Here is a 55832-nt window from a genome sequence, read left to right as displayed (position 1 = left end):
GGCGGACCCGCGCGCTCACCTTTTCTCACCGGTTTCTCCGTCACTGACGTCCTCCCACTCCAGGAAAAGAAGCTCTCCCGCGAACTGAGATCGCGTGACATCGGCACTCTCGAGATCAAGAAGCGCGGCGTCAACATTGCGCCCGATGCGCTGCGATCACGGCTCAAACTCAAGGGTTCCAGGTCCGCGACTCTCATCCTCACTCCCCTACTCGACGGTAGAAAAGCTGTTCTCGTCGAACGGCTCCCGCCGGACTCAGAACCCTAGGCGCGGATGACGTTCATCGGCATCGCCGTATCGACCGTGATGTCGAGGCTGGAGGGCTCCACGCCCGCGCGGACGAGCGCCGATCCGAGGGCCGCGATCATCGCGCCGTTGTCCGTGCAGTAACGGATGGGAGGGATGCGGACTGTCACTCCCGCCTGCTCAGCCCGTTCGGTGACGAGGTCCCGCAGTCGCGAATTTGCGGAGAATCCCCCGCCGATGACGAGAGTGTCAGTTCCCTGAGTTTCGCATGCCGCAAGAGCCTTTGCGGACAGCACATCCGCAACCGACTCCGAGAAACCCGCGGCAATATCCACGACCGGAAGTTCGACACCTTCGGCCTCGAGGCCCTCGATATAGCGGGCGACTGCGGTTTTGAGACCGGAGAAGGAGAAATCGTACTGGTGCTTTTCCTTGTGGCGGCCACCGACAAGGCCGCGCGGAAAACGGATCGCATCCCGGTCGCCCTCACGCGACAGCCTGTCGATGTGGGGGCCTCCCGGGTAGGGCAGACCGAGCAGGCGCCCGACCTTGTCGAACGCTTCCCCTGCCGCATCGTCGAGCGTTGCGCCAAGCTCCTCGACATCGGTAGCAATGTCGCCGATCCGCAGGAGAGAGGAGTGTCCGCCGGACACGACGAGCCCTATTGAATTCGTCGGAATCTCGCCGTTGACGAGCTCGTCGACAGCGATGTGTCCGATGATGTGGTTGACCCCGAACAGCGGCTTACCAAGCGCGAGGGCAAGCGCCTTCGCGGCTGAGACGCCGACCGTCAGTGAACCGACAAGTCCCGGGCCAGCTGTGACAGTGATCGCGTCGACGTCGGCCAGGTCGACATTGGCCCTCTCAAGGGTCGCATCAAGCGTCGGCACGAAGGATTCGAGGTGGGCGCGAGACGCGATCTCCGGGATGATGCCGCCGTACCGGGCGTGCTCATCCATCGAGGACGCGGTCACGTCCGCGAGAAGTTCACGGCCGCGGACAAGAGCGATACCAGTTTCGTCGCACGAGGTTTCAATACCAAGGATGAGGGGTTCTGCCACGATCACACAGTCTAACGCACGGGAAAGCGGCGACCTATAGGTCGCCGCTCACCCTTAGAGCCGTCTGGCTCGCCTATTTCGGGGCGCCCGCGAGGATGTCCCGGTTGAGCATCGAAATGAACTCGATGGGGATCTCCTTCGGGCAGGCAGCCTCGCATTCACCGAGGTTCGTGCAGCCGCCGAAGCCTTCGTCGTCGTGCTGACGGATCATGTTGAGAGCGCGCGTCTTCCGTTCCGGCTGGCCCTGCGGCAGCAAGCCGAGGTGAACGACCTTCGCCGCCGTGAACAGCATCCCCGACCCATTCGGGCAGGCTGCCACGCACGCGCCGCAGCCGATGCAGGCAGCCGCCTCGAATGCGAGGTCAGCATTCTGCTTCGGAACGAGCTGGGAGTGCGCGTCGGGGGCTGCACCGGTGTTGACCGAGATGTAGCCACCTGCCTGGATGATCCGATCGAATGCGGAGCGATCGACGATGAGATCCTTGAGCACCGGGAACGCGGTGGAACGCCACGGCTCGATCGTGATCTTGTCGCCGTCCTTGAAGCTCCGCATGTGTAGCTGACATGTCGTCGTCCGGAGTGGACCGTGCGGGTCGCCGTTAATGACGAGGCCACACTGTCCGCAGATTCCTTCACGACAGTCGGAGTCGAAGGCGACGGGCTCCGTGCCGTCCGCCAACAGCTCCTCGTTCAGTACATCGAGCATTTCGAGGAAGGACGCGTGGTCATCAACCTCGACGTCCCGAGTTTCGAAGTGGCCAGTGTCGCTGGGGCCATTCTGGCGCCAGTATTCGAGTGTAATTCTCACTTGTAGCTCCGCTGCTTCATCTCGACGAATTCGTATACGAGGTCTTCCTTATGGAGGCTCGGCGCCTGCCCATCTCCGCCCCACTCCCATGCTGCGACGTAGGCGAACTCGTCGTCATGCCGAAGAGCTTCACCCTCTTCAGTCTGTGATTCCGCACGGAAATGGCCGCCGCACGATTCCCTCCTGTGCAGGGCGTCGATGCACATGAGCTCACCCAGCTCGAGGAAGTCGGCGACGCGGCCAGCTTTCTCCAGGGACTGGTTGAGATCCGCTGCGCTACCCGGGACCTTGACATTCCTCCAGAACTCCTCGCGAAGAGCCCGGATCTCGGTGATGGCCTCCTTGAGACCCTCCTCTGACCGCTCCATCCCGCACTTCTCCCACATGATCGCACCGAGCTCCTTGTGGAAGGAGTCGACCGACCTGTTGCCGTCGATCGACAACAGGGTGTTGATGCGGTCCGTCACCTGTTGCTGGGCTTCAGTGACCTCCGGGGAGTCAGAGACATCCTCGAAAGGCCCAGCGGCAAGATAGTCATTGATGGTGTTCGGTAGGACGAAGTATCCATCGGCGAGACCCTGCATAAGGGCCGACGCGCCAAGTCGGTTCGCTCCGTGATCGGAGAAGTTGGCCTCCCCTGTGACAAACAGACCAGGAATCGTCGACTGGAGATCGTAGTCAACCCACAGTCCCCCCATCGTGTAATGGACGGCCGGGTAAATGCGCATGGGAACCTCGTAAGGGTTCTCACCGGTAATCTGCTTGTACATGTCAAACAGGTTGCCGTAGCGCTCTGCCACAGCCTTCGCCCCGAGACGCCCAATGGCTTCGCTGAAATCGAGGTAGACACCGCGGCGCTCCCCATCCACCTTCGGACCGACGCCCCTGCCCTCGTCACACACGTTCTTTGCCTGACGCGAGGCGATGTCACGTGGCACGAGGTTGCCGAACGCCGGATAGATGCGCTCGAGGTAGTAGTCACGATCCTCTTCGGGGATATCACGCGGATCCTTGTCGCAATCCTCCGCATTCTTCGGAACCCAGATGCGGCCATCGTTACGTAACGACTCCGACATGAGAGTGAGCTTGGACTGATAGCCGCCCGACTGCGGGATGCAGGTCGGGTGGATCTGCGTGTAGCACGGGTTCGCGAAGTACGCGCCCTTGCGATGTGCACGCCAAATCGCCGTCGTATTGGAGCCCATCGCATTCGTCGACAGGAAGAAGACGTTTCCATACCCGCCAGTAGCGAGGACGACAGCGTCAGCCAAGTGAGTCTCGAGCTTGCCGGTCACCATGTCGCGGGCGATGATGCCGCGCGCCCTGCCGTCAACGACGATGAGCTCAACCATCTCGTGGCGGGCATAGCTCGTCACAGTCTTTGCTGCGACCTGCCGTTCAAGTGCCTGGTAGGCACCGATGAGGAGCTGCTGGCCGGTCTGGCCACGGGCGTAGAACGTACGGGCCACCTGGACACCGCCGAAAGAACGGTTGTCGAGCAGGCCGCCGTACTCGCGGGCGAATGGCACGCCCTGAGCGACACACTGGTCAATGATGGCTGCGGATACCTCCGCAAGCCGATACACGTTCGATTCGCGGGCGCGGTAGTCACCGCCCTTGACCGTGTCGTAGAACAGCCGGAACGTGGAGTCGTTGTCGTTGCGGTAGTTCTTCGCGGCATTGATGCCGCCTTGAGCGGCGATCGAGTGAGCTCGCCGCGCTGAATCCTGGTAGAAGAAGGCGCTCACTCTGTAGCCCATCTCGCCGAGCGAGGCTGCTGCGGAGGCTCCTGCGAGGCCGGTGCCGACCATGATGACGTGCATCTTGCGACGGTTCGTGGGGTTGACGAGTTTGGCGTCGAACGTGCGCTGTTCCCACCTCTGCTCGAGGGGGCCAGCCGGTGCCTTCGTGTCTGCGATCGGCTCACCCTCGTAGTAGAGGCCGTTAATGAGGTCTGTCATGTTGTGTCCAATCACGAGATGAATCCGGCCATGATCGCGGTCGGCACAATCATGAACCCGAAGAAGATTGCGGCTCCGATCGCGATCGCAATCCAGTTGAATGCCACTTCGCGGCGGCGGTTTGAGACGCCGAGCGTCTGAAGCGCGGACCACGCCCCATGACGAATGTGCATGGCGAGCGCGAGGAGCGCGACGAAGTAGAACGCGTAGCTCCACCAGACCTCGGGCTGGAAGCCGGCGATCATCCTGTCATAGGGAGTCATGTCGGCATACGCCTCCGCGCCGACAGAGATCGTCAAAGTTGTGAACTGAAGCAGGTGGTAGACGATGAAGAGAAGGATGATGATGCCACCCCACCTCATTGTCCGCGACGAATACGTCTGCTGGCTCTTCCTGCCGCGCCGAACCTTGTAGGCGTTCGGCCCACGCGCATCATTACCCCTCTTCCAGAGGACGAGAGCTGCGTGGAGGTGGAGGATGATCGAGACGAGCAGGAGGATCCGCAGGATCCACAGAACGCCCTCGCCCGGGACCAGAGGGTAGCCGACTTCGCGAAGGAACGTGGCGTAGCCGTTGTAGGCCTCCGGCCCGCTGAACATCTTCAGATTGCCGTACATGTGGAGAAGGACAAAGAGCACGAAGAAGAGTCCGGTCACTGCCATCTGGATCTTCAGACCCACGGACGTCGACAGGCGGTGCACCTTCTTCGGCGCTGTCTGAGTTGAGGTTGCCATACCTCACATCTTAACCGCGACGGTCCCCGAAGATTGCGACATTGGGCTCATAACGGCGCTAAAGGGACGAGCGCCACGTCACTCTGTCCCAATATGAAACCCGCTACCATACGACGTCTTCTCGGCGTTAGATCGTCAGGCCTAGATCGATCCGCATGACGACAGCATCGTCGTCGCGATAATAGCGGCGCCTGCGGCCCACCTCGGAAAAGCCAAGCTCCCGGTACAGGCGTTGCGCCCCCTCGTCAGATGCGCGCACCTCGAGGAAGCACGCTTCAGCACCGACCGCGAGCTCGAGCAGGCGCCGAACGATCATTTTCGCCAAACCCTGCCGCCTGCGCTCGGGCCGGACGGAGATGGTGAGGAGCTCCGCTTCGATGCCGAGCCCAAGCATTCCGGCCGCATCCAGACCGCTCTCACCGTCGATGCCGATCGCGACAATTCTGTCGTGAGCGAGCTGCTCTTCGATAATGCCCTCTGGCCACGCCTCTGGACCGAAGATCTCCCGGTCCAGTGCAGCGAACATCTCAGCGTCGGCCGGGCCGAGCCTTCTCATCCGATATCGGGCCTGCGCAGGTAGAGGGGCTCCGTCCCGAGGTCCAGCGGCTCACCAGCATCGGCGCGACTCATCCGCGACTTCGCGAGCCTGACCATCGCCTCGGGGCTGATCTCAAGGTCGGTTCCACCTGCAAGGATGTCGGCATAGAGGGCGGCACCGGGCCCGACATATCTGCCTGGTCCCCTCGTTGCGAGCATGTGCGGCGAGAGAACCTCGGGGCCCCACGTGACAGTGACGTCGTCGACGCCGAGGGGCACCATTTCCGCTGCGTAGACCTCTTTGCGGCGGGCGTCTCCGACCGCGACGACGGGCCCAGTCCCCGAGTCGAGGGCGGTCCGCCCAAGGATCTCTAGAGACCCGATGCCGACGAGCGGGACATTCCACGCCCGGGCGAGAGCGCGAGCGGTGACGAGACCCGCTCTCAGGCCGGTAAAGGCTGCGGGGCCGGTGCCAGCAACAATAAGATCCGGCCTTCCGCCCTCGGCCACGAGCTCCTCGACTAGCGGGGCAAGAGTTTCGGCGTGATGACGAGCATCGGAACTGCGACGGACGATCGTCGTCTCGCCGACGAGTGCGATAACAGAGACGGTCGACGTCTCAATCGTCAGTGTGGACACGGGTGCCTCCTCGGCGATAGAAACGGACTTCGCGGAAGTGCTTACGGACGGGCGTCGACGGCAGTGGCTCGACCGGGGATCTCCTCAGCCACGTGAGGACTAGGGTAAAAAAGAGGAATAGCGCGAGGAGGATGGTGACGAGGAGGACCGGCGTGCTCTCCGGCTGGTTCGGTTGCACGGCGGTTACCGGGCCTTCTGTCATGATTTCGGCGCGCAGACCGAAGAACATGTCGACGCTCGTCGACCCGGCAAGCCGGTCGAGGGCCGCTTCACTCGCTGGAATGATCTGGTTGCCGCGGCGAATGAAGTGTCCGTCGAGCACGGTGTCATAGAAGAGGTGGTCTCCGTCCTCCATCGCCATCATCATCTCGCCGAGGCGGGCGTCAGCCACGACCCGATCCGTCTCCTCCGTCGCCTCGTCGACCGAATGGGAAATGACGCCAACGACAGTACCGTCGAGCGAAACGGGGGCGATGAAGTTGGTGGGCTCGCCTTCACCGCTGAGGTTCGTTGCTATCTCGTCGATTGTCGCGAACGGGACGGGCACGCCGATCGTCAGCTGCGCCCGTTCCTCTTCACTCAGGTCCGGGAAGGTTGTGGGCGCGAAGGATTGGAGCGTGGCCTCTCCCTCATTGTCGAACCAGGCGCGCGCGTCAGTGCTCGCATGGGCTACTGCCCCCGGAAGCATCGCCGCGAGGAAGAGGAGAAGGGTGAGGGCGGCTCTCACGTGCTCAGTGCCTCGACAATCGCGGCCGACCGGGGGCCGGTGGGCCGAAGCGTGATGGTACGGGGAGTGTCGTCGACGAGGTCCTCAGGGTCATCGCCGACGCGGGACCCGAGGGGGCGAGCAATATCGATCTCGAGCCGATCATCCGACAGAGCATCCGTCTTACCCCGGCCCCATTCGATAACGGTGACGGAGTCCCCGAGCGACGCGTCGAGGTCGAGCGATTCAACATCCTCGAGGCTGTCGAGCCGGTAGGCGTCGACGTGGACAAGGTCGATACTGCCCCTGTGGATATGAGAAATGACAAAGGTGGGTGAGGTGACGCGACCATGGACTCCCATGCCCTGGGCGAGGCCTTGGACAAACGTTGTCTTGCCTGCACCGAGTGGGCCAGCGAGCATGATGAGATCCCCGGCGGCAACGAGACCGCCAAGGCGGCGGCCGACTTCCTGGGTGTCCTCTGCGGTCGTGGCGATGAGCTCCATGTCCCCCTCCTTCAGCTTCCTACTGTACCTGGAGGGTAGCGGCGCGGTATGTGCCGACCAATCCTCGTTGTCATCTCGTAACCGATCGTCCCAGCGGCCGCCGCCCATTCATCGGCTGTCGGGCCGCCAGCGCCGAAGAAGATGACCTCGTCACCTGGGCCGGTGCCGACCGGCAACTCGATGACGACCTGATCCATACAGACTCGGCCAATAATGCGAGTGCGCACTCCCCCGACCGAAACCGGACCGCGACTGGAGGCGGAGCGGGGAATCCCATCCGCATAGCCAAGTGGGACCGTGCCCAGCATCATCGATCTCTGTGTTCTTTCCGTGTGACCATACGACACTCCGGTTCCAGGGGCCGCCTCACGCACGGCAACGACGGTCGAGGACAGGGTCATGACGGGTCGTAGTCCGAGCTCCGCCGCAGTTGCGACACCCGGCTCGGGGCTCACCCCATAGAGGCCAATACCCGGGCGGACCATATCCAGATGAGTCTGCGGGTGCCAGAGGACACCGGCAGTGTTCGCAAGGTGTCTGATCCGCGGCTGGATACCGGCTCGTCGGAGAACCTCATGCGCTTCATGGAACCGCTCGAGCTGGCGTCCTGTCTCCCCGCTGGCTGGCTCATCCGCCCGAGCCAGATGCGACCACAAACCGACGATGTCGACCGCGCCGTCCGCCTGTGCGGCGGCGAGAGTCCGAGCGGCGTCCGGAAGCGCTTCGGGGGAGAAGCCGCCGCGCGCCATGCCCGTATCGACCTCAATGTGAATTGGCGCCACGGTGCCCGCATGGCGAGCGGCCACGAGAATCTCGTCGACTGCCCACGGCGCGCCCACCGAGATCTCAAGACCAGCCCCAATCCCGCCCACGAGGTCGGCTCCCGGTGCGTAGAGCCACGTAAAGATGGGGATGCCCGGAAGATGGCGGCGCAGTTCACGTGCCTCGGTCAGCTGGGCGACCCCGAGATAATCAGCTCCCGCCTCGACGAGCGCGCGACTGACGGGGACCAGGCCATGACCATAGGCATTGGCTTTGACGATGGCGGCAATCGTCGCGCCCGTAGAGGACCTCAGCGTCGCCAAATTCGCTACGAGGGCGTCGAGGTCAATGGTCGCGCTACCGACCGGCTCAGCCATGAAGCGCTCTCGCGATCGCGGCAGGGATGCGGTCAGCGATCTGGCTGGCCCTGATCGGACCGTTGGAGTGCGCCGCCTCCGCATGAATCCATGAGGCTGCTGCCGCGAGTAATGCTGGCTTGCCGAGCCCGTGTCCGGCCCGCGCAATGTCCTCCCCGGCACCGGCAAGAAGAGCCCCAAGCAAACCCGCGTAGACGTCACCAGCGCCAGCCGTCGCACGCCAGTGCGAACGCGCCGGTTGGGCGTAGACCGGGCCATCGGGTCCTGCAACAAGATCGGTTGCTCCCTTCAGAACAACGGTCGCGCCTGTCACGGTCGCAGCGAGCCGGACTGCACGAATGGGGGCGGCCTCAATTTCCTGACGGGTGAGTCCCTCGCCCCGGGCCGCGAGAAGCTCCGCGAGTTCGCCCGCGTGAGGGGTCAGAACAGCAGTGGACGGCAGGTCGGCGTAGCCGTCTTTGAGAAGTGTGAGAGCTCCCGCGTCAAGGACAACGGGGTAGTGCTCCTCAAGCGCTCGATCGAGCGGGGCGCGGAGCCGGTCAACGTCGGAGACGGGCACCCCGGAGCCGAGAACCGTTGCCTGGGCCCTGCCCATACCGATGACGATCTCCGGGTAGTAGCGGAGAACAAGACGGATAACCTCGGGTGAATCAAGGCGAACCATGCCGGCTCCGCCAGCGAGCGCTCCCCCGGCGGTGAGAACAGCCGCGCCAGGATAGTCTGCCGAGCCCGTGCCAAGCAGAACAACTCCACGAGTGTACTTGTGATCAGTCTCGTCAGGTTCATGGAGGAGATCGGCGACATCGGATGCCGTCAGCGTTGCCACCGCGGGCGGTTCCGTCAGGGTGAGGCCGATGTCGGCGAGCTGGACCCGTCCGCAGAGCCTCGAAGCTGGCGGTGCAAGCAGGCCCGGCTTCAGCACCCCCATCGCGACCGTTACGCTCGCCCGCAACGCTGGCCCCGGAAGCCCACCATCGTCGACACCGATGCCGGTCGGGCAGTCGACGGCGATGACGATCGGTTCGTCGGGCGCCGCCTCTCGCTCCTCATCAAGCAGGGTGACGAGGTTCGCAAGTGGTTCGCGAAGTGGAGAACGCAGACCGATACCAGCAATGCCATCAATCCACAGACCCGCCGCCCTAGCGGCCGCCACAACGTCGTCCCTCTCCCCCGGTAGTACGCGGGCACCTGCCTCTGTCGCGGCCCGAAGACCGGCCTCATGGATGGAATCGGAGACACGGAAAATGTCGACAACGGCGCCGCGCCTGGCAAGAATTGCTCCTGCGAAAAGTGCGTCTCCGCCATTGTTGCCGCCACCGGCGAGGACGAGGATGCGGGATCCTGTCACGGTGTGTCCGCGGCTCTTGAGCTCCCTCGCGGCGGCTGTCGCGACGGCGAACGATGCCCGCTCCATGAGCGGCACACCGGCCGCGAGCACGGGCTTCTCAGCGGCTGCCACGTCGGTTGATCTATACGCTCTCAGCATTGCTACTCCACTGTGACTGACTTCGCCAGGTTCCTCGGCTGATCGACATTGAGCCCCTTCTCGGTCGCGAGCGCCAGGGCGAAGATCTGGAGCGGGACGACGGACACGAGTGGGTGAAGAAGTGTCGGGGTTTCGGGGATGCGGAAGACCGCGTGCGCGAACTCGTCGACAGCGGTGTCGCCTTCCTCAGCTATACACAGGACCCGGGCTCCCCGAGCGCTCACCTCCCGCAGGTTGGACATGACCTTCGCGTGCAGGAGCGGGCGCCGCGGCGTGGGAACGATGAGGAAGACTGGCTGGCCGTCCTCGACGAGGGCAATCGGGCCATGCTTGAGCTCGCCAGCTGCGAAGCCCTCGGCGTGAATGTACGCGAGTTCTTTGAGCTTGAGTGCGCCTTCGAGCGCGACTGGATATCCGACATGGCGGCCAAGGAAGAGCACGCTTGTCACGTCTTTCATGTCCCGTGCGAGGGCCTTAATCTCGTCCGCACGAGCGATGACCTCGGCAACCCGGTCCGGCATTTTCATGAGCTCATCAAGGTAGGTGACGACCTCATCGGAGTACTTGTTGCCCCGCAGTTGGGCAAGATAAAGACCGAGCAGGTAAGCAGCCGTGATCTGAGCAACGAACGCCTTCGTCGAGGCAACCGCCACTTCCGGGCCAGCATGCGTGTAGAGCACCGCATCAGATTCGCGGGCGATCGTCGAGCCATGCGTATTGACGATGGCGAGGATCTTCGCTCCCTGATCCTTGGCGTGGCGGATCGCCATAAGAGTGTCCATCGTTTCGCCCGACTGGGTGATCGCGACGACGAGCGTCTTCTCAGACACGACAGGATCGCGGTAGCGGAATTCGTGGGCAAGCTCGACCTCGACAGGGATGCGGCACCAGTGTTCAACCGCGTACTTCGCGACATGACCCGCGTAGGCAGCGGTGCCGCAGGCGACGACGATGATCTTGTCTATGCGGCGGAGGATGGATTCGTCGATGCGCAGTTCGTCGAGCTGGAGGGACCCAGACGGGCTCATCCGACCAAGGAGCGTATCGCGCACGGCAGATGGCTGGTCGTGGATTTCCTTCTCCATGAACGTGTCGAAGCCGCCTTTGACGGCAGCATCAACATTCCAATCCACATGGAACTCGGCACGGTCGACGGGGGTCCCGTCGAAAGTCTGGATCGAGACGGAATCGGGCCTGATGGTGACCATCTCGTCCTGACCCATCTCAATAGCGCGCTGAGTCCTGCTGACGAATGCAGCAACATCGGAGCCGACGAAGTTCTCTCCGTCTCCCAGACCGACGACAAGAGGTGCGTTGCGCCGCGCCGCGACGACGGTGCCGGGGCTGTCCGCGGCGACGGCGACGAGCGTGAAGGATCCTTCGAGCTCTCGGACAGTCATCCTCATCGCCTCCGTCAGGTCGCCCGTGTCCGCGAGCGCAAGGGCAAGCAGGTGGGCGACAATTTCGGTGTCGGTTTCCGAAATGGGCTGGATGCCGCGCTCGGCGAGCCCCCGAGCAAGCTCACCGTGGTTCTCGACGATGCCGTTATGAACAACGGTCACGCGACCATCGAAGGACATGTGGGGGTGGGCGTTGGCGTCCGTTGGGCTACCGTGAGTGGCCCAGCGGGTGTGACCGATGGCGGTCGAGGTTGGCGGTAGCGGGTGTTTGTCGAGCTCATCGAGCAACCCCTGGAGCTTGCCAGCCTTCTTCACCTGGACAATCTCGCCGTCGGCGACAATGGCGATTCCGGCCGAGTCATATCCGCGATATTCGAGGCGCGCCAGGCTTTCGAGAACGACGTCCACTGCTCTGGCCGAGTTCTCGCCACCTGCATACCCTATGATTCCGCACATCTTTTTGAACTCCTGCCTGATGGTTCGCTTCTGGGGTGCCAGACTATAGGACATGACCTTGACCCCGGCCATGGCACCGCTGGATCCTTTCCTCCATCTTACTCGGCAGCAGTGGGAGTCCTTAGCTCTCAGCACACCCCTACCTCTGCGCGATGAGGAGGTGGAGCGGCTCAAGAGCCTCGGTGACCCCCTCGACCTCGAGGAAGTTGATGCGGTCTATCGTCCGTTGTCGGCCCTCATTCAGCTTCATGTCGAGGCCGCCCAACGCCGACACGTGCGCGTGACCGAGTTCGTGAAAACAAGGCCCGAGCACACGCCGTTCGTCATCGCGGTGGCGGGGTCTGTTGCCGTTGGGAAGTCGTCGACTGCGCGACTCCTGCAAGTTCTGCTCGAGAGGTGGCCGTCGACGCCGAAGGTGGAGCTTGTTACAACCGATGGTTTCCTCCTGCCGAACGCGGCGCTGGAGGAGCACGGTCTCATGCAGAGAAAGGGCTTCCCGGAGTCCTATGATGTCGGCGCCCTGATCCGATTCATGCACTCAATCAAAGCGGGGATATGCCCGATCGACGTGCCTGTCTACGACCACGTCACGTACGACATCGTTCCCGGAGCAGTGCAAACCGTCGATTGGTGCGACATCCTCATCGTCGAGGGGCTCAATGTGCTCCAACCAGCGCGGCTGAGCGCTAGTGGCCAGCTGACGGCCGTGTCGGACTATTTCGACCTGTCAATCTATGTCGACGCCGACAGCTCACATATCCGCGACTGGTACATCAAGCGGTTCATCGACCTGCAGTCCACCGCATTCGCGAATCCGCTCTCCTATTTCAGTCGATATGCGGACCTGTCGGAGACCGAGGCGCGGGAGACCGCCTTGAGGATCTGGAGCACCGTCAACGAGCCCAATCTCCTCGACAACATTAAGCCGACTCGTTCGCGGGCAACCGTCATCCTTCGTAAGGGCCACGACCATCGGATGAAGTCCGTTCATCTGCGAAAGGGCTAGAATAAGGGAAAGGAGGCGTGTCGAATGGATGGAATGACGAGGCCTGATCGGTGGCTGGCTGCGTGGGCGATACAGGCGCGCACCCGCCTCACCGGCGGATCCTCCGTCCCTGCGCCCTCTCGCCCGGTGAGCTCCTCCCACATGACCATTCCGACCCGACACGGGCAGGTCAGCGCACTCGTCTATCGCTCTTTTGGAGATGCTGCGCTCGCCGGGGATGATCTGCGCCGCCCGCCACTTCACCTCCAGCTTCACGGCGGCGGTCTCATCGGTCGCGCGGTGCGCGAAGACGAGCACATCTGCCGCTACCTTGCAGCGGACACCGGGGCGATTGTCGTCAGTCTCCACTACCACGCAGCACCACAGGTGTCCTACCCCGTTGCCGAGCATGAGTGCTTCGACGCGCTCACGTGGGCACTGTCGAGTGCGAATCAGTTCGGATGGGACCGCCACCGAGTGACGGTCGGTGGGGGCGGTTCAGGCGCAAAGCTTGCGATTAACACCGCCCAGCTCGCCTATGAGAAGGATATCCACCTCACCGGTCTCATCGCCTCATCTCCTGTGCTCGACTACACGCGTAGTGACAGGGACACCGACGTCGAGAAGCCGAAGCACGGTCCTCGCATGCTCGCTTTTGTCATGGACGCCTACTTCCCCGACGCTGGGACGCGAACGCAGCCGCTCGCGAGCCCCGCCTATGATCTGGCATTGGTCAAGAAGCTGCCCCATACCCTCATCCAGGTCGGCTCCCTCGATTGGCTGGCAGAAGACGGCCGTGCCCTCGCGGCGTCGCTCAGCAGAGCATCGCGTCCCCACACGCTGACGGAATATGAGGCACCGAGTGGATTCACGGTGCGCGGTGACGAGGCGATAATGACGGCTGCCATCGAAGAGCAGGCTCGCTTCATCCGAGAGCTCCACTCCTAAACCGTCTCACATACCGGACACAGCCGCGTTGCGACTGGTCGACAGGCTGGATCTGTCGGGGACCCGAAGTCGGAAATCTGACAGACCATGACAAATCGCTGGGCCTTTCATCCCACACTTGTCTCTATGTGACGTAGCTCAAGTCCAAGGTCCCTGGGAGTTGCAAAAACGGGCAGTTAACATAGCAAGAATTCTCAAACTGGGAAGAAATGCTGACCATTCAGGAAGGTTCCCATGGATCAATCATCACGTTACCTCGACCTAACTCTCCGGGAGGAGGATCTGATCGCGGGCGGAGCCCACATTCTGTGCGCCTATCGGCTCAAGCCGAAAGCCGGTTTCGGGTTCCTCGAAGCCGCCGCACACTTCGCGGCTGAATCCTCGACCGGAACCAATGTTGAGGTGTCGACGACAGACGACTTCACGAAGGGCGTCGACGCCCTTGTTTACGTTGCCGACGAGAAGAACGAAGATGTCCGCATCGCCTTCCCGCTCGAACTGTTCGACCGCAACATGACGGACGGAAGGATGATGATGGTCTCCTTCCTAACGCTCACGATCGGCAACAACCAGGGTATGGGCGATATTGAACACGCGAAGATGTACGACTTCTACGTGCCGCGCAGTGCAATCAACCTCTTTGACGGTCCCTCCGTTGGGCTGAAGGAGCTGTGGCGCGTTCTTGGCCGTCCGGTAGAGGACGGCGGCTACATCGCCGGCACGATCATCAAGCCGAAGCTCGGTTTGAGGCCTGAGCCGTTCGCGGAGGCCGCCTATCAGTTCTGGCTCGGAGGCGACTTCATCAAGAACGATGAACCCCAGGGCAACCAGGTGTTCGCACCGCTCAAGGACACCATCCCTCTCGTCCGCGACGCCATGAGGCGGGCGATGGACGAGACCGGTGAGGCGAAGCTGTTCAGCGCCAACATCACGGCCGACGACCATGCCGAAATGGTTGCACGAGGCGAATTTATTCTCGAGACGTTTGGGCCGGATGCCAACAAGGTTGCTTTCCTCGTCGACGGCTACGTCGGTGGGCCCGGCGCGGTGACAACTGCACGCCGCTGGTTCCCGAACCAGTTCCTTCACTACCATCGTGCGGGCCACGGTGCGATCACGTCCCCCAGCTCGAAGCGAGGCTACACCGCTCACGTTCTTGCGAAAATGGCCAGACTCCAGGGTTCCTCCGGCTACCACGTCGGGACCATGGGATACGGCAAGATGGAGGGCGTTGCCGACGACCGCGGGATCGCCTACATGATCGAGCGAGACTCGGCTGACGGCCCCGCCTACCACCAGGAATGGTACGGAATGAGGCCGACAGCTCCCATCGTGTCCGGTGGGATGAACGCGCTACGTCTGCCTGGGCTGTTCACGAACCTCGGGCACGCCAACATCATCAATACCGCGGGCGGAGGCTCATACGGCCACATCGACGGCCCCACAGCGGGCGCACGTTCACTCAAGCAGGCGTACGAGTGCTGGCGAGCAGGGGCCGATCCACTCGACTGGGCTCTCGAGAATCGTGAGTTCGCACGCGCATTCGAGTCCTTCCCCGGCGACGCGGACGCAATCTTCCCGGGCTGGCGCGAACGCCTGGGCTCAGCGGCGATCGACTAGGAGGCAAGATGACGCGAACGTTCACCCAATACCTCCTCGAGGTCACCGACCGGGACGACAAGCACCCCTACGTCCATGTCCTGTCCTGCGTCGGGATCTCACTCAAGCTCATGTCCGCCATCGTGAGCCGCGGCTGCCTCGTTCAGCGGCCCGGCGGCGATGACAGTTGCTCTGACGCGACGGAGACGAATCGGATCATCCAGGAGGCGGCAATCGACGCCATCCTCGGACAGGCCGCGAGCTGCGAACAGCTTGCCGCCATCTCGTTCTCAGGCGACCCGGAGATTCACCAGTTCTCGGAAGATGGTCCGTGCCTGCTTGCCATGGATGTTCTCCATCAGGCGACGACACTCATGGAGAACCAGCCGATCGGCGTCGCGTTCTCCATTATGGGCCGAACAGCACAGGGTCCGGTCGCGGTGGAGGAGTTCCTCCGGCCCGCGTCCGACATCCTGTGCTCCGGTGTGGCCCTGTTCGGTCCGGCCTCGGTCCTCATCGTCACGACGGGTGCCGGTGTCGACGCTTTCACGCTCGACCGCGATGTTGGGAACTACGTTCTCACGACAACCGACATCACGCTCCCCGCGCGCTCAGACGTTCTCGCCATCGACCTGTCGCATGCGGCGATGTGGCCTGCGCCGATCCGGCGCTACGTCGACGAGCGCATCCGAGAGTCGCAGGAGCCCGACGGGCGCCCGGCGATCATGAGATGGAACAACTCCGCTGTTCTGGGATGCTTCCGGGCGCTGTTCAACGGTGGCCTGTTCATGCTCCCGCGGACGAACGATCCACGGATGAGCGGAGTGCCACTCATCCACACCGCCGCCCCCATCACCATGCTCATCGAGCAGGCCGGCGGCGCGGCGACCGATGGGCAGGTACCGCTCTCGTCGGTCACTCCGACAGAGCTCGACCAGTACAGCCCCATCATCTTTGGTGCGGCTGCCGATATTGCCAGTATCGAGCAGTACGCGGAAGACCCGGACGCCTCCGAGGTTCGCTATCCGCTGTTCCAAAACCGCACACTCTTCGTTCGAGACCAGTAGGAGAGACCATGTCACGAAAACACCCCATCATCGCGATTACCGGATCGTCCGGAGCTGGTACGAGCACGGTGACAGAGACGTTTCAACAAATCTTCGCCCGCGAATCCATCAAGGCCGCGATCATCCACGGCGACTCGTTCCACCGTTACGACCGTGCGGAAATGCGCGCGATCCACAACGAAGCAATAGCGCGCGGCGAGAACCCGCCCAGCCACTTCGGTCCAGAAGCGAATGACTTCGAATCTCTCGAAACGCTCTTCGAGAACTACGGCACCGACGCGTCCGGCAAGGTGCGCTCCTACGTTCACGACGCCGAAGAGGAACGCCAGTTCGGGTGCCCGCCCGGCACTTTCACACCGTGGGAGGACATTGAGGAGGGCACCGATCTGCTCTATTACGAAGGACTCCACGGGGCGGTGAAGACAGATGAGGTGAATGTGGCACGCCATGTTGACCTGTGCATCGGCGTCGTCCCCATCATCAACCTCGAGTGGATCCAGAAGATTCACCGGGACCGCAGCGCCCGCGGCTACACAACCGAAGCTGTGACGGACATGATCCTTCGCCGCATGCCGGACTACGTCAACTACATCTGTCCTCAGTTCAACAACACCGACATCAACTTCCAACGTGTGCCGATGGTCGACACGTCCAACCCGTTCATCACCCGCTGGATTCCAACCGCGGACGAGTCGATGACAGTCATTCGCTTCCGCAATCCTCGCGGCATCGACTTCCCGTACCTCGCCGCCATGATCCCCGGCTCCTTCATGTCCCGCGCCAACAGCATCGTCGTTCCGGGCGGAAAGACCGAGCTGGCTATGCAACTCATCTTCACCCCGATGATCTGGCGCCTTATCGACAAATCCCGTAAAGCACGCGGACTGCCCGGACTCGACAGCCGCGACCCCGCTTAAGTCACGTCACCCGGCGGCACACAACGCCGCACAGCTCGCAGGCGAAGGGCGATCCCCTTCGCCTTTTTGCTACGCGGATCGGGGCATCAATCGGTCAGTCGCCGCCGTCATCTAGACCTTCCGTCCATTCCTGGGCAGCGCGCTCGATCGCGTCGTAGCGTTCCGGGAAGTACCTGCGCTGAACGACGGTAATGATCTGGGATATGACGGCGCCAAGGGCAACTCCCCCTGCCACGCCGAACAGCACAGCGAGAAGCGGGTGGCCGTCGAGCGCGTGGGCGGCTCCGATGCCGATCGCCACGGAGTACGCCGCCCACATGGAGGCGGAGACGGCGTCAACGACGCTGAACGTAACCCGTGGGTATCCGATCGCCCCTGCCCCGAGGTTGACAGCGACGCGGCCGACAGGGATGAAGCGTGCGGACATGATGAGGATGGGACCGTGCAAGAGCAGGGCCCGACCCGCCCTTGCGTATGCGCGTGCACCGCGACCGCGGCTGAAGTAGCGGATCCTCTCGACGGGAATTCGCGCTCCGATTGTGTAAGCGATCTGATCGCCCGTGAACGCGCCAAGCGCGGCGACCGCCCAGAGCAGGCCGATGTGGGGGCCCTCCGATGTCACGGTCAGCGCGGCGAGAGCGATGACAATGGACTCAGACGGGAGGGGCGGGAAAAATCCGTCGATCGTGCACAGGAGATACGTGGCAAGAAGTGCGAACGGTGACGCTCCCGCAGCGATGACCCAGTCCTGGATCGCGGTGAAAGCCTCCAAAGCCGCTCGTCAGAAAGCCAGCCGGCGTTTGACGACGTCTGCCAGACTGTGGGCGACACGATCGGCCTCAGCTTGCGTCGCCGCCTCGACCATGACGCGGACAAGGAGTTCCGTTCCGGAGGGACGGAGTAGCACGCGGCCTGTGTCTCCGAGGCTTTTTTCGGCAAGGCGCACCTGCTCGAGAAGTTCCTCGTCGGTATGGGCGCGCCGCTTGTCCACTCCTCCGACATTGACGAGCGTCTGAGGTAGCCGCTTGACATAGCCAGCCAGGTCCCGCAGGGTCGTTCCGGACTTGGCAACCTGTTCGGCAAGGAGGACGGCGGTGAGGATTCCATCGCCCGTCGTTGCATACTCGGACGCGATGACGTGGCCAGACTGTTCGCCGCCGAGCGTGTAGCCGTTCTTCCTCATCGCCTCGAGGACGTATCGGTCGCCAACTGCGGTCTCCACCATCGAGATCCCGCGTTGCCTGAGAGCAAGCTTGAGCCCGAGGTTCGACATGACGGTGACGACGAGCGTGTCGTCGACGAGCGTCCCCTCATCCTGCATACCGGCCGCGAGCACCCCGAGGATCTGATCACCGTCGACGAGCTCACCCGTGTGGTCAACGGCCAAGCAACGGTCAGCATCACCGTCGAAGGCAACTCCGAAGTCGGCCTCCGACGCGACGGTTAGCGCCCTGAGCTGGTCTGGGTGGGTGGAACCACACCCGTCATTAATGTTCTTGCCATCGGGCGCGCAGTTGATGACGACGACGTCCGCACCGGCGCGGCGGAGCGCCTCGGGGCCGAGAGCGCTGGCGGCACCATTGGCGCAATCGACCGCAATGCGCAGATTCGACAGATCGGCTGAAATTGCTCCGGACAGATGGTCAAGATATTCGCGGCTTGCGACTTCATAGTCGTCCGTGATTCGACCGACGCCGTCGCCGACAGGGCCCAACCTGGCCTCGTCGAGACTCGCCTCGACCGCGTCTTCGGTCGTGTCCGCCAGCTTGTACCCGGTGCTGTCGAAGAACTTAATGCCGTTGTCCGGCATGGCGTTGTGGGACGCGGAGATCATGACCCCCAGGTCATATCCGTCCTTCTTCGTCAGGTATGCGATCGCCGGGGTGGATACGACGTCAACGTGGACGGTATCGACACCGGCAGAGGCGAGCCCCGCCGCCATGGCCTGAGCGAGCATGGGGCCAGACTGCCTCGTGTCTCGGCCGACAATAGCCCGGGGACGCTCAGTCGATTCGCGGTTTCGCAGGAGCACCCCCGCCGTCGCCGCTCCGAGCCTGAGAGCCAGATCGGCCGTCACGTCACGATTAGCCAAACCTCGCACACCGTCGGTCCCGAACAGTCGACCCACCTTAAACCCCTTCCGGATGATTCACCTTCCCAATGTACCGCAGGAGCCAGGCGTGCCATGACGAACTAGGCATTGGCGGATAAGCGTCACAGTCCGACCGTCAGGGATCGCGGTCACCATCTTCCGCTTCAGCGGAAAAAGCTCACCCCCGTCGAAACGGGGGTGAGCAGGAAAGAAAAGATCAGCGCTTCGAGAACTGCGAAGCCTTGCGGGCCTTCTTAAGGCCTGCCTTCTTCCGCTCCACGGCGCGAGCGTCGCGAGTGAGGAATCCAGCCTTCTTAAGTGCCGGGCGGTTGTGATCGCGATCGATATTGTTGAGCGCACGGGCAATGCCAAGGCGCATGGCGCCGGCCTGCCCGGAGATGCCGCCGCCATCAATTCGAGCGATGACGTCGAAGCGACCCTCAATGTCGAGGAGCGCGAACGGCGAGCGAACGAGCTGCTGGTGCAGCTTGTTCGGGAAGTAGTCTTCAAGTTCGCGGCCGTTGATCAACCACGAGCCCGAGCCGGGCACGAGGCGGACGCGGGCGACGGCCTGCTTGCGGCGGCCAAGTGCCTGGCCGGGGGCGGTAAGGGACTGGCCCTGACCTGTCTCGGGAGCATCGCTGCTCACTGTATAGGAGCTCGGGACGTCCTCGAGCTCAATGTCTGCTGCGGTAGTCTCTGCCACAGTTCTCCTTCAAAAGTTCCTGGTCCGTGCGGGACGGTTACTGAGCCACCTGGGTGAGCTCGTAAACCTCGGGGCTCTGGGCCTGATGCGGGTGCTCTGCACCTGCGTAAACCTTGAGCTTCTTGATCTGCTGGGCGGCAAGGCGGTTGTGCGGCAACATGCCCTTCACAGCCTTCTCCACCGCGCGCTCGGGGAACTTCACGAGGAGCTCCTCGTACGACATGGCGCGCAGACCGCCCGGATATCCCGAGTGGTGGTAAGCGAACTTCTGCTGGCGCTTGTTGCCGGTCAGGCGGACCTTCTCGGCGTTGATGATGATGACATGGTCACCAAGGTCGGCGTTGGGAGCAAAGTTCGGCTTGTGCTTCCCACGGAGCAGGGTGGCAACCTGAGCTGCCAATCGGCCGAGCACAACGTCAGTGGCATCAATGACATACCACTTTAAATCAACGTCGCCGGGCTTAGGTGTATACGTACGCACGGGCTATGCCTTCGTTTCTGTCTGGGGGGAATCTGTTCGCATGGCTCACGGCCAGACGTCCGCCCAAGTAAATGGAATAAATCTTGTCTCCGCTGTCGTCGTAGCGCGAGTGGGAGCGCGCACAACACAACTTGAAACACTCTAATCGCAGCAGGCAAGAGGGTCAACGTGAGCGGCACCCGGTGTGAGAGGGTTCTCACGGACTTTGCGCGCCAACTCCGCCTGCTCAGCGTACCTGCTCGCCTCAGGATAGTCGACGCCTTCGAGGGTGAGTCCGTGCGCCGGAGCGACGATGACTCCGGCGCTACGCTCGCGTTCCACAAGGCGCGTATGAGCCCACGTTGGATCCCGCCGGCCGCGCCCAATCTCGATGAGTGTTCCGACGATCGACCGAACCATCGAATGACAGAACGCGTCGGCCTCGAGGTCGACAACGAGGAGACCCGTGTCAGGGCCGTTCTGCGGGCGGTGGACATCAAGTCTGCGCAGGGTGCGGATCGTTGTTGCACCGGCGCGCGGCTTGCAGTAGGAGAGGAAGTCGTGCTCACCGAGAAGGCGGGCGCCTGCCTGAGACATGCGGTCCGCGCGCAGCGGCTCGGTGTGCAACGCCCTGTTGCGAGCGAAGACATCGGGCACGAGGCGATCGTCAATCCGATACCGGTAGCGTCGTCCAACAGCCGAAAACCGGGCATCGAACTCGGGGCTCGTTACCTCCGCTCGGGCGACGACAATGTCCCCAACCCCGCGGGTCCTCTGACCGCGGGCGAGCACCCCGGTAAGCCGCGTGAGGAGCGCGGCACCCGGTGTCCTCGAAGACCGTCCGGGTACAACTCGCCACGTGTCATCGGCGATATCGAAGTGCGCGGTCTGCGCCGCCGCGTGGACGCCAGCGTCTGTCCTACCCGCGACCGTCAGTTTGATCTGTGCCCGGAGAACCGTCTCCAGCGCCTCGGTCAGGACACCCTCGACGGTCCGCAAGCCCGGCTGGGCGGCCCAGCCGTGGAAACCGCTCCCGTCATAGGACAGATCAAGTCGAATCCGGTTCATCACTCAAGTCTGACACACGGCTCGACGGTGCTAGCGTCGTCCTCATGGAACGAAAGACTCTCAGTCCGCTCACACTCGGGGTGGATTGCGGTGGGGGCGGTATCAAGGCGACCGTGCTGGATGCCAACTCCAGGCAGCTCGCCCCTGCACTGCGTGAGCCCGTGCCCTACCCTCTGCCGCCGCACAAGCTCATCTCGATTGTCGCGGACATGGCCGAGCAGTTACCGGCCGCGGATCGGATCACTCTTGGGATGCCGGGCATGATCCGTCACGGGACTGTCGTCCACACGCCGCATTACATCTGCCGCTCGGGTCCCCGCACGAAGCCCGTCCCCGAACTGGTCGCGCAATGGCAGGATTTCGATATGGCGGCGGCGCTTGAGGAGCGCTTTGGTGCGCCTGCCCTGGTTCTCAATGATGCCGAGGTCGCCGCCGCAGGGGTTGTGACAGGCGAGGGCCTCGAGTTCTTCATGACGCTCGGCACCGGTCTTGGCACCGCGCTTGTCGACAACGGTGTTCTCTCCCCTCATCTCGAAATATCGCATGCGCCGATGCGTTGGGGGCTGACCTTCGATGACGTGCTCGGGGAGCATGAGCGCCGCCGACTCGGCGACTCCGCATGGTCGCGCCGAGTTCTTCGCGCGATCGAGCTCCTCTTCCCCGTGCTCCGTTGGGACACCCTCTACATTGGCGGCGGTAACGCCTCCCGCATCACCCCCGTCATCCGTTCCCGTATCGACGACGTCACATTCGTTCCCAACACCGCGGGCATGTCCTCTGGGGTCCAAGCCTGGTCGCTGTTCAACGAAAGCGACTAAGCATGGAGGGGAGCGGCACGCCGCTCCCCTCCATGCTGTACGAGCCGCCTCGCGATGGTCTCTAGCGCGTCCTCATGAGGCCCGGTGTGTCGATGCCGTTGCCGTTCCAGTCTCCGATGAGGAGAGGCTCCCCCGGTCGCCCGTAGACGACCTCACGCTCGGCGGAGCCACCCACGTGCCTGTTGTTGATGTACAGGGTGCTACCGCGCCTCAGGGTCACGGTGTCAAGTCGGTCGCCGTCAAAGTCGCCGATGATTGCCTCGTCGCCGAGCCTGCCATACGTGTATTCCCGCTCGGCAATACCTGTCGTGAGGCGGTTGCTAATGAAGAAGGTAACCCCGCGGCGAACACTGATGGTGTCGGTTCCCGTTCCGTTCCAGTCGCCGACGAGGATCTCGTCGCCGAGCCTGCCGTAATCGAACTGGTTCTCCGCGATCCCGCCTCGTAGCGTGTTGTTGAGGAAAAACGTGTTGCCGCGCCGCACCCCGAGCGAATCGGTGCGGTTTCCGTCCCAGTCACCGACGATGACATCGTCACCCACACGACCGTACGTAAACTGATGAGCCGGTGTTCCGGAGCTCAGCGCGTTGTAGAGATAGAAGGTGTTGCCGCGGCGTATTCCGAGCGTGTCCGTCCCGTTGCCGTCCCAATCCCCGACGATGACCTCATCACCGGGCACACCGAACTCGAAGACGACATCATCGGTGAGGGCTGCCCAGCTGTTCGTCAGCGTCGCGACGGCCACTCCGGGTGTCGTGGCGCCGGAACCGGGGGCCCCGGGGACCGTGATCGTCGACGTGTATGTCTTTCCAGTCGCGGTCTTCGCTGTCACAATCGCCGAACCCCCGCCCGTGGCACGCAGAGTACCGTCCGGCGATACTGTCACAACGTTCGCGTTCGACGTCGTGTACGTTGCGTGAACCGTCACAGGGATAGCCGGGATGTAAGAGAGAGACTTCGCCGTTCCGGTGAGCTCGACGCGGCCGGACGCGCCGGGGGCGAGAGTTGTCGGAGCCGTCATCTTCACACTCATGCGGTCAACGACGCTGTTGCTAGCAGCGGTCTGGAAACGGTAGGTGCCGCTCAGTCCCGTTCCCGTCTCAACGCCTGAGCCTGTCCTGTGCATCCAGCCGACGCTCACTCCACCCACCCGAGCGAAGCCGAATGCGGAATAGCGGGGGTTGATGAGATTGTAGAGGTGGCCCGTTGCGTTGTTGAAGGAGCCGTTATGGGCGATGAGGGCATCGCGTTCGCCCGCCCAGACGCCCCGCTGGACATCGGCGATCGCGGTCGCGATATTGGCTTGTGTCGTGATGATCTCGCCCGGCCAGCTCACTCCGACAGCTGCGTTCGAGTAGGAGCCGCCATCGGGACGCGTGTGGCCCCAATAGATATTTTGCTCGTAAGCCCTCTGAAGTGCGGACTTTTCGAGGCTGAGATCCCAGCGCACGCCGTTGATGTACTGGGAACGCGTGAGGTTGGCTTCACTCACGACTTGCCGTAGCGGTTTCCCGTTAAGAACGACTTCTGGATCGTCGTACATCTGCTCGCGAATGGACTTCACTGCAGCGAGCGCATCGGTGCGGATTTGCGGCTGGTTGACCGAAAGGTCGGTGCTGACAATTGAGCCACTGCCCGGGCTCGTTCCGAGCCCCGGGTCCGCCGCCGCTAAAGCGGTGGAAGACCCGATGATCATGAGCGACAGGGTGAGAAACAGAACGGTGAGCGCGTTGCCGGTGCGCTTAACGGCGGTCAAGAATCTTCCTCCGTGGATGGGGTGCAGGATGTCTCAATTCGATAACAAATCGAGTGCTACTCGCACGCTACCAGGTTGGTCGCCGTGAGGGGGCAAATTGTTTGTGTGAACACAACCCGTTATTTGGGATGTGGACTGCGTCCCTCAGTCGCCTCAAAGCTTCACGCGCCGTCGTGACTCCCCTGGCCCGGTATGCTCGTCACAGTCGTCAGAAGGAAGATCGAGTCTTCCACAGCCTTGACCGAATGCCTCTCATGCGTAAGAGCAATGATGCTGCCCTCACCAATTGGGGTCGACTCGACGCCTGAGACGATGACGTCTCCCTTGAGGACGAGGATCGAGGCAGCGGGCGGAGAATTGTGCGGGGCGAGTTCAATCCCAGCCCTCAGCGCAATCAGTGTCTGTCGGAGCGGGCCGTCGCTAACGACGATCTCGGCCTTACGCCCGTTGTCCGCCGCGATCGCGTCGTCGAGGAGCTGGTGGACCATCTCGTTGATTTTCATGGCTTTCCCTTCACCGGTGGTCAGTCCATTGCACCAGTTCGAGGCCATCCCTTCCACCGGAACTCCGAGAAGCACAAAAAAGGGGGCTCCGGAATGTACCGGAACCCCCTAGACATGACCTTCAGCAGGCCATCGGTTGCAGTGGCGCGACCTCTTACTCTGCGGACTCAGCCGATTCGGCAGACTCAGCCGATGCAGCGGAATCTGACGACTCTGCAGACTCAGCCGAATCGACGGACTCAGCAGATTCAGCGGACTCCTCAACCTCGTCCGAAACGGCTGCCTTCTCAGCTGCTTTCTCGGCCTCGGCGACGACAGCCTGCTTCGGTGAGACGGGCTCGGTCACGAGAGAGATAACGGCCATTGGCGCGTTGTCACCCTTGCGGTTGCCGATCTTCACGATGCGGGTGTAACCGCCCTCGCGCTCCGCAAACGTTGGGGCGAGTTCCTCGAAGAGGATGGCGACGGCCGAGCGATCGGTGATGTCCTTGAGGACGTCACGACGGGCAGCGGTCGTGCCCTTCTTCGCCTTGGTAATAATGCGCTCCGCGTAAGGGCGGAGGCGCTGTGCACGCTTCTCGGTGGTCGTGATCGAGCCGTGCTCGAACAGTGCCTTCGCGAGATTGGCAAGCATGGCCTTCTCGTGTGCGGCGCTTCCCCCGAGGCGGGGACCCTTAGAGGGCTGAGGCATGATGTCTCCTTGAAATGATGGTCAGTGGAGGTCGTCGCTGAACATAGACGAGCTGTAGGAATCGTCGTAGCCGCCAATGAAGCTACCGGGAGAATCCTTGAGCTGAAGATCGAGCTTTGCGAGCTCATCTTTTACGTCTTCGATCGACTTCGCACCGAAGTTGCGAATATCCAGCAGATCTGCCTCAGAGCGCAAGATGAGCTGGCCGATTGTTTCGATTCCCTCGCGCTGCAGGCAGTTCTGCGAGCGAGCGGGAAGATTGAGAATGGTGATGGGACGTTGCAGGTCTGACGACTGCGTCTCTTCAACCGGGGGCTCGCCGAGCTCAATGCCCTCAGCTTCGAGGTTGAGGTCGGCTGCGAGTCCAAAGAGCTCGACAAGGGTCTTGCCGGCGGAAGCGAAAGCGTCACGCGGACTCATCGACGGCTTGGTCTCGACATCGATAATGAGCTTATCGAAGTCAGTACGCTGTTCGACACGGGTCGCCTCGACCTTGTACGAGACCTGAAGCACCGGGGAGTAGATCGAATCCACCGGAATGCGACCGATCTCGGCGTCGGGATCCTTGTTCTGAGCGGCGGACACGTATCCACGACCGCGCTCGACAATGAGATCAATCTCGAGCTTGCCCTTCTCGTTGAGGGTGGCGAGAACGAGGTCCGTGTTGTGGATCTCGACGCCTGCAGGCGGGTTGATATCGCCCGCTGTGACGACGCCGGGGCCCTGCTTGCGCATGTACATCTGGACCGGCTCGTCATTCTCCGACGAGACGACGAGTTCCTTGATGTTAAGGATGATCTCCGAAACGTCTTCCTTCACACCCTCGATCGTCGTGAACTCGTGAAGAACCGAGTCAATCTTGATCGAGGTCACGGCTGCTCCCGGGATAGAGGAGAGCAGGGTGCGGCGAAGGGAGTTGCCCAGGGTGTAGCCGAAGCCGGGCTCGAGCGGTTCAAGAATGAACCGCGCCCGGTTGTCAGAGACGACTTCCTCAGAGAGGACGGGACGCTGTGCGATCTGCACGATGTATTTCCTTTCAGCAGTGACCGCTATATGACACTGCAGTTTGGAACCGGTGCCGGGTGGCCCGGGTCAAGCAATCAGACGCGACGACGCTTCGGTGGACGGCAACCGTTGTGGGCCTGCGGGGTGACGTCCTGAATCGACGTGACCTCAAGACCGTTGGCGGTCAGGGTGCGGATCGCGGTCTCGCGACCGGAACCCGGTCCCTTCACGAAAACGTCGACCTTCTTCAGGCCCGACTCCATGGCGCGGCGGGCGGCCGTCTCGGCGGCCAACTGCGCGGCGTACGGAGTCGACTTACGCGAGCCCTTGAAGCCCATCATGCCGGACGAGGCAGACGCGATAACGGCGCCGGTCGGGTCGGTGATGGTGACGATGGTGTTGTTGAAGGTCGACTTGATGTGGACCTGTCCATTGACGATGTTCTTCCGCATTGCCCGACGCGGGCGGGCGGTCGTACGTGACTTAGGGGGCATTCTTTACATTCTCCTTGAGATCATCGGTTCGCTGTCGCGAACTGCTACTTCTTCTTGCCGGCGACCGTGCGCTTCGGTCCCTTGCGGGTGCGGGCATTGGTCTTGGTGCGCTGACCGCGCACCGGTAGGCCGCGGCGGTGACGAAGGCCCTGATAGGAGCCGATCTCGATCTTGCGGCGAATGTCTGCCTGAACCTCGCGACGGAGGTCGCCCTCCACCTCGTAGTTCGCGTCGATGAAGGAGCGGATCTTGATCTGATCCTCTTCAGTGAGGTCCTTGACCCTCACGTCGGGCGAAACGCCCGTGCCGCCGAGGATCTCGTGGGCGCGTGTGCGCCCAATTCCATAGATGTACGTGAGTGCGACTTCGATCCGCTTCTCGCGGGGAAGGTCAACACCAGAAATACGTGCCAACGTTTACTCCTGTTGGTAGGCCGGAGGTGTGGAGCGCAGCCGTCCAGTTCCTGGTCCGAAGCCTCCGGGCTCCGGGTGCATCTGCTGCGCTTGTCGCGGGCTAACGCCCGCTGCCGGGGATTCAGCCCTGGCGCTGCTTGTGCCGTGGGTTTGTGCAGATGACCATGACTCGCCCGTGGCGACGAATCACCTTGCAGCTGTCACAGATCCGCTTCACGCTTGGCTTGACCTTCATGTCCAACCTTCTTTTGGCCCGGGAGACGTCCCGGGCGCGGTGTAGTGCGGGGTTTACTTGTAGCGATAAACAATTCGTCCGCGGCTGAGATCGTAGGGAGTCAACTCCACAACGACTCGGTCCTCAGGCAGAATCTTGATGTAATGCTGACGCATCTTGCCCGAGATGTGGGCCAGCACAACGTGACCGTTGCTAAGCTCCACACGGAACATCGCGTTGGGAAGCGCCTCGATGACGCTGCCTTCAACCTCGATGACGCCTTCTTTTTTCGCCATAACCCCCGCTAACGCAGTTAACTTTCGTTCCTATCAGCTGATAGGAGGTCGGATCTCGCACAGTGCGCGCAAAGTTCCGACTACTCAGTTTAGATGATACGCGGCGTGATGAGTAGTGCAGGCTGACGTGGAGCCGACCACATCGGCGGCGGCTTTCTCAACCAATTACGCGATCGTGAGCGGAGGTCATGCGTCGGGCCCTCGAGCTCCTGCCTCTCGCGCGGTAGCCACGCGCTATCGTCCAGATGACGGGTCTGTGGCGAGCCAGCTCGTCGGGGCGGGCGACGAGACCGGCGTCAGCCGAGCGGGACTGGTTCGACGCCGAACGGAGCGAGACCTGCCGCTCCCCCATCGGGTGCCGTTAGCACCCAGATGCCGCCACGATGAATAGCAACCTCGTGTTCCCAGTGGGAGGCGTGGGAACCGTCGACCGTGACAACGGTCCAGTCGTCTTCCAACACGCGGCTTGCGGGGTTTCCAGCGGTCAGCATCGGCTCGATGCAGAGCACCATGCCCGGCTTGATCTTCGCACCCTTGTTCTTCGCCCGATAGTTCAGCACATCGGGCGGCTGGTGCATCTGCGAGCCGATTCCGTGGCCCATGTACTCCTCAACGAGGCCAGGCCGGATATCCTCTGGGATTGAGTCAACATAGTCTTCGATTGCGGCGCCGACCTCGCCGACGTGCTTTGCCTTGGCGAGCTGGGCAATCCCGGTCCACATGGCTGTCTCTGTGAACTCGGAGAGCTTGCGATCGTCTTCTGACGCGTTCGGCATGAGAACGGTGATGCAGGCGTCGCCGTGCCAGCCATCGAGAATCGCGCCGCAGTCGAAGGAGACGATGTCAGAGTCGGTCAGGACCCGGTCGCCCGGGATGCCGTGAACGATTGTTTCGTTGACGGAGATACAGGCGTTGGCTGGGTAACCGTGGTAGCCGAGAAAGTTGGAGCGTGCCCCAGCTTCCTCCAGGACACGGCCCGCGATGAGGTCAAGTTCGCCGGTCGTCACCCCGGGTTTCGCGGCTTCCCTCAGAGCTTCGTGGATGTTGGCGACGACAAGACCTGCACGGCGGATCTTTCTGATCTCGTCGTTCGTCTTGTATTCAATAGGATCCCTACCGAACATCAGCGGTCCCGAAGCGCGTCCTGCAAACGCTGCTGGACTTCCTCAATCGTGCCGGTGCCATCGACGCGAGCCAGGATTCCGCGCTGGTCGTAGATCCGTGACAGCGGCTTCGTCTGCTCGGCGTACACGTCCATCCGACGGGTGATGACCTCAGCTGTGTCATCAGCACGGCCCTCGACTTGGGCGCGCTTGAGCAAACGCTGAACGAGCTCGTCTTTGTCCGTGACGAGCTCAAGGACAATATCGACAACGTGCCCCTGCTCTCGCAGGATTTCATCGAGCGACGCGACCTGAGCCAGCGTGCGTGGATAACCGTCGAGGAGGAACCCGTCTTGGGTGTCTTCCTGGTGGAGGCGCTCCCGCACGAGAGAGTCCGTGATCTCATCCGGCACGAACAAACCCTCGTCGATATAGCCCTTGGCTAACTTCCCAAGCTCGCTGCCCGCCACGACGTTGGCGCGGAAAATCGCGCCTGTCGAGATCTGCGGGATGTCGAACTTCTGGCACAGCAGCTGAGCTTGTGTGCCTTTGCCTGCGCCGGGAGCGCCAAGGATGATGATTCTCATCGGAGGAAACCTTCGTAGTGCCGTTGCTGGAGCTGAGCGTCGATGTCCTTCACTGTTTGCAGGCCGACGCCCACGATAATGATGATTGACGTGCCGCCGAACGCCATCATTGTGATGCCCATTTCGCTGAAGATCACAGTTGGGATGAGGGCGATCGTCGCAAGGTAGAACGATCCGACCCACGTGATGCGAGTGATGACGTTCTTCAGGTAGCGCGCTGTCGGCGCACCCGCCCTGATACCGGGAATGAAGCCGCCGTAGCGCTTCATGTTGTCCGCGACTTCTTCAGGATTGAACGTGATCGACGTGTAGAAGAACGCGAAGAAGATGATGAGGACGGCGAACGTCAGCAGGTACAGGAACGAGTTCGGCCGGTAGTTTACCGACAGCCACTGGACCCAGCCAGCGCTCTGGTCGCCGAACTGCATCGCCATTGTCGGCAGCGCGAGAAGGGAGGACGCGAAGATGACGGGAATGACGTTCGCCATGTTGATCTTGATTGGGATGTACGTCGTCGAGCCGCCGTACGTGCGCCGGCCGATAACGCGCTTCGCGTACTGCACGGGGATCCTGCGCTGTGACTGCTCAACGAAAACAACGACGATCGTGATTGCGAGGAAGAGTGCGAGGATGAAAATGAAGTTGCGAACGCCATTGTTCGAATTGAGAACCTGGGCCATAGAGGGCGGGAACGAGGCCGCGATACCCGAGAAAATGAGGATCGACATACCGTTGCCGACACCTCGCTCGGTGATCTGCTCGGCCATCCACATAATGAGGCCGGTGCCCGCTGTCATCGTCAGGATCGCCAGAAGGACCGTTCCAGCCGACATGTCCGGGAACGGATCGACGGTGCACCCGAGGAAGAGGGTCGAGTTCGCGACCGTCACAACGACTGCAGACTGCATGATGGCAAGTCCGATTGTCAGGTAGCGCGTGTACTGCGTAAGTTTCGCAGTTCCGGACTGACCTTCCTTGTGAAGCTCTTCGAAGCGAGGGATAACGACCCTCAGCAACTGGACGATGATCGACGCGGTGATATACGGCATGATGCCAAGCGCGAAGACCGACAGCTGGAACATGGCGCCGCCGGAGAACATGTTGATCATCGACAGAAGGTCAGCTGAGCCCGCCTCATTAAGGCACTGCTGAACGTTGCGATAGCTCACGCCAGGGGCCGGCAAGAATGTGCCGAGGCGATAAATGACGATGATGCCGAGCGTGAACAGCAGCTTGCGGCGCAGGTCCGGGGTGCGGAATGCCGAGACGAATGCGGAAAGCAAACTTCCTCCTTGGGGGTGTGGCCCCTGGGCCACCAGGATGGTGTGGCCCCGTGCGAGCCACAAGACAGTGTAGCGCGGTCAGTGTTCGTTTACGGCCGCTCGGTGAGTGCAACGAGGCGGGCCTATCAGGCCCGCCTCGTCACATACTCACATCACCGCGCGGAGATCGATCCGCCGGCTGCTTCGATCTTCTGCTGCGCAGAAGCTGACCATTTGTCGGCCACAACATTCACCTTGACCGAGATGTCGCCCGAACCGAGAACCTTGACGAGGCAGCCCTTGCGGACCGCACCCTTCGCGATGAGGTCGTCGACGGAAATGTCGCCACCCTCGGGGTAGAGCGCCGAGATGCGGTCGAGATTGACGACCTGATACTCGACGCGGAACGGGTTCTTGAATCCGCGGAGCTTCGGCGTGCGCATATGCAGCGGCATTTGCCCACCCTCAAAGCCGACAGGCACCTTGTTGCGGGCTTTCGTGCCCTTGGTGCCGCGACCCGCGGTCTTGCCCTTCGATGCCTCGCCACGACCGACACGAGTCTTCGGCTTGTGGGATCCGGCTGCGGGGGCGAGGTCGTGGAGCTTGGTGACGTCGTTGGTGTTTTCCGACATCATGCCTCCTCTACGGTGACGAGGTGCGAAACGACCTTGATCATTCCGCGGACCTCGGGACGGTCCTCGCGCTCAACAGACTGGCCGATCTTGCGCAGTCCGAGCGAGAGCATGGTGTCCCTCTGCTTCTTGGTTCCACCGATGGTGGACTTCGTCTGGGTAATCTTGAGCATTATGCACCAACCCCGGAGGCAGCGGCCTCGTTCTCGGCAGCGGCCGTCTGGGCGGCCTTCTGCTCGCGCTGCTCGGCATCATGTGCCGCACGCCTGCGAAGCATGGCTGCTGGCGCAACCTCTTCGAGAGACTTGCCGCGGCGAGCCGCAACCGACTCAGGCTGCTCGAGCTGACGCAGAGCCTTGACCGATGCACGCACAATGTTGATGGCGTTCGATGAACCCAGCGACTTGGTGAGGATGTCATGGATGCCTGCGGCTTCCATGACTGCACGGACCGGGCCGCCGGCGATAACGCCGGTACCGGGCGATGCCGGGCGCAGGAAGACAACTCCTGCGGCGTCTTCGCCCTGGGTCGTATGCGGGATCGTGCGGCCAATGAGGGGGACGCGAAAGAAGTTCTTCTTCGCCTCCTCGGTGCCCTTAGAAATAGCCTGGGGCACCTCCTTGGCCTTGCCGTAGCCTACGCCGACGGTGCCGTTACCATCGCCCACGACGACCAGAGCTGTGAAGGAGAAGCGACGGCCACCCTTCACGACCTTGGACACGCGGTTGATGGTGACGACGCGTTCGATGTAGGCGTCTTTCTGTTCGTTACGACGGTCGGTGTTGCCCCGGCGTCCCCTCGGACGGTCGGAACCGGAACGCTCGTTGCGCTCGCCGTCGCCTTCCGGACCAGTGGTCCGACGCTGCGATGCAGCCATAGTTTTCCTCTACTCTCGTTCCGTCAACTACAGGGTCAGACCGGATTCGCGGGCACCCTCTGCCACGGCCGCGACACGGCCGTGGTACTGGTTGCCGCCGCGGTCGAACACGACCGTGTCGACACCGGCTGCCTTCGCACGCTCAGCAACAAGCTCGCCGACCCTGCGGGCCTTCGCGCTCTTATCGCCGCTATCCTCACGAAGCTCGACCTCGAGGGACGATGCGGATGCGAGGGTGTGACCGACGGTGTCGTCGATGACCTGAGCAACAATGTGGCGGTTCGAACGGGTGACGACCAGGCGCGGACGCGCAGCCGTGCCGGTGACCTTCTTGCGCAGGCGGAGGTGACGGCGCTTGCGCGCGACGTACTTGCCCTTGCCCTTGATAGAGACAGCCATCACTTACCAGCCTTTCCGGCCTTGCGGCGCACGTGTTCGCCTGCGTAGCGAACGCCCTTGCCCTTGTACGGTTCAGGCTTGCGGAGCTTGCGGATGTTCGCCGCAACTTCGCCGACCTGCTGCTTATCGATACCGGACACGGTGATCTTGTTGTTGCCCTCGAGCTGGAGGGTGATGCCCTCCGGTGCGGTCACGGTGACCGGGTGTGAGAACCCGAGAGACAGCTCCAGGTCTGCGCCCTTCGCTGCCGCACGGTAGCCCGTGCCGACGATCTCGAGCTTCTTTGAGAAGCCTTCGGTCACACCGACGACGTTGTTGAAGATCAAGGTGCGGACCAGACCGTGAAGCGAACGCGACTCCCGCTCATCGTCCGGACGGGACACGATGATTGCGCCGTCTTCCTGAGCGATGGTGATCGGTGCCGGGACATCATACGAGAGGGAGCCCTTCGGGCCCTTCACGGTGACGCTCTGACCGTCGATGGACACATCGACGCCGGAGGGAATGGTGACAGGCTGCTTGCCAATACGCGACATATTCTCTGTACCTCCCTTACCAGATGTAGGCGAGGACTTCTCCGCCTACGCCCTTTGCCTTGGCCTCACGGTCGGTCAGCAGGCCTGAGGACGTGGACAGAATTGCCACGCCGAGGCCACCGAGGACGGTGGGCAGCTTCGTCGACTTCGCGTACACGCGCAGACCGGGCTTCGACACACGGCGAAGGCCGGCGAGCGAACGCTCGCGTTGGGGTCCGAACTTCAGGTTGAGGGTGAGAGTCTTACCGACCTCAGCATCCTCAACGTCAAAGCTCTCGATGTATCCCTCGCGCACGAGGATCTCAGAGATTGCTCCCTTGAGCTTCGAGTACGGCATCGACACCGTCTCGTGGTACGCCGAATTGGCGTTTCGCAGACGAGTCAGCATGTCTGCGATGGGGTCTGTCATTGTCATCGGGCCTGCGCCCCTTCCCGTCGCGGTTTCCTTAGGACCTGCGACGTAGATGGAATTACCAGCGGGTAAATATTAGTCGTCAGCACGGACTCAGTTTTCCTTGAACGGGAAGCCGAGGGCGCGCAGGAGGGCACGGCCCTCATCGTCGTTGTCGGCAGTCGTCACGATCGTGATGTCCATGCCGCGGACGCGGTCGACCCTGTCCAGGTCGATCTCGTGGAACATCGACTGTTCAGTCAGACCGAACGTGTAGTTGCCGTGGCCGTCGAACTGCTTCGGCGCGAGGCCGCGGAAGTCACGGATACGGGGAAGAGCCAGCGACAGAAGCCTGTCGAGGAACTCCCACATGCGGTCACCACGCAGGGTGACGTGCGCACCGATAGCCTGGCCCTCGCGCAGCTTGAACTGGGCGATGGACTTGCGTGCCTTCGTAATCTGCGGCTTCTGACCCGTGATGAGCGTGAGGTCAGAGATGGCGCCTTCGATGAGCTTCGAATCGCGGGCAGCGTCACCGACACCCATGTTGACGACGATCTTCTCGAGCTTTGCGACCTGGTTCGGGTTCTTGATCGAGAACTGTTCGATAAGAGCCGGAACGATCTCTTCGCGGTACCTGGTCTTGAGACGAGGGGTGAGGGTTTCAGTCACAGCTCGATCTCCTCTCCGGCGCGGCGGCCGATGCGGACGCGGGTCTTACGGACGCGGCCGTCACGCTCGACCTCGACCTCCTTGTAACCAACGCGGATCGGCTTCTTGTCCGGGCCGACGAGGGCAACATTGGAGATGTGGATGGGTGCCTCGACGGTTTCGATGCCACCGCTCGAGCTTGCGCCAGGCTGGCCCGGCTTCGTGTGCTTCTTCACGCGCATAACGCCTTCGACGATGACGCGATCGCGATTTGTGTCCACCTGCAGCACGCGGCCCTGAAGGCCCTTATCGCGGCCGGCGATTACCTGGACGAGATCGCCCTTCTTGATCTTCGCCATTTAGAGCACCTCCGGAGCGAGTGAAATGATGCGCATGTACTGGTTGTCGCGAAGCTCGCGGCCGACAGGACCGAAAATGCGGGTGCCACGCGGATCAAGTCCATCGGACTTGAGGATGACGGCAGCATTCTCGTCAAAGCGGATGTACGAGCCGTCGGGGCGACGACGTTCCTTGGTGGTACGGACGATGACCGCCTTCACGACCTCGCCCTTCTTAACGTTTCCGCCCGGAATTGCATCCTTGACGGTGGCGACGATGGTGTCGCCGATTCCGGCGTAGCGCCGGCCAGAGCCGCCGAGCACCTTGATGCAAAGGATTTCCTTCGCACCGGTGTTGTCGGCGACCTTCAGCCGCGACTCTTGCTGGATCATGAACTATCTCCTGTCGTCGTGCCGGTTCTCTTGCGAGCCTGGCCGAACGGATGGGTTACTTGAGAGAGGGCTACTTGGCCTTCTCGATGATCTCGACCACGCGGTAGTGCTTAGTAGCAGACAGCGGGCGGGTCTCCATGATGCGCACGAGGTCACCCACGCGCACTTCGTTGTTCTCGTCGTGCGCCTTAACCTTCTTGGAGCGGCGGAGAACCTTGCCGTACAGCGGGTGCTTCACCTGCTCCTCGACCTCGACGACAACGGTCTTGTCCATCTTGTCGGACACGACGTAGCCGCGTGCGGTCTTGCGGTAGTTGCGCTCGACAGTTTCGGTGTTCTGAGTCTCACTCACTGTCTGCCTCAATTCTTCTCAGCCGGAGCGGTGCGGATGTTGAGCTCACGCTCACGGGCGATCGTGTAAATACGGGCGATATCGCGGCGAACCGCCTTCAGTCGACCGTGGTCCTCGAGCTGCCCTGTGGCTGAGGAGAAGCGAAGGTTGAACAGCTCGGCCTTGCAGTCGGCGAGCCTTTCCTTGAGCTCAGCGTCTGTCATCTGGTCCAGGTCCTCGGGGAAGAGCCCCTTAGTTCCTACTGCCATCAGTTGTCACCGCCTTCACGCATAACAAAACGAGTCTTCATCGGGAGCTTGTGCTGCGCGCGAGACATTGCCTCACGTGCAAGGTTTTCGTCAACACCGGAAAGCTCGAACAGGATCCTGCCCGGCTTGATGTTGGCGATCCAGAACTCGACCGAACCCTTACCCGAGCCCATGCGGACCTCGGCAGGCTTCTTGGTCAGCGGGCGATCCGGGAACACGTTGATCCAGACCTTGCCGCCACGCTTGACGTGACGAGTCATAGCGATACGAGCAGCCTCGATCTGACGGTTGGTGAGGTACGCCGGCTCAAGCGCCTGGATAGCGTAGTCGCCGAACGCAATCTGGTTGCCGCCCTTGGAGTAGCCCGAACGAGTCGGACGGTGCTGCTTGCGGTACTTAGTCCTGCGAGGGATCAGCATTATGCCTCCGTCTGCGTGGTCTGTGGGGCCTGCTCGGACCTGGTCGGACGGGGCCGGCGTGGCCCACCACGGCGCTCACCGCCGCGGCCACGGCCGCGGGGGGCCTCGCTCAGCTGACGCTGGTACTCAGCCTCAGTGAGGTCGCCCTTGTAGATCCACACCTTGACGCCGATGCGGCCGAAAGTCGTCTTGGCCTCGTGGAAGCCATAATCGATGTTCGCGCGGAGAGTGTGCAGGGGCACGCGGCCCTCGCGGTAGAATTCCGAGCGCGACATCTCTGCGCCGCCGAGGCGGCCGGAGCACTGGACACGGATACCCTTGGCGCCGGAGCGCAGGGCGGACTGGACGCCCTTACGCATGGCACGACGGAAGGACACGCGTGACGCGAGCTGCTCCGCAATGCCCTGAGCGACGAGCTGAGCGTCGGCCTCTGGGTTCTTGACCTCGAGAATGTTGAGCTGGACCGGGCGACCGGTCAGCTTCTCGAGCTGTTGCTTGAGCCGGTCCGCCTCGGCGCCGCGGCGGCCGATGACGATTCCGGGGCGTGCCGTGTGGATATCGACCTCGACGCGACCCGACTTGCGAGAGATGTTGACGCGCGAGATTCCCGCACGCTCAAGACCTTCCTCCATGAGGTTGCGAATGGCGATGTCTTCGGCGACGTAGTCCTGGTAACGCTGTCCCTTAACGGTCGAATCAGCGAACCAGCGCGAACGATGTTCGGTGGTAATGCCGAGTCGGAACCCGGTCGGGTTGACCTTTTGTCCCACTAGCGGGTCCTCCCCTTCTTCGAGCCGGCAACTTCGTCGCCGACAATGATGGTGATGTGGCTCGTACGCTTGAGGATCTGGTTTGCCCTGCCCTGAGCGCGGGGCTGAATCCTCTTCATCGTCGGGCCCTCGTCAACGTAGGTCTCGACAATATGTAGCGAGTCGATGTCGAACCGCTCGCCGGCCTGGTCTGCTGCCTGACGCGCGTTGGACATCGCCGACTCCAGGAGCTTGCGGACGGTCTCCGCGGCAGCCTGGGGTGCGTATCGCAGCACGTCGACGGCGTCGACTGCACGCATTCCGCGGACGTGGTCCACGACACGGCGTGCCTTCATGGGCGTAATACGCACGTATTTCGCCTGTGCCTTGGCTTCCATGTGTTCCTAACTTTCTTCTAGGCTCGCGGCGCGCCTCAGCGGCGGCGTCCCTTGCGGTCGTCCTTGTCGTGGCCACGGAAGGTCTTCGTCGGAGCAAACTCTCCGAGCTTGTGACCAACCATGGATTCGGTGACGAACACCGGGACGTGCTTGCGGCCGTCGTGGACTGCGAACGTGTGACCCAGGAAGTCCGGCGTGATGACCGAACGGCGGGACCACGTCTTGATGACGTTCTTGCTGCCCGATTCGTTCTGAGCGTCGACCTTCTTCTGAAGATGCGCGTCGACGAAGGGGCCCTTCTTCAAACTGCGAGGCATTTCTGTCGCCCTCTCCTATCGATTCTTGCCGGACTTGCGACGGCGGACAATCTGCCTGTCGCTGGCCTTGTTCGCGTGACGGGTGCGGCCTTCCTTCTGGCCCCAGGGGGACACAGGATGACGACCGCCGGACGTCTTGCCTTCGCCGCCGCCGTGCGGGTGATCGAACGGGTTCATGACGACACCGCGGACGGAGGGACGGACGCCCTTCCACCTCATGCGGCCAGCCTTGCCCCAGTTGATGTTCGCCTGCTCGGCGTTGCCAACCTCACCGATCGAGGCGCGGCAACGTGCATCGACGTTGCGGATCTCGCCCGACGGCATACGCAGCTGAGCGTTCTTGCCCTCTTTCGCGACGAGCTGGACCGAGGCGCCAGCGGAGCGTGCAATCTTGGCCCCGCCACCCGGACGCATCTCCACAGCGTGGATGACGGTACCGACCGGGATGTTGCGCAGCGGAAGGTTGTTGCCGGGCTTGATATCAGCCGTGGCGCCCTGCTCGATGCGGTCACCCTGCTTGAGGCGGTTCGGTGCGATGATGTAGCGCTTCTCGCCGTCCGCGTAGTGCAGGAGGGCGATGCGGGCGGTGCGGTTCGGGTCGTACTCAATGTGAGCGACCGTGGCCGGTACGCCGTCCTTGTCGTGACGACGGAAGTCGATGACGCGGTACTGACGCTTGTGGCCGCCACCCTTGTGGCGGGTCGTGATGCGGCCGGTGCTGTTGCGGCCGCCGGTCTTGTGGAGCGGACGGACGAGTGACTTCTCCGGCTCGGAGCGGGTCACCTCGGCGAAGTCAGCCACGGACGAGCCGCGGCGACCCGGTGTCGTCGGCTTGTACTTGCGGATAGCCATGAGTTAAATCCTCAATCTTCCTGCCGGCCTCAGCCGATCTGCCCGTAAAGTTCGATGGCGCCCTCGCGCAGCGTGATGATCGCGCGCTTGGTGTCCTTGCGCTTGCCGATCCCGATGCGGGTGCGACGGGTCTTGCCCTTGCGGTTCATCGTGTTGACCGAATCGACCTTCACGTCGAAGATCTTCTCGATCGCCATCTTGATCTCCGTCTTGTTGGACGTGGGCGCAACCTCGAACACGTACTTGCCCTCATCCTCAAGTCGGTACGACTTTTCTGTGACGATCGGGCGGATGATGATGTCGCGCGGATCCTTGCGTTCCAGAGTCACTTCTCCTCCTCCTGGCCGCCACCAACAAAGGCTGTGAGGGCGGACTCGGTGAAGACGACATCGTCAGCGACCATGACGTCATAGGTGTTGAGTTGCTCCACCGTGAGGACGTGAGCCTCGTCAAGGTTGCGAACCGACTTCTGCGAGACGACGTCACCACCGGAGATGACAACGAGCGCTTTACGGTTCTCAGCCGCGGTCTGAAGCAGACCGAGGGCAGCCTTGGTGGACGGAGTGTCGCCTTCGACGAAGGCCGAGACGACGTGGATGCGGCCAGCGCGTGCACGATCCGACAGTGCGGAGCGAAGCGCTGCGGCCTTCATCTTCTTGGGGGTGCGTTGCTCGTACGAGCGGGGCTGAGGTCCGTGAACGATGCCACCGCCAGCGAACTGCGGGGCGCGAATCGAACCCTGGCGGGCCCGGCCGGTGCCCTTCTGCTTGTACGGCTTCCTGCCGCCGCCGCGCACTGCTGCACGGGTCTTCGTGGAGGCTGTGCCGCGGCGAGCCGCGGCCTGCTGGGCGACAACGACCTGGTGAATCAGGGGGATGTTGAGCTCGACATCGAAGATCTCAGCTGGGAGGTCGAACGAGCCAGACTTCGCGCCAGTGGCGTCGAGAACGTCGACGGTGAGGTTTGCCATGGTCAGGCTCCCTTCGTGGCGGTGCGGATGACGACGAGGCCGCCCTTGTTACCCGGAACGGCGCCAGCTACGAGGAGCAGGCCGTTCTCGGCATCAACCGACTGGATGGTGAGGTTCTGGACGGTGCGGCGGGCGTTGCCCATGCGGCCGGCCATGCGAAGGCCACGGAAGACGCGCGACGGGGTTGACGCCCCGCCGATCGATCCGGGCTTGCGGTGGTTACGGTGCGAGCCGTGCGAGGCGCCGACGCCAGCGAAGCCATGACGCTTCATGACGCCCGCAGTGCCCTTGCCCTTGGTCGTACCGACGACATCAACAGCGTCGCCCGCGGCAAACACATCGGCCGTCAGCTCCTGGCCCGCCTGGAAATCCGCGGCCGCGGAGGTGCGGATCTCGGCGAGATGGCGCTTGGGGGTGGTACCGGCAGCGGCGAAGTGGCCCTGCATCGGCTTGGTCACGTTCTTCGGCTTGCGCTCGCCGACAGCAAGCTGGATGGCCGAGTAGCCGTCAGCCTCGGGCGTGCGCACCTGAGTGACAACGTTGGTGCCTACTCGCACGACAGTGACCGGGATTAGGCGGCCTGCCTCGTCCCAGACCTGAGTCATGCCGAGCTTGGTGCCGAGCAGCGCCTTGGGCGCGGTGGCAACCGCTTCAGTTTTGTTGGACATGATGAACCTCAGAGCTTGATCTCGACGCTGACATCACCGGAGAAATCGATCTGCTGGAGCGAGTCGATGGTCTTCGGCGTGGGATCGATGATGTCGATCAGCCGCTTGTGCGTGCGCATCTCAAAGTGATCGCGGCTGTCCTTGTACTTGTGGGGTGAACGGATCACACAGAACACGTTCTTCTCGGTCGGCAGCGGCACCGGGCCGACTACCTGTGCACCGGTACGAGTCACTTCGTCGACGAGCTTCTTCGCCGCGCTATCAATGACCTCATGGTCATATGACTTGAGCCGGATGCGGATTTTCTGTCCCGCCATGGCGTCGTCTACCTCTCTTTAACCGCAGTGTTCACCTGTACCCGCATCCGGGAGTGTCTCACCGCGGAAGACCCGCGACAATCAGCCCTATGTTGGCCCAGTGAACCATTTTATTTACCAGCCAGCCCTTGGGGACTGACATACGTCTTCACGCTCTCTCGAGCAACCGTCCTAGTGTGGCAGAAACGCCAGCGGACGTGCAAACATCTGAGGAAAGTGCGTCACGGCTAACACCGTTATTCTATTTCCCTTGGAGAAAGCGACCTTGCTATCCTATCGCCTTGGTCATCGATCGGAAAGAGCGCCTGTCGTGACGCATCTTATAGTCGATCGGGCTGCCCGCATGGCTGCTCTCCGTGCTGCTCCCCTAGTCGTCTGAGTGGCCCTCCGTGTGACGGACCGCCTGGTTAAGGGTCGCGAGAATTGTGGCTTTGAGGACTCGATCGAGGCGGAACTGTCGCTCATCGTCGCGCAGGTGGCAGTAGGCGTGGAGGATGATGCCCTGATTGGACGAAAGCACCGCAAGCGGATCGACAACACGCGTCGTCAGACTCGACGATTCAGACATGTAGACGAGATGGACCTGGCGCCCCTCGATCATCGCCGTTGTCACTGTCTTCATCGTCCCCCTCATGCGCTCGAGATCGCCGGGGATGCGGACACTGTCCCACTTGGCCATGACGCCGTCGAGATCCTCGGGAAGGAGCTCTCGAATGGCTTTCGCGAGGGAGTAGACCTCCACTTCGGTCAGAGCGTTTGACATCATGGGCGCCGCTCGCAGGATTTCGAGAAGGCCGAGAACCTGGTTGATCGTCAGGGTGACATTGCCAGCCTCGGCACGCCGGTCGAGAACCTTGTCATCGGCGGGGCCCTCCCCCATCGGGAAGACGAACACGTCTTCCGCAACCCGGTTTTGCGAGCTGCTCAGGCTCGATGTGTCACCGCTACCGGTGACCTCAAGATGGATGTCCTCGCTGACCGGCCGGAGCAGTGCAAGGACATCCTCATCAGCCATGCCGAGATCGCGCGCAATCTCACCGATCGTCACACCCGTGCGACCGGCCGTCATGACCCGAGCGAGGATCTCATCCACTGCGTCCATACCCCATTCCTACCAGCCGCGCTCCCGAAAGGCACGCCTCTGACGAGGAGGGAGGGGGCTGCGTGACGATTTTTGGCTCGCTCGGACGTGGACCACTTCACATGGACACAGCATCTGGAACGGGCGCGGCGGCCGTAGGCTGACGACGGATCACGTCTGAGGAGGGCACGATGGCCGCATTCCGCTGGAAATTGCACGGTGATGGTAAGACGATTGCACCCGGGGAGGTGGTCCAGCCGGATGAACGCCTCGCATGGCCGCAAACTATTGGAATCGGCGCGCAACACGTCGTCGCCATGTTCGGCGCGACGTTCCTCGTCCCGCTCCTCACTGGCTTCGACCCGGCAACGACTCTCTTCTTTACCGGCATCGGCACCATCCTGTTTCTCCTCATCACCTCCGGGCGCCTGCCGAGCTACCTCGGCTCCTCTTTCGCTCTCCTTGCCCCGATCGGGGCAGTCACCGGTTATGTTGCAAACGGCGGCGAGCCGTTGGATGAGGGGCTCGCCGCCCTCGCTCAGGGTGGCGTTGTCGCGACGGGTCTGGCGCTTGCGCTCGTCGGCCTCATCGTTCACTTCGCCGGTGCTCGCTGGATTGATAAGCTCATGCCTCCCGTCGTCACCGGCTCGATCGTCGCCCTCATCGGCTTCAACCTCGCACCGGCCGCATGGAATAACGTCGTCCAGGCCCCGCTTACTGCTGTTGTCACGATCGTCGCGATCCTGTTCATCACGGTCTTTTTTCGTGGCATCATCGGCCGTCTATCGATTCTCCTTGGCGTCATCGCTGGTTATGTCACCGCGATCATTCAGGGCGAGGTGAGCTTCGACGCGATCTCGAACGCCGCGTGGGTCGGCGCCCCTGCATTCCGTGCGCCAGCCTTCGACGTGAGCCTTCTGGGCCTGTTCATCCCGGTCGTCCTTGTCCTTGTCGCCGAGAACGTCGGCCACGTTAAGTCAGTTGCTGCGATGACGGACAGGGACCTCGATGACGTGACGGGGCGGGCTCTCTTTGCAGACGGAATTTCAACCGCCTTCGCGGGCTCTGGTGGTGGTTCCGGCACAACAACGTACGCTGAGAACATCGGGGTGATGGCAGCCACTCGCGTCTACTCCACCGCGGCCTACGTCGTCGCCGCACTTGTCGCCCTCGGCTTGTCCATGTTCCCGAAGTTTGGCCAACTCATTGCCACAATCCCGCCCGGAGTGCTGGGTGGAGCCGCGACTGTGCTGTACGGCATGATCGGCATGCTCGGGGTGCGGATTTGGGTTCAGAATAGGGTCGACTTTTCGGACCCAGTCAATCTCAACACGGCCGCGGTCGCCATGGTGCTGGCCATCGCGAACTACACCTGGCATCTGGGCGACATGGTGTTCGAGGGCATTGCGCTCGGGTCCTTCGCCGCCATTGGTATCTATCACGCGATGCGGGCGATCAGCCGCAGACGCGGCACCTCGCTCGAAGCACCCTCTCCCGCTTCGGTGCCCGGCGGCGCCGAACTAGAAGAGGGCGCACTCCAGAAGGATGCAAAGCACTGGTGGAGCCGCGGGAAGTACTCTCCGCGGTCTTAAGAGTCTGACGGATGAAGGGTGCGGCCCCGGGGCCTGAGAACACGGCATCCTAGGCAGGACCGCGGTGTTTCTCCCGCTCGATCTTCGCGGCGAGTAGCCTGCGCTCCTCATCCTTCTCTCGGACAATGGCGCGGGCTACAGCGAGAGCATCGTCGAGGTCCGTGAAGAGATGGTCTGGCCCGCCGATCGTGTCGATGACGCCAACCTCCTCGATGAGGGCGACGAGGGAGGCGTCGATGCCTTTGATGAAGACCTCGTTGTTCGCCTCGCGTAGCCGCACGGCAATATCGGCAAGGGCCTTCGCACCCGTAGCGTCCATCACTCCCACCCTGGACAGGCGGAGGATGACGACGTCTACGGACTCGAACTCGGGAATCTGGGACTCGATTCGGTCTGAGACTCCGAAGAACATGGCCCCGTCGATACGGAGGATGGTGATGCGCCGCTGGTCGGGGGTGTCCTCTCGGTAGACGCCCGACTGTCGCGCAAGGTGACGCAGAACAAGAACACCCGTCACGGCGACGCCAACACCAATCGCCCAGATGAGGTCGAGCACAACCGTCGTGCCTGCAGTCAGGCAGAACACGAGTGCGTCCGACCTCGTCGACAGGAGGATGGTCTGGGCGGTCGCAAACGAAATCATGTTGAACGCTGTGACGAGCAGAACGCCGGCAAGGGCTGCGAGCGGGATCGTCGAGACGATACCCGATGCGAGGTAGACGACGGCGAGAAGGAAGAGCGCGTGAATGATGACGGATAGGCGGGTTCGTCCACCGGCGCGAATGTTGACGGCCGTACGCGCCATCGCTCCAGTAGCCGGCATTCCACCGAACAGTCCCGAGGCAACCGAGGCAAGGCCCTGGCCAACGAGCTCACGGTCCGGGTGGTAGCGCTCGCCCTTGACCATGCCCGCCGCAACGCGTGCGGACAGAAGCGACTCGATGCCAGCGAGGATGGCGACCGCGGCTGCGCCTGGGAGAAGCTCAGCAACGAGCCCCGGATTGGCAATCGGTAGAGAGGGTGCTGGCAGACTGTCCGGCAACGCGCCAATGAGAGGCGTGTCGATTTTAGCGACAAACACGACGATCGTTGCGAGTGTGACAGCGATGAGGGAAGCCGGCCAGCCCGGTAGCAACCTCGTAACGGCGATAATGATGAGGACGGTGGCTGTGGCGATCGCAAGCGGCGCCGCCATCTGCGGCCACTCCGCCATCCGAACCGTATCGACCGCGGCAATGAGCGTGTTCGACTCCCTTGACGCTTCGATACCGAGGGCGTTCGGGAGCTGCTGGAGCGCGATGATCGTTGCGATGCCGACGGTGAATCCTTCAATGACGGGCCAGGGAATGAGCGAAATTGCGCGGCCCATTCCCAGCACTCCGCCGAGGATGACCATGAAGCCAGCGAGAATCGACAGGAGAGGAACGGCGCCTGGACCGTGAAGCGCGACGAGCGGGGCGATGATGACAACCATGGCTCCGGTTGGCCCCGACACCTGAAGGTTCGAACCGCCGAATACTGTCGCGACAAAACCTGCGATGATCGCGGTGACAACCCCTGCGGCGGCACCCACGCCCGATGACACCCCGAATGCAAGCGCGAGCGGGAGCGCGACGACACCAACCGTGATCCCTGCGGCTACGTCGCCTCTCCAGTGCTTGCGCATGATCGTGAAGTCTTGAGTTCGCGGGAGCAGGGAGAGCAGGTGTGTGCGCAAATTTTACCGTAGCCTTGTCGATCCAAAGATGTCAGCCGGTCACCCGGCACTGCCACCTACTATATCTAACGCTCGGACGGAAAGATATGTGTCATATTACAATGACGCTCTTCCGGGAGGGCTCATGGGCCGGGTCAAGCCCCTCAGCAATCATGCCTCAAGGAAGGGCACAAAGCGCGCGAGCGGCGTCTCAGTGACGGAGACCGTTGTGGCTCCGGCGTTGCGGGCCGCGGCGAGCCCCGGCTCAGAATCCTCAAAGGCGAGACAACGGTCGATCGGGACCCCGAGGCGTCGTGCGCCTAGGAGATAGGGTGCGGGATCGGGTTTACCCGGGATATCGTCGTCACCAGTGACGGCAGTCTGCAGCGGATGACCCTCGATCCCGTCGAAAAGCGCCGTCACGAGGACCTTGGGTGAGGCGGTGACCAGGGCCTGGGGAATGCCAGCCTGTGCGAAGGCCGCCATGAGGTCAGATGCTCCCGGGATGAGAGCGAATCCCTCCCGCATATGCTGTTCAACGGACGCAACGACGCGTTCAAAGAGCGGCGCCGGGTTGGTCTGCTCACCGGTACCGCGGGTGACGGCATGGGCGAGAGCCTTCGCGTGGGCGCTGGATGAGACGCCGAGGATCGCCCGCTCATCCTCGTCATCGCGCCAGATCCCGCCGCTCTCCTCGACGACGTCAATTGACGCGGCGAGCCACTTCGGTTCGGTGTCAATGAGCGTTCCATCCATATCCCACAGGACACCATCCGGCCGATGGTCCAAGCCGATTGCACTCCACAGCTTCTCAAGTTCCATAGCCCCACCATAGCGCGGTCGCTGCCGGGTCATGCCCTGGCACGGCTGCCGGCAAACGGCTATTAGACCGCCGCGAGGCGGCGGCGCTTTTCCTCAGATGCGTTGCGGCGGACGTCGATGGCGACAGCGGCGATGATGACAGCACCGATGACCATGAACTGGACGTCGGACTGAGCATTCATGAGCGTGAGACCGTTGCGGATGACGGAAATCATGAGAGCACCGATAAGGGTGCCCCACACGTTACCTTTGCCTCCCGTGAACGACGCACCGCCGATGATGCAGGCGGCGATCGCATCGGTCTCGTAGTTGCCGGACATGCCTGCCGAGGGGTTCGCGACACCGGAACGGCCGACGATGACGATGCCGGCGATGGCAGCGCAGAAGCCCGCTGTGGCGTAGACGAAGATGAGAACGCGGTCAGTGCTGATTCCGGATAGGCGGGTCGCTTCAAGGTTGCCGCCGACGGCGTAGATGGACCGGCCGAGTGCTGTCCGGTTGAGGAGCAGGTGCACCGCGGCGAAGAGAATGAGCATGGCGATGAAGGACACGGGGAAACCGTTGAATCCGTTGCCTTTGAAAAGGTCGGCCGAGCCGAGGAACATCACTCCCTCGGGGAAGCCACCAACCGTGCGGGTGGCAAGGAGAAAGAGCGCGAGGCCCGCCAGGACGTACTTCATACCGAGCGTCGACACGAACGGATGCGGCAGCTTGAGCTTTGTGAGAAGAACACCGTTGACGAGGCCGACAAGGGTGCCGGACAGGAGCGCCATGGACAGAAGCACGACAGGGTTCGTCACCTCGAGCGTGATCATGACATAGGCCATGACGGCCGCCGAGAGGATCGCATTCGTGCCGACCGACAGATCGATGCCAGCAGTGATGAGCGTGAGGAGCATGCCAGCTGCGAGGAGTCCGTTGACGGCTGTCTGCCGCAGGACATTCATCCAGTTGTTGACCGTCGCGAACTCAGCCGTCACCGAGCTCATGATGACGATGAGAAGGATCAGGGCAAACAGCGGGGCGAGAGCCCGCAGGAGCCCGGTCAATCGTCTGTTCTTCACAGTGCTTCTTCCTTCTTTCTGCCCCAGGCAGCCTTCATGATGTCGTCCTCGTTAAAGTCAGGATCGCCACGATTGATCGTGGCCATGACCTCGCCCCCGCGCATGACAATGACGCGGTCGCTCATGCCGAGCACCTCAGGTAGCTCCGACGAGACCATAATGACGCACTTCCCTTGGGCGACGAGGCTACTCATGATGTTGTAGACCTCGACCTTGGCGCCGACGTCGATACCGCGAGTCGGCTCATCGAACAGGTAGATGTCCGAGTCGGAATTCATCCACTTACCGATGACAACCTTCTGCTGGTTGCCTCCGGACAACTTCCCGGCATCCGTCTTCACATCGGGGGTCTTGATCCGGAGCTGAGCAACGGTGCGCTCGGCAGATTCCTCGGCGCGACCGGGAGACAGCCAGCCATGGGGCGCGACCCTGCGGAAGGACGCGAGCATGAGATTATCGGCCACGCTCTGGTTGAGGACGAGGCCCTGCCCCTTCCGGTCCTCCGTCACGAACGCGATCCCCCGCCGAGCCGCATCCTGCGGGGATGAGATCGTGACGGGCTGGCCGTTGATATGGATCGTCCCAGAGTCGACCGGCAGATCCCCGAAGATCGCCCTCATCGTCTCCGTCCGCCCGGCCCCGACGAGGCCGGCGAAGCCGAGGATTTCGCCGTAGTGCGCGTCAAAGCTCACGTTCTTGAGGGCGCCGGCAGATGTCACGTTCTCGAATCGGACTGCGGATTCACCCTGTTTTCGCACGTGGTCGGGGAACTGGCTGTCGACGCTCCGGCCGACCATCGCCCGGATCAGTCGATCGTGCGTCATACCCTCCATGGGCTCAGTAAAGATGTGCTCGCCGTCGCGCATGACGGTCACCCGGTCGCAGAGCTCAAAGAGCTCCTCGAGTTTGTGGGACACGAAGAGGACTGCGACCCCACGCTCGCGTAGGTCATGGACGACCCGGTTGAGGTGCGCGACCTCCGTTTCCCCCAGCGATGAGGTCGGCTCATCCATGATGATGAGTTTCGCGCGGCGTAGCAGAGCGCGGGCGATTTCGACCATCTGAAGCACTCCCATGCCGAACACCCCCGCCGGACGAGTGACGTCGACATCGATCCCCATCGACGCGAGGGTCTCAGCCGCCTTCGCGTTCATTGACGAATAGTCGAGAAGTCCCAGCTTCGTGCGGATGGGCTGGCCAAGGAAGATGTTGTCGGTGATCGAGACCTGCCGGACGATATTGAGCTCCTGATAAACGCAGGCGATGCCAGCTTCCTGAGCATGCTGAGCTGACGTGAAGCGATGCTCGACTCCATCAACCCAGATTTCGCCCTCTTCGGGGCGATGGACACCGGTAAGAACCTTGATGAGGGTGGACTTGCCAGCGCCATTTTCGCCGATGAGCCCGTGAACTTCACCGGGTTCGATCTGCATCCCCATGTCGCGAAGCGCGACAACTCCAGGGAACTTCTTCGTCACTCCACGTAGCTCGACAATCGGCGTCATGTGCGTCCTTCGGCTCACGTCGAGGGCGCGGGAACCCCGCGCCCTCGACACATGCTTTACTCGCCGAGCTGCTCGCGCAGCGTCGCCAGGTAACCTTCCGCGTTTTCGGAGGTGATGATCTGCGAGCCCGTGTCGATGAACTCATCAAGAGTCTCGCCGCGAGCAGCGGCCACGGCTGACTCGACCGCCTTGTATCCCATGGCGTAGGGGTCCTGGGCGACGGTGCCCGTCACGGTCCCGTCGATGACGTTCTGGACTCCGGCTTGGATGCCATCGAAGCCGAAGATGACAAGCTCACGGCCCGCGGACTGTGCGGCCCTCGCCGCACCAGATGCCATCTCGTCGTTCGCAGTCACGACAACGGTGAGATTCGGGTTCGAGGTGAGGATGTTCTCCACGATAGAGGCGGCCTTGTCAGCGAGACCCTCGGCGTACTGCTTGGCGACGACGGTCACGCCTCCCGATTCGAGGCCCGCGGTGAAGCCAGCCTCGCGCTGATCGGTCGTCGTGTTGCCCTGGACAACGCCGATCCAGGCGGCCTCCGCGCCCTCACCTGCAAGCGCGGCGGCGGCTTCGCCACCAGCGCGAGCAGCCTCCTCGTTACCGGTTCCGATGTACGTCACTTTATTGTCGTATGGGGCGTCGGTATCAACGAAGAGGATCGGCTTCTCTGTGTCACCGAGAACGGCAACGACAGAATCGGGCTGGAGAGGGGCGAGCACGATGGCATCCATCGAGTCATCGGCGAGCATTGTTTCGAGCATGTTGGTTTGCTCGTCATACGACGTCTCCGAGGCGGGGCCCTGGAGCTGGACGTCGACGCCTAGATCTTCGGCGGCATCTTCAACGCCGGCCGCCATATAGCTCCAGTACTCGCTGGATAGCGTCTTGAGGAGCACGCCGACGCGAACCGAATCATCGTCCGTGGCGCTTGCGGACTGCTCCTCACTCTCACCCATGCTGCAAGCCGACAGCACCAGTGCTGTCGCGCCAAGGGCGGCGAATAACCTTCTCTTCATCAAACTCTCCCTCGTGTCGGTCGCCGCCTCATGATGGGCGAACGAGTAAAATGTAACCCCTCATCTGCGTGGCGACAAAATGGGAAAAGCTACGCGCGCTGTCGACAAAAACGCATAAACACGCGGAAACACAGCGATAGGCTAGGGAATTTCTACACGGAAGTCTCATGTGGAAGTCCGAATTGCGATATGACAAAGAGCCATTTGTCACGTGCGCCCTCCATCGAGGAACGGAGTCGACATCGTGCACGTCCTTCGACAACATGACGGGCGGGCGCGTCAGGTCGCATGTCAGTCTGCAACGATCGAGAAACTCAACGCCACGATGTCAGGCCCGCCATGCCACATGCTCAGCGGCGACAGAGGAGGTCAGTGGTTTTGTGTCGGCACACCAGGAGTTCACTCGTGCTCGCGGGAGAGCCTGGCTGGCTACTCCTTGACGGCACCCTCTGTCATACCGGCGATGAAGTACTTCTGAAGGAAGATGTAGAGGACGATCATGGGGGCGGCGACGAGGACGGCGGCGGCCGCCATGAGGACTGCGGATGAGGTGTGGGCGGTCTCGAAGAATGCGAGGCTCATTGGCGCCGTTCGGAACTTTCCCGTCGGTGACATGACGAGCGGGATGAGGAAGTCGTTCCACGTCCACATGAACGTGATCATGAGCTGAGTGGTGATGGCGGGACGACCCATGGGGATGAGGACGCGCCAGAGGACCTGCCATTCACTTGCGCCGTCTATCCGTGCTGCGTCAATAAGGGAGGGATTAACGTTGCGGAAATACGCCCTCATCCAGAACGTGCCGAAGGCAAGCGACTGAGCGATTTGGGGGAACGCGACCGCCCATATCGTGTCGGTCAGCCCGAGGTCACGCAGGTCGAAAAACAGAGGGATGACAAGGGCCTCGGAGGGCACCATCATGCCTGCGAGGAACGTGTAGAAAATGATGTCGCCGCCTTTGGGGCGGATGACGCCAAGGACGTACCCGGTCATGAGGGACAGAATGAGAGCGGTCGACACGACGAGAACGGCGATGAGGACGGAGTTCCTCATGTAGTGCGAAAAGTTCCCGTCATCCCATGCGGTCACGTAGTTTCCTATGTGACCCCACGAATCATCGGTTGCGACAGTCGAATCGAGCGAACGGACGAAGACGGACAGAATCGGGTAGAGGGCCGTGATCGCAAACAGGGCGAGAATGAGAAACGAGCTGAGGCGCTCGCCGCGGGTCGTCATCCCTTTTCCCTCTCACCGAAAACGTTGACGGCGACATTGATCGCGAAGATGAGAACAGTGAGGACGACCGCGAGCGCAGATGCTGTGCCGACGCTGCCGGCGCGAAACGCCTGGTAGTAGACCTCGTATGCGGGCACGGTCGTCGACGTGCCGGGACCGCCCGCTGTTGTCATGTAGACAAGGTCGAACGTTTTGAGAGCATTGATTGTCGTTAGCGTGATCGACACGAGAATCTCTGCGCGCACTGCGGGCAACGTGATGTACCAGAACTTGCCGAGTGGGCCGACCCCGTCGATAGTCGCCGCCTCGTAATACGATTCCGAAACTCGGGCGATGCTGGACATGAGAAGGACTGTGACGAGGCCGGTTGAGACCCACGTGCCGATGAAACCAACAGCGGGCAGTGCCCACGTGAAGCTACCGAGGAACGGCTCGCTCATTCGCACGCCGAACCAGCCGAGTACAGTATTGATCGGCCCGTCGATGGCATAAATGTTTCGCCAGGCGACCGCGAGGACGACCATGGCGATGACCTGCGGCAGGAACACGACGGTTCGGAAGAACCCGAGCCCGGGTGCTCTGGACCGAATGAGCATGGAGGCGAGCGGGAGCCCGATGAGGATCGGCAGGACCGCGAAGAAGAAGATGAGGACGAGACCGTGAAGGAAGGCGGCTCTCAGCCGGTCGTCCTCCCAGATTGCCGCGTAGTTGTCGAAACCCGCCCACGTGGCGGTGCCCAACCCATCCCAGTGCCACAGCGATAGGCCGATGACGCGGATGACCGGGTAGATGATGAATGCGCTGTAGACGATTGTCGGCAGGGCCAGGAGGGCCAGTGTTGTGACAATTCGGGTGCGCTTTTTTGTTCGGAGCTTGCGCCGAGGGTCGGCGCCGCTGATCTCAGCGGCGCCGGACACCCCGGGAGCAGCAGACGTCACTCGCTGGTCGCCTCAGAGTAGGTTGCGTCGACGGTCTCAACAAACTCTTCTGGTGTCGAGTTGCCGGCGATGAGGTTCTGGAGTGCGTCACCGAGCACCTGATCCATCGTCGCTGTCGCCCAGTCGAGGTAGGGCACGATGTTGCCGGAATCGATGAGCTCATCGAAGGCCGTCATGACGTCGCCCACGACCTGGTCAGCATCATCCGCGAAGTTGGATGCGTTAAGGACTGGAACGTTGCCTGTCTCGGCGAGGATCTCCATCGCCTCATCGGACGTGATGAAGTCGATGTAGGCAGCGGCAACGTCAACGTCGTCGGCTGCGGAGGTAACGGCGAACGGCAGACCGGTGCCGCCCGTTGTCGTGGGGCCATCGCTCGGCGGCAGTGCGAAATGCACATCGTCACCCATTGCGTCGTTCAGGTCTGCGGCGAGCCAGGAGCCCGCGATGAGGTAGACGCCCTCGCCGTTGGCGAAGTCCTGCCACACCTGGTCGTAGTCAGCGCCGTTAATACCGTCGTTGAAGAAGCCCTCGTCGACCCATTCCTGAAGCTGGGTGGCCGCGGCGATGTTGCCATCGGTCGTCCACGAGCCGCCGGGATTGCCAAATCCGAGAGTGCGGATCTCCTCAGCGTCGACATGCTGGCCCTGGATCGCGCCAAACACGTGGATCGCGGGCCACTTATCGATATTGCCGAGCACGAGCGGAACCTCTCCCGCCTCCGAGATCTGCGGAAGTTGCTCTTCAAGCTCAGACCAGTTTTCGGGGTAGTCGAGGCCGAGCTCATCGAGCTTCGACTGCGAGTAGTAGATGCCGACAACCTCGCCAACCTGCGGCAGGCCATAGACACACCCTTCACCGAACGTCGTCGCATCATCAGAGTAGGACGAATAGGCGAGGATATCGCCGAATCGATCCTCCCAGCCGTAGGCCTGCGAGTAGTCGTCCAAGCATTGAATCTGATCGGATGCGACGAACTGACCCATCATCGCCCGGGCGTTATTCGCCTGGACGACGTCGGGAGCATCCGCGCCCGACAGCGCGAGGCGTAGCGTCGTCTGCAGGTCTTCGAACGACTGCGAGTTCCGCTCAATTGTGATGTTCGGGTACTTGTCCATGAACGCCTCATTGAGACGCTCCATCTGCTCGTTCTGGCCGCCGCGGATCTCCTGATCCCAGACGATGAGGGTCTGCTCCGGAGCCTCGGAGATATCGGTCGAGACCTCGGCGGTGTCGTCACCGCCTTCTGTGGTCTCCTCGTCCTCGGCAGAGGGATTGCACGCCGTGAGGACCAGGAGCGCCGCTGCTCCGAGTCCGACGAATTTCGCGCTCGTTCTCATCAGTTCTTCCTTCCATTGACCGCATCATTGCGTCATCACACTGTCTAATCTCGATTGAATCGTCCGGACTGATTCCCCAACCAGCGCGTGTAGCCGGTCGTCTGCCTCCACCCAGTTGACGAGCTCGTCCATGGTCGGAGCGGCGGAGGACCCGCCAATTCGACACACTGTCCATGCCGCTGCACATTGGCCAAGGTGGACAGCGTCAGTGAGCGGCACTCCCACCGATAGGCCGGCGGCGAGCCCCGCACTGAACGCGTCACCCGCGCCGGTCGTGTCGATCGCGTCTACGTCGACCGCTGGGAAGGCCATGTCGGCAATGTTATCGTCATCACGGCGCGCAACGTGGACGCCCTGCGCCCCGCATGTCACGACGACCGTGGGGACGTACGCTGTCAACGCCGCCGCTGCCTGCTCGATTGTCAGGGTTCGCGTGTAGTGCTGAGCCTCCGCGCAGTTCGGCACAAAAACGTCGGCTAACCTCAAGGCGTCAAGGTGCTCGTGAGGCCACTCCCCCGTCGGGTCCCACCCCGTGTCGGCAATGACAAGTGTTCCGGCCTCACGCCAGCGGGCTATCTGCGTCTCGGCCCGTATGAGGTACGGCAAAGAGGCGATGAAGATCGTGGGAGGATCCACGTCATCCTGCGGCAGAGGAACATCTTCATTCCCGTGAGTTGTGAACGCGCGGTCTTCGTCGAGGACAAGCGACACCGTAATGTTCTGCCTCTCGGTATCCTCTGCGAAGGAAATGTCGACTCTCTCGTCGGTCAGCATTTCCCGAACCCATGAGCCCGGCCGATCGAGCCCGAGGTAGGTGATGAGGGCAGAATTGAGGCCGAGACGCGAGCATGCAACCGCCTGATTGGCCACGCCGCCCGGCGAGACACCGCTACCGCCCACCCACTGCTCTTCGCCAGCCCGGGGCGCATGCTTGAGGCCGCACATGACGATGTCGAGGAACAGCGAACCGGCGACATAGACGGTCGGTCGCCCACGGCGGTGTGTGACGTGACGCATGCTCGAAGCCTAAAGCCGGCCGGGATATGAACGCAAGTGGTGTCATGTGCGTGCTTGTGCGCTTTTGGGCCGTTCATTATGCTCGTTCGTATGCTCCCCGCCGAACGCAGGAGGCGCATTCTCGACGAGGTGCGCCAGACTGGAGGACTCGATGTCGTGTCCCTCGCCGAGCGCTATCACGTCTCCAAATCAACGATCCGACGCGACCTCGACTACCTTGATGGTCAGGGGATGCTTCACCGTGTCCGCGGCGGGACGATCGACGCAGATACGCGCACGTACGCGCAGATCGTGACAAAGTCTGCCACCGACAAGATCGCTATAGGTCAGAAGGCGGCGAGCCTCGTTAATGACGGAGACATCGTCCTCATCGACATCGGCACGACGACGGCTGCGGTCGCCCGGGCGTTATCCGGACGTCGACTGACGGTTCTCACCGCATCTCTCGCTGTCGTCGATATCCTCCGGAGCTCTCCGGCCACCGAGCTTGTTGTTCTCGGCGGTGTCGTGCGTGCCTCGTACCTGTCGATGGTCGGCTCACTCACCGCGCAGGCGCTGTCCCAGCTGCGTGCGGATATCGCGTTTCTCGGAACATCGGGAGTGCGGGATGACCTCATTGTCATGGACTCGACGGGAACAGAGGTTCCGATCAAGCAGGCCATTCTTGACAATTCGTCCGCCGCCTATCTTGTCGCTAGTCCGGACAAGTTTCCGGGCTCCGGTATCCTCCAGATCTGCCCGGTCACCGCCTTCGACGGCGTGATCACAACCGCAACAGGCCCCATCATTGACTCCATTCGAAACTCAGGTGTACAGGTGATTCACCCATGAAACTTCTCATTGTTGGCGGCGGAGGGTTCCGCCTCCCCCAGATCCTCAGCGTGCTCGCAGATCCGGACGTGCCTCTTCACCTGACCGAGGTGTGTCTCTACGATCTGTCGACCGAACGGCTTGCCGTGATGAGGAATGTCGCCCACCAGCTTGGTTATCGCAACCTTCCCGTCATGACGACAACGACAGATATGGTCGACGCAGTCCGCGGCGCCGATTTCATCTTTTCGGCGATGAGGATCGGCGGCACGGCCGGCCGCGTCATCGACGAACGAGAGGCGCTCGACCGTGGGATCCTCGGCCAGGAAACAGTAGGCCCGGGCGGCTACGCATACGCATTCCGGACAATCCCGGAGGCGATGAGACTCGCCGAGACGGTAAGGCACCATGCGCCGGAGGCGTGGGTCATCAACTTCACGAACCCGGCCGGGATCATCACGCAGGCCATGCGCACCGTTCATCCTCGCGTTGTCGGCATCTGCGACACCCCCATCGGTCTCGTCCGGCGAGCAGCAGCGGTGACCGGCCACGCAGAGTCAGACGTCAACTACGACTACATCGGACTCAACCACCTCGGGTGGCTCCGGTCCCTCACCTTCGAGGGCGAGGAACTGCTACCCGGGATCATCGCAGACGATGATCGGCTCGACCGCCTCGAGGAAGCGCGGACCGTCGGCTTCGACTGGGTACGGGCCATCGGCATGATCCCCAACGAGTATCTGTACTACTACTACTTCAACCGCGAGTCAGTCGCGAAGATCTCCGACGAGCAGACCCGGGGAGAATTTCTTCAGCAACAGCAGGGCGCGTTTTATGACGCGGCGGCAGCGAACCCACATCTGGCAGGTGAGCTGTGGAACCGCACCCACAATGAGCGGGAGGCGACCTACATGGCGGAATCGCGAGACGAAGGGGAGGTACGCCGCGAAGAGGATATGGGAGGCGGCTACGAACATGTTGCGCTCGAACTCATGAGCGCCCTCGCAACCGGCACCCCGGCCCGCATGATTCTCGGAGTATCGAATAGCGACGCCGAGTCCCTCCTCATCCCCCAGCTTCGCGAGGACGCGATTATCGAAGTCCCGTGTGCTGTCGACTCTTCCGGCGTCCACCCCATGAGGCAGGCGCCACTCATCGGACCTGAGCTCGGACTCGTCACCCAGGTCAAGGCGTGCGAGGAGCTCGTCATCGATGCCGCCCTCACCGGGGATCGGACTCTTGCATGGCGGGCTCTCGCCTCCCATCCGCTCGTTGACTCCATCGCTGTGGCCAAGGAACTTCTTGCCGCCTACATCGCCAAGAATCCAGATATTGCGAAGACGTTCGCCTAAGAAAAAGCCATGTGTGTGGCCCGCGGTTTAGCGGGCCACACACATAAGCTCTCACTTCCTAGGTGTGATGTCCAGGGACGTTGTTATGGGAATCCTGTGTGATCTGTTGAAGGGCGAAGGCCTCCTGTTGTGAAGTGGAGCTGTCTAAGAAACCGCTTCACATACCAGGAGGCCTTCATGGTCCACGCTA

67 protein-coding genes (1 of these 67 running past the window's edge) are annotated in these 55832 nt (G+C 62.2%); 10 read left to right on the top strand and 57 right to left on the bottom strand.

Features of this window, described 5'->3' with window-relative positions:
* Positions 1-267: the 3' end of a THUMP-like domain-containing protein gene (locus tag H7E91_RS12165; RefSeq protein ID WP_182354946.1), read on the top strand. 891 nt of this gene lie to the left of the window's left edge; only the last 267 of its 1158 coding nucleotides appear in the window; its start codon lies off the left edge, out of view; the stop codon is at positions 265-267.
* Here the strand turns inward: H7E91_RS12165 and tsaD are convergent.
* The 11 genes from tsaD to glmS all read right to left on the bottom strand — a co-directional run bounded on the left by tsaD (position 264) and on the right by glmS (position 11679).
* Positions 264-1307 (bottom strand): tRNA (adenosine(37)-N6)-threonylcarbamoyltransferase complex transferase subunit TsaD, encoded by a 1044-nt coding sequence (tsaD, locus tag H7E91_RS09945; protein WP_182354945.1) that lies wholly within the window; start codon positions 1305-1307, stop codon positions 264-266. The genes H7E91_RS12165 and tsaD overlap by 4 nt on opposite strands.
* A gap of 73 nt (positions 1308-1380) precedes the next feature.
* A complete protein-coding gene (locus H7E91_RS09940) occupies positions 1381-2115 on the bottom strand; it encodes a succinate dehydrogenase/fumarate reductase iron-sulfur subunit (RefSeq protein WP_182354944.1) in 735 nt (244 codons plus the stop codon).
* Entirely contained in the window at positions 2112-4076 is a 1965-nt protein-coding gene (locus H7E91_RS09935) for a fumarate reductase/succinate dehydrogenase flavoprotein subunit (RefSeq protein ID WP_182354943.1), read from the bottom strand. Before H7E91_RS09935 ends, H7E91_RS09940 begins: the two co-directional genes overlap by 4 nt.
* A gap of 11 nt (positions 4077-4087) precedes the next feature.
* Entirely contained in the window at positions 4088-4810 is a 723-nt protein-coding gene (locus tag H7E91_RS09930; RefSeq protein WP_182354942.1) for a succinate dehydrogenase cytochrome b subunit, read from the bottom strand.
* 127 nt (positions 4811-4937) lie between these two features.
* A complete protein-coding gene (locus H7E91_RS09925) occupies positions 4938-5366 on the bottom strand; it encodes a GNAT family N-acetyltransferase (protein WP_182354941.1) in 429 nt (142 codons plus the stop codon).
* The gene (tsaB, locus tag H7E91_RS09920; protein WP_182354940.1) at positions 5363-5986 is read right to left on the bottom strand and encodes a tRNA (adenosine(37)-N6)-threonylcarbamoyltransferase complex dimerization subunit type 1 TsaB; all 624 of its coding nucleotides are present in this window, start codon (positions 5984-5986) and stop codon (positions 5363-5365) included. Before tsaB ends, H7E91_RS09925 begins: the two co-directional genes overlap by 4 nt.
* Positions 5967-6713, bottom strand: coding sequence for a hypothetical protein (locus H7E91_RS09915; protein WP_182354939.1), 747 nt, complete (start codon positions 6711-6713; stop codon positions 5967-5969). Before H7E91_RS09915 ends, tsaB begins: the two co-directional genes overlap by 20 nt.
* Positions 6710-7198 carry a tRNA (adenosine(37)-N6)-threonylcarbamoyltransferase complex ATPase subunit type 1 TsaE gene (gene tsaE, locus H7E91_RS09910; protein WP_182354938.1) on the bottom strand — a complete coding sequence of 163 codons (489 nt, stop codon included), beginning with the start codon at positions 7196-7198 and terminating at the stop codon, positions 6710-6712. Before tsaE ends, H7E91_RS09915 begins: the two co-directional genes overlap by 4 nt.
* Before the next feature lie 11 nt (positions 7199-7209).
* On the bottom strand, positions 7210-8337 hold the full coding sequence (gene alr / locus H7E91_RS09905; protein WP_182354937.1) for an alanine racemase: 1128 nt from the start codon (positions 8335-8337) through the stop codon (positions 7210-7212).
* Complete coding sequence (locus H7E91_RS09900; protein ID WP_182354936.1) at positions 8330-9823, bottom strand: NAD(P)H-hydrate epimerase; 1494 nt, start codon at positions 9821-9823, stop codon at positions 8330-8332. The genes alr and H7E91_RS09900 overlap by 8 nt, the downstream gene beginning before the upstream one ends.
* A gap of 2 nt (positions 9824-9825) precedes the next feature.
* Positions 9826-11679, bottom strand: coding sequence for a glutamine--fructose-6-phosphate transaminase (isomerizing) (gene glmS, locus H7E91_RS09895; protein ID WP_182354935.1), 1854 nt, complete (start codon positions 11677-11679; stop codon positions 9826-9828).
* Positions 11680-11731: 52 nt separating this feature from the next.
* On the opposite strand from glmS, the gene coaA reads away from it, so the two are divergent.
* From coaA to H7E91_RS09870, 5 genes are all read left to right on the top strand, one after another.
* Positions 11732-12685 (top strand): type I pantothenate kinase, encoded by a 954-nt coding sequence (gene coaA / locus H7E91_RS09890; RefSeq protein ID WP_182354934.1) that lies wholly within the window; start codon positions 11732-11734, stop codon positions 12683-12685.
* 33 nt (positions 12686-12718) lie between these two features.
* Entirely contained in the window at positions 12719-13612 is an 894-nt protein-coding gene (locus tag H7E91_RS09885; protein WP_182354933.1) for an alpha/beta hydrolase fold domain-containing protein, read from the top strand.
* Between the two features lie 234 nt (positions 13613-13846).
* Positions 13847-15232 (top strand): ribulose-bisphosphate carboxylase, encoded by a 1386-nt coding sequence (locus tag H7E91_RS09880; protein ID WP_182354932.1) that lies wholly within the window; start codon positions 13847-13849, stop codon positions 15230-15232.
* A gap of 8 nt (positions 15233-15240) precedes the next feature.
* Positions 15241-16278 (top strand): FIG domain-containing protein, encoded by a 1038-nt coding sequence (locus tag H7E91_RS09875; protein ID WP_182354931.1) that lies wholly within the window; start codon positions 15241-15243, stop codon positions 16276-16278.
* An 8-nt stretch (positions 16279-16286) separates the two neighbouring features.
* Positions 16287-17195 (top strand): phosphoribulokinase, encoded by a 909-nt coding sequence (locus H7E91_RS09870; RefSeq protein ID WP_182354930.1) that lies wholly within the window; start codon positions 16287-16289, stop codon positions 17193-17195.
* A gap of 94 nt (positions 17196-17289) precedes the next feature.
* Here the strand turns inward: H7E91_RS09870 and H7E91_RS09865 are convergent, their stop codons facing one another.
* The 5 genes from H7E91_RS09865 to truA all read right to left on the bottom strand — a co-directional run bounded on the left by H7E91_RS09865 (position 17290) and on the right by truA (position 21521).
* On the bottom strand, positions 17290-17967 hold the full coding sequence (locus H7E91_RS09865) for a DedA family protein (RefSeq protein WP_182354929.1): 678 nt from the start codon (positions 17965-17967) through the stop codon (positions 17290-17292).
* A 9-nt stretch (positions 17968-17976) separates the two neighbouring features.
* Positions 17977-19323: a phosphoglucosamine mutase gene (gene glmM, locus H7E91_RS09860; RefSeq protein WP_182354928.1), complete on the bottom strand. Its 1347-nt coding sequence runs from the start codon at positions 19321-19323 to the stop codon at positions 17977-17979.
* 181 nt (positions 19324-19504) lie between these two features.
* Positions 19505-19993, bottom strand: coding sequence for a 30S ribosomal protein S9 (rpsI, locus tag H7E91_RS09855; protein ID WP_182354927.1), 489 nt, complete (start codon positions 19991-19993; stop codon positions 19505-19507).
* Positions 19994-20030: 37 nt separating this feature from the next.
* Positions 20031-20474, bottom strand: coding sequence for a 50S ribosomal protein L13 (gene rplM / locus H7E91_RS09850; protein WP_182354926.1), 444 nt, complete (start codon positions 20472-20474; stop codon positions 20031-20033).
* A gap of 141 nt (positions 20475-20615) precedes the next feature.
* Complete coding sequence (truA, locus tag H7E91_RS09845) at positions 20616-21521, bottom strand: tRNA pseudouridine(38-40) synthase TruA (protein ID WP_182354925.1); 906 nt, start codon at positions 21519-21521, stop codon at positions 20616-20618.
* Between the two features lie 44 nt (positions 21522-21565).
* Here truA and H7E91_RS09840 point away from each other — a divergent pair, with 44 nt between their 5' ends.
* On the top strand, positions 21566-22339 hold the full coding sequence (locus H7E91_RS09840; protein ID WP_182354924.1) for an ROK family protein: 774 nt from the start codon (positions 21566-21568) through the stop codon (positions 22337-22339).
* Between the two features lie 61 nt (positions 22340-22400).
* Here H7E91_RS09840 and H7E91_RS09835 read toward each other — a convergent pair whose 3' ends face one another.
* The 32 genes from H7E91_RS09835 to H7E91_RS09680 all read right to left on the bottom strand — a co-directional run bounded on the left by H7E91_RS09835 (position 22401) and on the right by H7E91_RS09680 (position 41272).
* Positions 22401-24095, bottom strand: a complete 1695-nt coding sequence (locus tag H7E91_RS09835) for a CAP domain-containing protein (RefSeq protein WP_182354923.1) — start codon at positions 24093-24095, stop codon at positions 22401-22403.
* A 161-nt stretch (positions 24096-24256) separates the two neighbouring features.
* Positions 24257-24598 (bottom strand): cupin domain-containing protein, encoded by a 342-nt coding sequence (locus tag H7E91_RS09830; protein ID WP_182354922.1) that lies wholly within the window; start codon positions 24596-24598, stop codon positions 24257-24259.
* A gap of 154 nt (positions 24599-24752) precedes the next feature.
* Complete coding sequence (gene rplQ, locus H7E91_RS09825) at positions 24753-25289, bottom strand: 50S ribosomal protein L17 (protein ID WP_182354921.1); 537 nt, start codon at positions 25287-25289, stop codon at positions 24753-24755.
* Between the two features lie 21 nt (positions 25290-25310).
* Positions 25311-26312 (bottom strand): DNA-directed RNA polymerase subunit alpha, encoded by a 1002-nt coding sequence (locus H7E91_RS09820; RefSeq protein ID WP_182354920.1) that lies wholly within the window; start codon positions 26310-26312, stop codon positions 25311-25313.
* Positions 26313-26389: 77 nt separating this feature from the next.
* Positions 26390-26788, bottom strand: a complete 399-nt coding sequence (gene rpsK / locus H7E91_RS09815; protein WP_126042193.1) for a 30S ribosomal protein S11 — start codon at positions 26786-26788, stop codon at positions 26390-26392.
* A gap of 44 nt (positions 26789-26832) precedes the next feature.
* Positions 26833-27201, bottom strand: coding sequence for a 30S ribosomal protein S13 (rpsM, locus tag H7E91_RS09810; RefSeq protein WP_182354919.1), 369 nt, complete (start codon positions 27199-27201; stop codon positions 26833-26835).
* 121 nt (positions 27202-27322) lie between these two features.
* Entirely contained in the window at positions 27323-27436 is a 114-nt protein-coding gene (gene rpmJ / locus H7E91_RS09805) for a 50S ribosomal protein L36 (protein ID WP_126042189.1), read from the bottom strand.
* Positions 27437-27489: 53 nt separating this feature from the next.
* Positions 27490-27711: a translation initiation factor IF-1 gene (gene infA / locus H7E91_RS09800; RefSeq protein ID WP_182354918.1), complete on the bottom strand. Its 222-nt coding sequence runs from the start codon at positions 27709-27711 to the stop codon at positions 27490-27492.
* 296 nt (positions 27712-28007) lie between these two features.
* Positions 28008-28835: a type I methionyl aminopeptidase gene (gene map, locus H7E91_RS09795; RefSeq protein WP_206680412.1), complete on the bottom strand. Its 828-nt coding sequence runs from the start codon at positions 28833-28835 to the stop codon at positions 28008-28010.
* Positions 28835-29401, bottom strand: coding sequence for an adenylate kinase (locus H7E91_RS09790; protein ID WP_182354917.1), 567 nt, complete (start codon positions 29399-29401; stop codon positions 28835-28837). Before H7E91_RS09790 ends, map begins: the two co-directional genes overlap by 1 nt.
* On the bottom strand, positions 29398-30684 hold the full coding sequence (gene secY / locus H7E91_RS09785) for a preprotein translocase subunit SecY (protein WP_182354916.1): 1287 nt from the start codon (positions 30682-30684) through the stop codon (positions 29398-29400). The genes H7E91_RS09790 and secY overlap by 4 nt, the downstream gene beginning before the upstream one ends.
* Before the next feature lie 152 nt (positions 30685-30836).
* Positions 30837-31295, bottom strand: a complete 459-nt coding sequence (gene rplO, locus H7E91_RS09780; protein WP_182354915.1) for a 50S ribosomal protein L15 — start codon at positions 31293-31295, stop codon at positions 30837-30839.
* Positions 31295-31468, bottom strand: a complete 174-nt coding sequence (gene rpmD / locus H7E91_RS09775) for a 50S ribosomal protein L30 (RefSeq protein WP_182354914.1) — start codon at positions 31466-31468, stop codon at positions 31295-31297. Before rpmD ends, rplO begins: the two co-directional genes overlap by 1 nt.
* Entirely contained in the window at positions 31468-32172 is a 705-nt protein-coding gene (gene rpsE / locus H7E91_RS09770; protein WP_182354913.1) for a 30S ribosomal protein S5, read from the bottom strand. The genes rpmD and rpsE overlap by 1 nt, the downstream gene beginning before the upstream one ends.
* Positions 32173-32199: 27 nt before the next feature.
* Positions 32200-32571 (bottom strand): 50S ribosomal protein L18, encoded by a 372-nt coding sequence (rplR, locus tag H7E91_RS09765; protein ID WP_182354962.1) that lies wholly within the window; start codon positions 32569-32571, stop codon positions 32200-32202.
* Complete coding sequence (gene rplF, locus H7E91_RS09760; protein WP_182354912.1) at positions 32571-33107, bottom strand: 50S ribosomal protein L6; 537 nt, start codon at positions 33105-33107, stop codon at positions 32571-32573. The genes rplR and rplF overlap by 1 nt, the downstream gene beginning before the upstream one ends.
* A 16-nt stretch (positions 33108-33123) precedes the next feature.
* Complete coding sequence (gene rpsH / locus H7E91_RS09755) at positions 33124-33522, bottom strand: 30S ribosomal protein S8 (protein WP_182354911.1); 399 nt, start codon at positions 33520-33522, stop codon at positions 33124-33126.
* A 90-nt stretch (positions 33523-33612) separates the two neighbouring features.
* Positions 33613-34170 (bottom strand): 50S ribosomal protein L5, encoded by a 558-nt coding sequence (rplE, locus tag H7E91_RS09750; protein ID WP_182354910.1) that lies wholly within the window; start codon positions 34168-34170, stop codon positions 33613-33615.
* Positions 34167-34508, bottom strand: a complete 342-nt coding sequence (rplX, locus tag H7E91_RS09745) for a 50S ribosomal protein L24 (protein WP_182354909.1) — start codon at positions 34506-34508, stop codon at positions 34167-34169. The genes rplE and rplX overlap by 4 nt, the downstream gene beginning before the upstream one ends.
* Positions 34509-34880 (bottom strand): 50S ribosomal protein L14, encoded by a 372-nt coding sequence (rplN, locus tag H7E91_RS09740; RefSeq protein WP_182354908.1) that lies wholly within the window; start codon positions 34878-34880, stop codon positions 34509-34511.
* A 70-nt stretch (positions 34881-34950) separates the two neighbouring features.
* On the bottom strand, positions 34951-35232 hold the full coding sequence (gene rpsQ / locus H7E91_RS09735) for a 30S ribosomal protein S17 (RefSeq protein ID WP_182354907.1): 282 nt from the start codon (positions 35230-35232) through the stop codon (positions 34951-34953).
* An 8-nt stretch (positions 35233-35240) separates the two neighbouring features.
* Positions 35241-35480, bottom strand: a complete 240-nt coding sequence (gene rpmC / locus H7E91_RS09730) for a 50S ribosomal protein L29 (RefSeq protein WP_182354906.1) — start codon at positions 35478-35480, stop codon at positions 35241-35243.
* A complete protein-coding gene (rplP, locus tag H7E91_RS09725; RefSeq protein ID WP_182354905.1) occupies positions 35480-35899 on the bottom strand; it encodes a 50S ribosomal protein L16 in 420 nt (139 codons plus the stop codon). The genes rpmC and rplP overlap by 1 nt, the downstream gene beginning before the upstream one ends.
* Positions 35899-36669, bottom strand: a complete 771-nt coding sequence (gene rpsC / locus H7E91_RS09720; RefSeq protein ID WP_182354904.1) for a 30S ribosomal protein S3 — start codon at positions 36667-36669, stop codon at positions 35899-35901. The genes rplP and rpsC overlap by 1 nt, the downstream gene beginning before the upstream one ends.
* On the bottom strand, positions 36669-37046 hold the full coding sequence (gene rplV / locus H7E91_RS09715; protein ID WP_182354903.1) for a 50S ribosomal protein L22: 378 nt from the start codon (positions 37044-37046) through the stop codon (positions 36669-36671). Before rplV ends, rpsC begins: the two co-directional genes overlap by 1 nt.
* Positions 37047-37081: 35 nt before the next feature.
* Positions 37082-37363 carry a 30S ribosomal protein S19 gene (gene rpsS / locus H7E91_RS09710; RefSeq protein ID WP_182354902.1) on the bottom strand — a complete coding sequence of 94 codons (282 nt, stop codon included), beginning with the start codon at positions 37361-37363 and terminating at the stop codon, positions 37082-37084.
* Between the two features lie 15 nt (positions 37364-37378).
* Complete coding sequence (gene rplB / locus H7E91_RS09705; RefSeq protein WP_182354901.1) at positions 37379-38215, bottom strand: 50S ribosomal protein L2; 837 nt, start codon at positions 38213-38215, stop codon at positions 37379-37381.
* Between the two features lie 29 nt (positions 38216-38244).
* Complete coding sequence (rplW, locus tag H7E91_RS09700; protein ID WP_182354900.1) at positions 38245-38544, bottom strand: 50S ribosomal protein L23; 300 nt, start codon at positions 38542-38544, stop codon at positions 38245-38247.
* Positions 38541-39185 carry a 50S ribosomal protein L4 gene (rplD, locus tag H7E91_RS09695; RefSeq protein ID WP_182354899.1) on the bottom strand — a complete coding sequence of 215 codons (645 nt, stop codon included), beginning with the start codon at positions 39183-39185 and terminating at the stop codon, positions 38541-38543. Before rplD ends, rplW begins: the two co-directional genes overlap by 4 nt.
* Positions 39186-39187: 2 nt before the next feature.
* On the bottom strand, positions 39188-39853 hold the full coding sequence (gene rplC, locus H7E91_RS09690; protein WP_182354898.1) for a 50S ribosomal protein L3: 666 nt from the start codon (positions 39851-39853) through the stop codon (positions 39188-39190).
* A gap of 8 nt (positions 39854-39861) precedes the next feature.
* Entirely contained in the window at positions 39862-40170 is a 309-nt protein-coding gene (rpsJ, locus tag H7E91_RS09685) for a 30S ribosomal protein S10 (protein WP_126042150.1), read from the bottom strand.
* Between the two features lie 367 nt (positions 40171-40537).
* On the bottom strand, positions 40538-41272 hold the full coding sequence (locus tag H7E91_RS09680; protein WP_182354897.1) for a helix-turn-helix transcriptional regulator: 735 nt from the start codon (positions 41270-41272) through the stop codon (positions 40538-40540).
* 170 nt (positions 41273-41442) lie between these two features.
* Here H7E91_RS09680 and H7E91_RS09675 point away from each other — a divergent pair, with 170 nt between their 5' ends.
* Positions 41443-42843 (top strand): uracil-xanthine permease family protein, encoded by a 1401-nt coding sequence (locus tag H7E91_RS09675; protein WP_182354896.1) that lies wholly within the window; start codon positions 41443-41445, stop codon positions 42841-42843.
* Between the two features lie 49 nt (positions 42844-42892).
* Here H7E91_RS09675 and H7E91_RS09670 read toward each other — a convergent pair whose 3' ends face one another.
* The 9 genes from H7E91_RS09670 to H7E91_RS09630 form a co-directional block, all read right to left on the bottom strand.
* Entirely contained in the window at positions 42893-44509 is a 1617-nt protein-coding gene (locus H7E91_RS09670; protein WP_182354895.1) for a SulP family inorganic anion transporter, read from the bottom strand.
* A 201-nt stretch (positions 44510-44710) separates the two neighbouring features.
* On the bottom strand, positions 44711-45361 hold the full coding sequence (locus tag H7E91_RS09665; RefSeq protein WP_182354894.1) for an HAD family hydrolase: 651 nt from the start codon (positions 45359-45361) through the stop codon (positions 44711-44713).
* A gap of 62 nt (positions 45362-45423) precedes the next feature.
* Positions 45424-46425: an ABC transporter permease subunit gene (locus tag H7E91_RS09660; RefSeq protein ID WP_206680411.1), complete on the bottom strand. Its 1002-nt coding sequence runs from the start codon at positions 46423-46425 to the stop codon at positions 45424-45426.
* Positions 46422-47930 carry a sugar ABC transporter ATP-binding protein gene (locus H7E91_RS09655; protein ID WP_182354893.1) on the bottom strand — a complete coding sequence of 503 codons (1509 nt, stop codon included), beginning with the start codon at positions 47928-47930 and terminating at the stop codon, positions 46422-46424. Before H7E91_RS09655 ends, H7E91_RS09660 begins: the two co-directional genes overlap by 4 nt.
* Before the next feature lie 56 nt (positions 47931-47986).
* A complete protein-coding gene (locus H7E91_RS09650) occupies positions 47987-48949 on the bottom strand; it encodes a sugar ABC transporter substrate-binding protein (RefSeq protein ID WP_182354892.1) in 963 nt (320 codons plus the stop codon).
* 429 nt (positions 48950-49378) lie between these two features.
* Positions 49379-50185, bottom strand: coding sequence for a carbohydrate ABC transporter permease (locus tag H7E91_RS09645; protein ID WP_182354891.1), 807 nt, complete (start codon positions 50183-50185; stop codon positions 49379-49381).
* Positions 50182-51123, bottom strand: coding sequence for a carbohydrate ABC transporter permease (locus tag H7E91_RS09640; protein WP_338401790.1), 942 nt, complete (start codon positions 51121-51123; stop codon positions 50182-50184). Before H7E91_RS09640 ends, H7E91_RS09645 begins: the two co-directional genes overlap by 4 nt.
* A complete protein-coding gene (locus H7E91_RS09635) occupies positions 51120-52463 on the bottom strand; it encodes an ABC transporter substrate-binding protein (protein ID WP_182354890.1) in 1344 nt (447 codons plus the stop codon). Before H7E91_RS09635 ends, H7E91_RS09640 begins: the two co-directional genes overlap by 4 nt.
* Before the next feature lie 24 nt (positions 52464-52487).
* Positions 52488-53480, bottom strand: coding sequence for a carbohydrate kinase family protein (locus H7E91_RS09630; protein ID WP_182354889.1), 993 nt, complete (start codon positions 53478-53480; stop codon positions 52488-52490).
* Between the two features lie 90 nt (positions 53481-53570).
* On the opposite strand from H7E91_RS09630, the gene H7E91_RS09625 reads away from it, so the two are divergent.
* Positions 53571-54311 (top strand): DeoR/GlpR family DNA-binding transcription regulator, encoded by a 741-nt coding sequence (locus tag H7E91_RS09625; RefSeq protein ID WP_182354888.1) that lies wholly within the window; start codon positions 53571-53573, stop codon positions 54309-54311.
* Positions 54308-55642: a family 4 glycosyl hydrolase gene (locus H7E91_RS09620; RefSeq protein WP_182354887.1), complete on the top strand. Its 1335-nt coding sequence runs from the start codon at positions 54308-54310 to the stop codon at positions 55640-55642. The genes H7E91_RS09625 and H7E91_RS09620 overlap by 4 nt, the downstream gene beginning before the upstream one ends.
* The last annotated feature ends 190 nt before the right edge of the window (positions 55643-55832 follow it).

The sequence above is a fragment of the Flaviflexus huanghaiensis genome (assembly GCF_014118685.1).
Classification (GTDB): Bacteria; Actinomycetota; Actinomycetes; order Actinomycetales; family Actinomycetaceae; genus Flaviflexus; species Flaviflexus huanghaiensis.
This window is presented reverse-complemented; position numbering and strand designations above follow the sequence as displayed.

Coding starts and splice junctions, on each gene's coding strand:
- H7E91_RS09875 (WP_182354931.1), top strand. CDS start 15,241: ATGACGCGAACGTTCACCCAATACCTCCTCGAGGTCACCGACCGGGAC.
- rplX (WP_182354909.1), bottom strand. CDS start 34,508: ATGGCGAAGATCAAGAAGGGCGATCTCGTCCAGGTAATCGCCGGCCGC.
- truA (WP_182354925.1), bottom strand. CDS start 21,521: ATGAACCGGATTCGACTTGATCTGTCCTATGACGGGAGCGGTTTCCAC.
- H7E91_RS09840 (WP_182354924.1), top strand. CDS start 21,566: ATGGAACGAAAGACTCTCAGTCCGCTCACACTCGGGGTGGATTGCGGT.
- H7E91_RS09900 (WP_182354936.1), bottom strand. CDS start 9,823: ATGCTGAGAGCGTATAGATCAACCGACGTGGCAGCCGCTGAGAAGCCC.
- H7E91_RS09830 (WP_182354922.1), bottom strand. CDS start 24,598: ATGAAAATCAACGAGATGGTCCACCAGCTCCTCGACGACGCGATCGCG.
- rpsK (WP_126042193.1), bottom strand. CDS start 26,788: ATGCCCCCTAAGTCACGTACGACCGCCCGCCCGCGTCGGGCAATGCGG.
- rpmJ (WP_126042189.1), bottom strand. CDS start 27,436: ATGAAGGTCAAGCCAAGCGTGAAGCGGATCTGTGACAGCTGCAAGGTG.
- rplO (WP_182354915.1), bottom strand. CDS start 31,295: ATGTCGGAAAACACCAACGACGTCACCAAGCTCCACGACCTCGCCCCC.
- H7E91_RS09655 (WP_182354893.1), bottom strand. CDS start 47,930: ATGACGCCGATTGTCGAGCTACGTGGAGTGACGAAGAAGTTCCCTGGA.
- rplR (WP_182354962.1), bottom strand. CDS start 32,571: ATGGCTGTCTCTATCAAGGGCAAGGGCAAGTACGTCGCGCGCAAGCGC.
- H7E91_RS09680 (WP_182354897.1), bottom strand. CDS start 41,272: ATGGACGCAGTGGATGAGATCCTCGCTCGGGTCATGACGGCCGGTCGC.
- H7E91_RS09925 (WP_182354941.1), bottom strand. CDS start 5,366: ATGAGAAGGCTCGGCCCGGCCGACGCTGAGATGTTCGCTGCACTGGAC.
- rplN (WP_182354908.1), bottom strand. CDS start 34,880: ATGATCCAGCAAGAGTCGCGGCTGAAGGTCGCCGACAACACCGGTGCG.
- rplD (WP_182354899.1), bottom strand. CDS start 39,185: ATGGCAAACCTCACCGTCGACGTTCTCGACGCCACTGGCGCGAAGTCT.
- glmS (WP_182354935.1), bottom strand. CDS start 11,679: ATGTGCGGAATCATAGGGTATGCAGGTGGCGAGAACTCGGCCAGAGCA.
- H7E91_RS09665 (WP_182354894.1), bottom strand. CDS start 45,361: ATGGAACTTGAGAAGCTGTGGAGTGCAATCGGCTTGGACCATCGGCCG.
- rplB (WP_182354901.1), bottom strand. CDS start 38,215: ATGGCTATCCGCAAGTACAAGCCGACGACACCGGGTCGCCGCGGCTCG.
- rpsH (WP_182354911.1), bottom strand. CDS start 33,522: ATGACAATGACAGACCCCATCGCAGACATGCTGACTCGTCTGCGAAAC.
- rpsJ (WP_126042150.1), bottom strand. CDS start 40,170: ATGGCGGGACAGAAAATCCGCATCCGGCTCAAGTCATATGACCATGAG.
- rpsS (WP_182354902.1), bottom strand. CDS start 37,363: ATGCCTCGCAGTTTGAAGAAGGGCCCCTTCGTCGACGCGCATCTTCAG.
- alr (WP_182354937.1), bottom strand. CDS start 8,337: ATGGCTGAGCCGGTCGGTAGCGCGACCATTGACCTCGACGCCCTCGTA.
- H7E91_RS09625 (WP_182354888.1), top strand. CDS start 53,571: ATGCTCCCCGCCGAACGCAGGAGGCGCATTCTCGACGAGGTGCGCCAG.
- H7E91_RS09880 (WP_182354932.1), top strand. CDS start 13,847: ATGGATCAATCATCACGTTACCTCGACCTAACTCTCCGGGAGGAGGAT.
- infA (WP_182354918.1), bottom strand. CDS start 27,711: ATGGCGAAAAAAGAAGGCGTCATCGAGGTTGAAGGCAGCGTCATCGAG.
- H7E91_RS09790 (WP_182354917.1), bottom strand. CDS start 29,401: ATGAGAATCATCATCCTTGGCGCTCCCGGCGCAGGCAAAGGCACACAA.
- coaA (WP_182354934.1), top strand. CDS start 11,732: ATGACCTTGACCCCGGCCATGGCACCGCTGGATCCTTTCCTCCATCTT.
- tsaE (WP_182354938.1), bottom strand. CDS start 7,198: ATGGAGCTCATCGCCACGACCGCAGAGGACACCCAGGAAGTCGGCCGC.
- rpsE (WP_182354913.1), bottom strand. CDS start 32,172: ATGGCTGCATCGCAGCGTCGGACCACTGGTCCGGAAGGCGACGGCGAG.
- rplQ (WP_182354921.1), bottom strand. CDS start 25,289: ATGCCTCAGCCCTCTAAGGGTCCCCGCCTCGGGGGAAGCGCCGCACAC.
- H7E91_RS09885 (WP_182354933.1), top strand. CDS start 12,719: ATGACGAGGCCTGATCGGTGGCTGGCTGCGTGGGCGATACAGGCGCGC.
- H7E91_RS09635 (WP_182354890.1), bottom strand. CDS start 52,463: ATGAGAACGAGCGCGAAATTCGTCGGACTCGGAGCAGCGGCGCTCCTG.
- H7E91_RS09935 (WP_182354943.1), bottom strand. CDS start 4,076: ATGACAGACCTCATTAACGGCCTCTACTACGAGGGTGAGCCGATCGCA.
- H7E91_RS09650 (WP_182354892.1), bottom strand. CDS start 48,949: ATGAAGAGAAGGTTATTCGCCGCCCTTGGCGCGACAGCACTGGTGCTG.
- H7E91_RS09645 (WP_182354891.1), bottom strand. CDS start 50,185: ATGACGACCCGCGGCGAGCGCCTCAGCTCGTTTCTCATTCTCGCCCTG.
- H7E91_RS09620 (WP_182354887.1), top strand. CDS start 54,308: ATGAAACTTCTCATTGTTGGCGGCGGAGGGTTCCGCCTCCCCCAGATC.
- map (WP_206680412.1), bottom strand. CDS start 28,835: ATGTTCGGTAGGGATCCTATTGAATACAAGACGAACGACGAGATCAGA.
- rplV (WP_182354903.1), bottom strand. CDS start 37,046: ATGGAAGCCAAGGCACAGGCGAAATACGTGCGTATTACGCCCATGAAG.
- rplP (WP_182354905.1), bottom strand. CDS start 35,899: ATGCTGATCCCTCGCAGGACTAAGTACCGCAAGCAGCACCGTCCGACT.
- H7E91_RS09870 (WP_182354930.1), top strand. CDS start 16,287: ATGTCACGAAAACACCCCATCATCGCGATTACCGGATCGTCCGGAGCT.
- H7E91_RS09670 (WP_182354895.1), bottom strand. CDS start 44,509: ATGCGCAAGCACTGGAGAGGCGACGTAGCCGCAGGGATCACGGTTGGT.
- rpmD (WP_182354914.1), bottom strand. CDS start 31,468: ATGCTCAAGATTACCCAGACGAAGTCCACCATCGGTGGAACCAAGAAG.
- H7E91_RS09675 (WP_182354896.1), top strand. CDS start 41,443: ATGGCCGCATTCCGCTGGAAATTGCACGGTGATGGTAAGACGATTGCA.
- rpmC (WP_182354906.1), bottom strand. CDS start 35,480: ATGGCAGTAGGAACTAAGGGGCTCTTCCCCGAGGACCTGGACCAGATG.
- H7E91_RS09630 (WP_182354889.1), bottom strand. CDS start 53,480: ATGCGTCACGTCACACACCGCCGTGGGCGACCGACCGTCTATGTCGCC.
- H7E91_RS09930 (WP_182354942.1), bottom strand. CDS start 4,810: ATGGCAACCTCAACTCAGACAGCGCCGAAGAAGGTGCACCGCCTGTCG.
- rplC (WP_182354898.1), bottom strand. CDS start 39,853: ATGTCCAACAAAACTGAAGCGGTTGCCACCGCGCCCAAGGCGCTGCTC.
- rplF (WP_182354912.1), bottom strand. CDS start 33,107: ATGTCGCGTATTGGCAAGCAGCCTGTCACCATTCCCTCCGGCGTCGAT.